Consider the following 57671-nt stretch of genomic DNA (forward strand, 5'->3'; position numbering starts at 1 on the left):
GGCGATCGTCGAGAACCTCAAGAAGCACTCGAAGCAGACCAAGGACGCGAAGGAGATCGCGCAGGTCGGCACCATCAGCGCCAACGGCGACCAGACGATCGGCAAGCTCCTCGCCGACGCGATGGAGAAGGTCGGCAAGGAAGGCGTCATCACCGTCGAGGAGGCCAAGAGCGCCGAGACGACGCTCGACGTCGTCGAGGGCATGCAGTTCGACCGCGGCTACCTCTCGCCGTACTTCGTCACCGACCCCGAGCGCATGACGGCGCGCCTCGACGACGCGCTGATCCTCATCAACGAGAAGAAGATCTCGAACATGAAGGAGATGCTGCCGGTGCTCGAGGCCATCGCCAAGGCCGGGCGCCCGCTGCTGATCATCGCCGAGGACATCGAGGGCGAGGCTCTGGCCACGCTGGTCGTCAACAAGATCCGCGGAACCCTCAACGTCGTCGCCGTCAAGGCGCCGGGCTTCGGTGATCGCCGCAAGGAGATGCTGAAGGACGTGGCGGTGCTGACCGGCGGCAAGGTGATCAGCGAGGAACTCGGGCTCAAGCTCGAGAACATCACGCTGAACGATCTCGGCAAGGCCAAGCGCATCACCGTCGACAAGGACAACACGACGCTGGTCGACGGCGCCGGAAAGAAGGCCGACATCGAGGGCCGCATCGGCACGATCCGCAAGCAGATCGAGGACACCACCAGCGACTACGACCGCGAGAAGCTCCAGGAGCGCCTGGCCAAGCTCGTCGGCGGCGTGGCGGTGATCAAGGTCGGCGCAGCCACCGAAGTCGAGATGAAGGAAAAGAAAGCCCGCGTCGAAGACGCGCTGCACGCCACTCGGGCAGCCGTCGAAGAGGGCATCGTCCCCGGCGGCGGCGTCGCGCTGATCCGCTGCCAGGGCGTGCTCGAGTCGCTCAGGGGAGCGACCGACGAGGAGAACATCGGCATCCGCATCCTGTCGCGCGCGATCGAGGAGCCGACCCGCTGGATCGTCCGGAACGCCGGCGCCGAGCCGGCGATCGTCATCGACCGCATCCGCGCCGGCAAGGGAGCCTTCGGCTACAATGCCGCCACGGGAGTGTACGAGGACCTGATCAAGGCCGGCATCGTCGACCCGACCAAGGTCGTGCGCACCGCGCTGCAGAACGCCTCGTCGGTTGCGGGCCTGATGCTCACCACCGAGGCTGCAGTCGTCGAGAAGCCCAAGGAAGACAAGGGTGGCGGCGGTCACCCGGGCGGCGGCATGGGCGGCATGGAAGGGATGATGTAAGCAGTCGCGCTGCGCGCATACGCGTTTCGCAACCAGGGCCCCCGTCTCGCAAGAGGCGGGGGCCTTTGCGTTTTCGATCGCCGATTGGGCCAAGAATCGCCGCCCGACCCTTGTCACCGGTCAAAACGTCCCCATCTTCTACCCCGATGAGAACCCTCGAGGGCAATGCTCCGGAGGCGAAGAGTCCGGCTGCGCCGACTTCGGAGTCGGAGTTCGTGCTGCCGCCCTTGCCGACGGACGCGATCATCGTGGTTCCGCTTCGCAACGCGGTGCTTTTCCCGGCCGCGATCTCGCCGATCGCGGTAGGAAGGACTTCGTCGATCGCGGCCGTGCGTGAAGCGGCGCGGCTCGGCAGCCGCGTCGCGTTCGTGCTCCAGCGCGACCCCGCCAGGGGCGAGGTGACGGGCAGCGATCTTTACGCCGTCGGCACCGTCGGCCAGATCGTCCGCATGGCTCCCGCCGGTGACAAGGGGCTGCACCTGCTGGTGCACGGCCAGGAAAGGGCCCGCCTCGTCGAGTACCTCGCGGGTTGGCCTTTCCTCGTCGCGCGCGTCGAGATTCCCGCTGTCGAAGAGGCGATCCCGTCCGCCGGGCCCGAAGTCGAGGCGCGATTCCTCCAGCTGAAGGAACAGGCCACCGAAGCGCTGCGCCTGCTGCCGAACGTTCCGGACGAGTACACCGAGGCCGTGCAGTCGATCGACGGGCCAGGTCCGCTGTGCGACACCGTCGCCAACCTTCTGGACATCCCGAACACCGAGAAGCAGGACGTGCTCGAGACGTTCGACCTGCGCCCGCGCCTGGACAAGGTGCTGGAGCTGCTCGGCGCGCGCGTCCAGGTGCTGCGCCTTTCGAAGGACATCGGCGACAAGGCGCGCAAGGAATTCGACGAGCGCCAGCGTGAGCACGTGCTGCGCGAGCAGCTTCGCCAGATCCACAAGGAGCTCGGCGACGAGAACCTGAGCGACGTCGAGGAGCTCGGCACCAGGCTCGACGAAGCCGGCATGCCCGAGGAAACCCTCAAGCAGACGAAGAAGGAATACCAGAGACTGACGCGCATGGGCGAAGCTTCGCCCGAGTCGTCGATGGTGCGCACCTACCTCGAGTTGATGGCCGAGTTGCCGTGGAAGCTCGAGGAAGAATCGCCGATCGACATCGCAGCGGCGCGCCGCATCCTCGACGAGGACCACTACGGCCTGGACAAGATCAAGCGCCGCATCCTCGAGTTCCTCGCCGTGCGCAAGCTCAACCCGGGCGGCAAGAGCCCGATTTTGTGCTTCGTCGGACCTCCCGGCGTCGGCAAGACGTCGCTCGGTCATTCGATCGCGCGCGCGACGGGCCGCCCGTTCCAGCGCGTCGCGCTCGGCGGCACGCACGATGAAGCCGAGATCCGCGGCCATCGCCGGACCTACATCGGCTCGATGCCAGGCAACGTCATCCAGGCGATCCGCCGCGCCGGCAGCCGCCGCGCCGTGCTCATGCTGGACGAGATCGACAAGCTCGGCGCCGGCGGATTCCACGGCGATCCGGCTTCGGCGATGCTCGAGGTGCTCGATCCCGAGCAGAACGTGAAGTTCCGCGACAACTATCTCGGCGTCGACTTCGACCTGTCGCACATGATGTTCATCGCGACGGCCAATTCGCTCGACACGATCCCGGGGCCTTTGCAGGACCGCATGGAGATCATCTCGCTGCCCGGCTACACGGAGGACGAGAAGCTCGAGATTGCCTCGCGCTACCTCGTGCGGCGCCAGCTCGAGGCCAACGGGCTCACGCCCGAGCAGGCGCAAGTCACGCGCGATGCGCTGCGCTCGATCACTCGCGAGTACACTCGCGAAGCCGGAGTGCGAAACCTCGAGCGCGAGATCGGCTCGGTGCTGCGCTCGGCTGCGATGAGCATCGCCGAGGGAACGCTCGCGAGCGTCTCGATCGACTCGCCGCAAGTGCCGGTCATTCTGGGTGCGCCGAAATTCGAGAACGAAACGGCGCTGCGTACCGCGGTGCCGGGCGTCGCGACCGGGCTGGCATGGACGCCGTTCGGCGGCGATATCCTGTTCATCGAGGCGAGCAAGACGCCCGGATCGGGCAAATTGATCCTGACGGGCCAGCTCGGCGACGTGATGAAGGAATCCGCGCAGGCAGCGGTGACGCTGGCAAAAGGCGTCGTCGGGGATTCGCTGGAGAAGATCGACCTGCACATCCACGTGCCGGCCGGCGCTACGCCGAAGGACGGCCCGAGCGCAGGAGTCGCGATCTTCGTCGCTCTCGTTTCGTTGCTCACGGACCGGCCGGTGCGCCCGGACCTGGCGATGACCGGCGAAATCTCGCTGCGCGGACTGGTGCTGCCGATCGGCGGCGTCAAGGAGAAGCTGCTCGCCGCGCTGAGGGCCGGCATCACGACGGTGATGCTGCCGCGGCGAAACCAGAAGGACCTCGAGGACGTTCCCGCCAACGCGAAGGAGCGCCTGGAAGTCATCTGGATGGACCGGGTCGAAGACGCCGTGTGGCACGCGCTCGACGAGACGACGGGGCGCCGGGCGGTGGCCTGAAGCCTGCCGCCTTGCGGCGGACGAGTTGCTGTCGAAACCGCGAAGTCAGTCGGCCGCAAGCGGCTCCAGCCAGCGCGCCGTAAGCGTTCCGGCCAGCGAGATGCCGAGCGAGATCGGCACCGTGTGCCAGAAGAGCAGGTGCAGCCCGTCGTCGACGGGGCACGCGATGCGCACCGCGGCCGCGGCGAAGAGCAGCGCTGCCGCGCCGGTGCAGGTTGCCGCGTAGTTGCGGTCCAGCGGCGCGCCGCGGCGCACCGCGATGAAAAGCGCAACCCACGGCAGCGCCGAGAACGAAGCGATCGCGCCGACACAGCGCATCCCTTCGAACAGGAAACGTCCGGTCGAGCGGTTGCCGGAAAGCGCCGGCTCGAGCGAGAGCAGCGCGAACGCGAAGGCGCCGATCACCAGCGGAATCGCCAGCGTGCCGCGCCCCTTGGTCATGCCGGGAACCGCCGCGGAAAGTGCGATTCCGCCGGCGATCGAGCCGGCAGCGATGAACGCGACAAGCTCGAGCAGGAAGCGCCCGTCGTGCAGGTGAAGCGCGAGGTCCTCGCGCAGCCCGAACAGGAACGCCGACCCGAGCGTGACGGCCTGGAGCGCGAGCCACCACGCAAGGCGCACGAGCGGCGGCCTGAGCCCAACGACAGGAGTGACGCCGCCGGACAGGCGCGCGACGAGCTCGTCATGACTGCGAGGCAGCATCACCGCTTCAGCTCCCGAGAAGGCGACGCAGCGCCTTGTAGGCACGGTGCGCGCGCACGCGGAACGCGACCGGAGAAACGCCGGCCCGTGCGGCCGCCGCTTCGGTGGAAAACCCTTCGATCTTGAGCAGCTCCAGGGCCTGGCGCTGCGGAGGCGTCAGGCGGCCGAACGCGCGCGCGAAATCCAGGCGGGCGTAGCTGTCGTCGGGAACGGCGACGTGCATCGACGGCTCGACCGGCCGCTCTCTCAGGGCGCGGCGCCGGTGGCGTCGCATCTGCCGCGACATGACGTGCGAGGCGATCGCATACATCCACGGTTCGACCGGACGCGATACGAGGTAGGTGTGGCGCGCGCGGTGAATCGCAATCATGGTCTCCTGGTACACGTCCTCCACCTGCCCCTGGTCAGCGATACGCGCGCGAAGGAATCTCAACAGGTCCGGACCGATGTCGTCGAGCAGGGAGCGATAGGCCTCGGCGTCTCCCTTCTGGGCAGCCTCCATCCAGTCGCACCGGCGCTTGCGGCGCTGTTCGCGTTCTGCGTTCTTCATGGTCACGGCCGTCGCCGATGTTACGTCCGCTCGTGACGTGAGGCCAAGCCCTCGGCGCCGCGATCTCCGCCCCGGATTAGCCGCAGACCGGGCGCCAGTCGAGAGGAAATCTGACGGCCCGCCCCGGGCGGGGCGGGCTCGCGGCGGTCGCCAGTCCGTCGTGCCGTCAGGTTGCCTGCCCCGTTTACTTCGGAATCGCCCGATTTTCGCTGCCGTTGCATCGGTTCGCGAGGCAGGGGTTTATATGCGCAACGGAAAATCCGAGCGCACGAAGTGCGGCGCGGCAGCGAACGCGCCGCGCCGCTCGGCGAGGCAATCGCCATGATCACCGGAATCCACCACGTCCAGCTCGCGATGCCGCGCGGAGGCGAGGCCGAGGCGCGCGCGTTCTACTCGGGCGTCCTCGGCATTGCCGAGGTCGCCAAGCCCGCAGCGCTCGCAGCAAGGGGCGGCGCCTGGTTCGAAAGCCCCGAAGTAAGGATTCACCTCGGCGTCGACGAGGAGTTCCGGCCCGCAAAGAAGGCACATCCGGCCCTGCTGGTGCGCGATCTGGCCGCCGTCATCGCCAGGATTCGAAATGCCGGTCTCGAGGTGACCGAAGAAGAAATGCCGGGATACCGCCGCATCTACGTGCTCGATCCTTTCGGCAATCGACTCGAGCTGATGCAGCCGCTCGGCTAAGCTGCGGGCCGCTGCGCAGCCGGAGACGGCGATCACGGCTTGCCGCCCGCACACCGGGACGCCGGGCGCCGGCAGCCCGGCCAAAGGCCATGGCTACGGCAGCGAAAATTCGGCACAGTTGGGCGGCGCGCGCCTGGCGCCGCCTTCGGGAGGGACTCAACCAATGCTGACCGACAAGTTCCGGGGTATACGCCTGTCTTCCTGGAGCCCCGCGCTCCTTGCCGCCGCCGTGCTGCTCGCCGCATCGAATGCCGGCGCGATGCCGCGTGGAAAAGTCCTGCCCCGCCAGATCGATCCCGCCGGACGCTCTGCGCAGCCGTCCGGCGACGCCAACGTCGGGCGCCCGGATTCTTCGTGCCGCCCGCACCGCAATACGCTCGTCTACCACGGCGGCGAGCTCGTGCAGCATCCGGACGTCTTCCTGCTGTTCTGGGGAAGCCTCTGGAACACCGATGCCGCGCATATTTCGGCGAAGGCCGACCTGGAAAGCATGTACGGCAAGCTCGTGACGAGCGAGTTCGCATGCGCGTGGCAGGAATACGGCGTTCCCGCGTTTCCGCTCGGCACGGGCTCCTACGCCGGATCCTTCGTCATCTCCGGCACGCCGCCCAATCCCATCCTCGACTCCGACATCCAGACTGCGATCCAGGCGGAGATCGCGGCCCACCATGCGCCGGCGATCGGCAGCAACGAAGTCTACGTGATGGTCACTCCGGATGGCTTTCCGGTCACGGCGAGCGACGGAAGTACGGGCTGCGGCGGCTCGAACTTCCAGTTCTGCGGCTATCACGACGAATTCCAGATGGGTCCCGACCATTATCGCTACGAAGTGCTGCCGTTCCCGTGCAGCGACGGCGGCGGCACCTGCTTCGTCGATTTCGGCGAGAGCGTGAACAAGGCGTACGAGGTCGTCGGCTCCCACGAGCTGTCCGAGCTCGTCACCGACCCCGACAACGCCGTTGCCGGCTGGTACAGCGATCACGACGGCCAGGAGAACGCCGACATCTGCGCGGCCGATTCCTGCATTTTTGACCTCAATACGGGAATGGGCACTTTCTCGATGAACTCGACGTGGTCGAACCTCGCGCGCGGCTGCGTTGCGTCCGTTCCGTGCGCACCGAGATCCATCGGCTGCACCGACGACGCCCCGGGCGCGTGCTCGGCGTCCGCGGGAAAGACCGGCGCCTGCTCGCTGGAATGGCAGGTCGATCCGAACCTCTCGCAGAAAAAGGGCGAGACGACCGGACGCGTCACCTGCTCCGACGGGCTTCCGTTCTGCGACGCCGACGGCATGAGCAACGGCACCTGCACGTTCCACGTCGCCGCGTGCATGAACAACTCGGACCCGCGCATCGCCACCTGCCAGCTTTCTCCGATCGACTCGATCACGATCCGCCAGCCCCTGGTGGGCGACCCGTTGATTGCGACGATCCTCGATGGGCTGAACTCCGCGGATCCCTCCGCGGTGGGCAGCGTCTCCGGCAATACGCTGACGTTCAGCACGCCGGCAAGCACGGGCGATTCGTGCACGAGCTATCTGGACGTACCGGTCGCGGCGGGAGAGCGCCTCACGATCTCGGCCCGGCTCACGACCGACGTCGGGCACGTCTCGAGCAAGCTGCAGCTGACGTGCACGAACTGAGGGCCGGCCAGTACGGGCCGTGAGCAGCGTGCCCTCTACATCGGGCGCTTCGCAGCACCTTGCCGCCATCGACATGACCCGCGGCCTGGTCATGCTGATTCGGGGTACAAGGCCACCGACGAAATCTGTTCACGCGCTATGTCTGGGAATTTTCTGAAGATGAAACTCTACGCCCACCCGTTTTCTTCGTACTGCCAGAAAGTGCTGATCGCGTTCTACGAGAACGACTTGCCGTACGAGCTGCGCATGCTCGGCCCCGGCGAGGACGAGGTGGCGGCCGAATTTGCCGCGCTGTGGCCGCTGCGGCGCATGCCGGTGCTCGTCGATGGGCCGCACACCATCGTCGAATCGACGATCCTGATCGAGCATCTGCAGCTTCATCATCCCGGTCCGGTGCGTCTCGTTCCCGCCGATCCCGACCGCGCGATCGCTGTGCGGATGCTGGACCGCTTCTTCGACAACTACGTGATGACGCCGGTACAGAAGATCGTCGGCGACAGCCTGAGGCCCGCCGACAGCCGCGATCCGTTCGGAGTCGGCGAAGCGCACACGGCGCTCGAGACGGCATACGGTTGGCTCGATGCGACGATTGCCGGGCGCCGCTGGGCCGCCGGCGAAGACTTCACGCTCGCGGACTGCGCCGCCGCCCCGTCGCTCTTCTATGCGGACTGGGTGCACCCGGTGTCCGCGTCGTTCGCCCGCGTGCGCGAGTACCGGACACGCCTGCTCGGGCGCCCGTCGTTCGCCCGGGCAGTCGACGAAGCCCGGCCGTACCGGCCGCTGTTTCCGCTCGGCGCACCCGATCGCGACTGACTGCGACGAAGCTGCGCGACCGTCAGTGCCTATGCGGCGCAGAATTCGCGGAGCGGAGGAACTCAGGCCCGGATGAACCGATCAGGCCCGAATGAAGCGCGTGAGGTAGACACCGAATGCGATGCACCCGGCGAAGCCGACGATGAGCAACCCGAGCGCGATCGGCCTCTGCTGGCGAGCGAGCGCCGCGCAAACAATCGCGGTCAGAGTCTCGGCGGTAAGCTCCTGGTAGTAGAAGCCGCGACGGATCGGCGCAGGCTCGTGGGGCGCATTGGCTTTGTCGGGCTCGAGCCGGAACAGGCGGCGGGCGAAGATCATCGGCGCCTCCGAACCGCTGGCCCTGCACTGCAGGACGCGCGGCTCTGCATGAATAGACGGGCGTGGCGCCGCTGGCAAGAAGCGCGGGGCTCTGCGGTGTCACGTCACTGTGTGCAACCGCGAGCAAGCAAGCCGTGGGCATGCCGCGGGACAACGCTGATTCTTTTCCGTTCGCGGGGTTTGCGGTTTCGACAGGTGTCCTCAGTCACGCAACGCGACTGGTCGCGCGCGTCGCTGATGTGTCGATAAAAATTGCACAGCAATCTCCCCGGCGGCGACGACGGGAGGCTCCGGGCCGCGCTATCGCGGCGACGCGCGCAGCGGCGGCCGTTGAAGTTTTTTCGCGAGCGTCCGTCTTCTTTCCATGACCGGTGCTGGTTCGTCGCGACATGCGCGCATCGCCTTCCGCGACGGTGACGACGTATTGGCGGCGTCGCCGCGCGCGTCCGCGACTGCGGCAATCGGCGATCTGTCCAGGCTCAACTGGGACCGCCAGGAGCTTCTCAGCCTGCTTTCGGCATCGGCGACGCTGGCGGGTCTCTGCATCACCGTCGTCGCGCTGATGAACGCGTTCAACAAGGCGAACAGCGGGGCAACGATCGTCGACGACGTGCTCGCGCTGTGTGCCGCCGCGTTCCTGCTGTCGACGTACCTGATCTTCTGGGCGCTGCGCAGCTCGTCGCCGTCCGTCGCGGTCGTGCTGACGAAGTCCGTCGACGTCATCTTCCTGGCCGCACTGAGCGCGATGACGGCTGCCGGTTTCATCATGCTCTACACGATCTGGTAGCCCCGCCGCGCTACCGAAAGCTCTGGTCGCGAATCTTTGCGAGCCCGGGCGCCGGCGCTCAGAACTGGAAGTAGATGAACTCGGCTTTGGTGAACGCACCGAAGAACAGGATGCTCGCGACGAGCGCGTAGTAGGCCGCCCAGCGCACCGCGACGGGCTGGGCACCGAGGCCCGGCGCGATGCGGCCGTGGCGCTGCATCCACTGTACCGTCTCCAGCACGCCGATCGCGACCAGCGACACGCAGACTTCGAACCCGTTCAAGCCGAGGTCGAGGAGCTTTGCCAGGCTGGCCTGCTGCCACGATAGTCCCGACAGCAGGTGGGTCAGCACGTAGAACGCGTCCTGGACGTTGGCCGCGCGGAAGAAGATCCACGCGATGCAGGCCAGCGTGAACGTGATCGCGACGCGCAACGTGTGGTGCAGCCGCGGCATGCGGTCGAGACCGAGCGCCGAAGACACGGCGCGGCGCAGCTTCTCGGTCCAGATCGAAACGACGAGATAGGACCCGTGCAGTGCCCCCCACGCGACGAACGTCCAGTTGGCACCGTGCCACAGGCCGCTCGCGAGGAAGGTCAGCATCAGGTTGGTCTGCCAGCGCCAGGTGCTGACGCGATTGCCGCCGAGAGAGATGTAGAAGTAATCGCGGAACCACGTCGACAGCGAGATGTGCCAGCGGCGCCAGAACTCGCTGATCGACGTCGAGGCGTACGGGCAATCGAAGTTGCGCATCAGGCGGATGCCCATCACCTGGGCCGAGCCGAGCGCGATGTCGGAATAGCCCGAAAAATCGCAGTAAATCTGGTACGCGAATGCCACCGTGGCAATGATCAGCGGCAGCCCGGTGTAATCGGACGGCGCGCCGTAGACCTGGTTGACGAGCACGGCCAGGCGGTCGGCGATGACGATCTTCTTGAAAAAGCCCCAGGCCATCAGCCGCAGGCCGGCAGCCGCATCGCCGTAACGGAACTCGTGGCGCGCGTGGAGCTGGGGCAGCACGTGCTGGGGCCGTTCGATCGGGCCGGCGACGAGCTGGGGATAGAACATCACGTACAGGGCGAAGATGCCGGGATGGCGCTCGGCCGGATAATTGCCGCGATAGACTTCGACGGTGTAGCTGAGCGACTGGAACGTATGGAAGGAAAGACCGATCGGCAGGATGATGCCGAGCGCGCGGATCGGATAGTTCCAGTGCAGGAACTGCGCGAGCGCCGCCAGGTTCGCGTTGAGGAAATTGAAATACTTGAAGAACGCGAGCACGCCGACGTTGGCGAAGATGCTCGCCAGCAGGAACAGCTTGCGCCTTCGCCCCTGCGCGCCTTCGATCGCGATTCCCGCCACGTAGTCGATCGCGATCGTGAAGACCAGGATGAGGATGTAGACGGGAATGAACGCCATGTAGAAGACGCAGCTCGCGAGGAGCAGCGGCAACCAGCGCCACGAATACGGCGTCGCGAAGTAGATCGCGGTGACGACCGGGAAGAAGATCAGGAACTCGAGCGAGTTGAAGAGCATGCCAGGTCGTCAGAGCTCGTCGGCGCAAAGAGGATGCGGACGATAGGGTCCGTCAGTTAAGCACGGACGGCCCCGCACTGGTACGCGCGACCGGGGCAGCGCTGACGGCAAACCGCCGCATGGCCGCAACGCGTCAAGCTGCCGGGCGTGACGCCGCGGGGCCCGCGGGGCGACTTTCCGGGGCGTCGGACCTGCCGCGCGGGCCGTGCCGGTCGTCTTGAGGGCGTGCCGGAGCCGTGATACCCGGAGGTTCCCTCCGCGGTCCCGTCCACCCGCGAAGAACCGGAGCAGAATCCTCGTGAGTTCCAGCCGTCCGCAGCGGCGGTTTGCCGTTGCCGCCGTCCTGATGAGCCTCGGGTTTACCGTGGCTTTGCTGGAGGCGTTGCCGAGGCTGGCGCCCGGACTGATGCCGGAAAAGGTGCGCGCCGTCGAGCGCATCTATGACGCACGCGAGTCCTGGGAGAACATGATGCACCCGGACCGCCAGCTCGGCTTCTCGCTCAAGCCGGGCCTGGACATCGCGTTCCCTTCCGAGGCAGGCCAGATCGCCGTGAAGACGCTCGACGCCGGCATCGACAGCGTCGGCTACCGCGACCTCGGCACCAAAGCCCCGTTCGATGCGATGGCCATCGGCGACTCGTTCACGTTCTGCGACGACTGTCCCGCCGAATCCTGCTGGGTAAAGCTGCTGTCGCAGCAGACCGGCCTTTCGATCGGCGACCTCGGCGTCAACGGCTATTCCAACCTCGCCGAAGCGAACATGCTGACCAAGGTCGGCCCGGTGTGGAAGCCCAAGCTGGTGCTGCTCGGGTTCTTCCCGAACGACTTCAAGGACAATGTCCATTTCAACAACTGGGTGCGCAGCGACAGCGACGACTACTGGACGTGGATGCGCCGCAAGCGCCGCAGCGATACGTCCGACTGGCTCGCGCGCAACTCGTTCCTGTACCGGCTCTTCGATGCGAGCCGCCGCTACGGCGACCGCAAGCCGGTCGAGTACAACGGCAACGGCGTGAGCCTGGTGCTGCGGTCCGACGACTGGTGGTGGGGCGTCGTCGAGCGCAGCGAAGTGACGCCGACCTACGCGATCACGCAGCAGGCCCTGGCCAGCGCCGACGCGATCGCGAAGAAACAGGGAAGCCACCTGGTCGTGCTGCTCTTTCCGTTCAAGGAAGAGGTCTACTGGGACGTCGTGCGCCAGCACCTCAAGCACGGCGCCGACCTGAGCGACGACGACGTCGACGCGCCGCTGTCCACCCTCGGCGACTTCATGTCGAAGCAGTCGATCGACTACTGCAACCTGACCGCACCCCTGCGCGAGCACGCCCGAAAAGGGGAGCAGCTTTACCTGAAGACGAGCGCCCACTGGACGGCCGCTGGCAACAAGGTGGCAGCCGACGCGATTTTGGCCTGCCTGCGGGAGAAAGGGCTCCTGGCTTCGCCATCGTGATGAGAGAAGCCCGCGAAATCAAGTCCTTGACTATGTCGTCATTGCAAACGAATAATTCCGCGTTGATGCGAATTTCGCGGCACGGGGGAAGCATGTTCGATCATTCACGTTTCAACGGCCTCGCAGCCGTCGCGACCGGCGCCATGCTGGCGCTCGTCCCCGGCCGTGCGGCCGCCATGCCGCAGTACAACGTGCTGCGCCAGCTCACGCACATCACGACCGGCACCATCGACAGGGTCAAGCTTCGCAGCCAGGACGGAGCCGACCTGGCATTCGTCTCCAACGGCGACGTCATGGGACCCGGCACCCAGACTGCCCACAAGCAGATCTACGTGTGGAGGGAGCAGCTCGACGGCACCGGCGTGATGACGCAGGTGACCAACGGCAGCAACTGCGACAGTACCGACGTCTCGCGGCCGAGCGACACCGTGCAGTCCGACCGTCCGGAAGTCGTCGCGTTCACGTCCACCTGCGACCTCGATCCTTCGATCGGCAATGCCGACCACAACCCCGAAATCTTCTTCTACGAGCTCGACAGCGGCCTTTTCCACCAGATCACGAACACGGTGGCGCCCGCGGACAACCGCGAGCCGTTCCTCAGCGACAGCGGGCGCTGCATGGTGTTCCGCTCCAACGGCAACCTCGACAACAACACTCCTGCCAACCCGTACTACGACCCCACGCATCCCGGGCCGCACTTCAGCAACGCGGATGGCAGCACCGAAGTCTTCCTGTATGCAAAGCTGAACTTTGGTCCGGCGTATCCCCAGGACGCGGTCTTCACCCAGGTCAGCAGCGGCCCGAGCGGGACCACCAGCTCCCACCCGGTGATCAACGGCTACTATTTCCCGCGCCAGTGCGACACGACGGCCTACCAGTCCGACTACGACCAGCTCGGCACCGGGTTCACGGGCCAGGGCATCTACATCTACAAGATGGGATCGTCGTCGCTGCTGCCGATCACGGCAGCCGAGATTCCCCAGGGGTTCCCGGACGGCATCTACCGCAATCCGAGCATCTCCGGCGCCAGCCCCACTGCACGAGGTCCCCACGTCGTCTTCGAATCGGAGCCCGACTTGTGGAGGAACGGCTCCTCGGGCACCAACATCTTCGACTGGCGCGACTTCCATCCGCGCATGACGCAGTTCACGGACGTCGGCGGCGGCTTCACCGCGACCGAACCGGAAGTCGGCGACGGAGGCGGAGTGATCGCGACCGCGTCCAACGGCGAGTTGATCAGCCAGGAGCACACGCTTCGCACCGGCGAGATGCCGCCGTTCAACGGCGACGCCAACTCGGAGATCTTCCTCATCCAGGGCCGCAACAAGGTCTTCCAGGTCACGCAGACCACCGGCTGCAACAACCTGCACCCGTCGATGAAAGGCGACGGGGACAGGGTGTCGTGGATTTCGGACTGCGACATCGTGGGCCAGAACGGCGGCGAGCACGCCCAGATCTACTTGTGGAGCCTCGAGCGCGACGAGTCTCCGCTGGCCCAGCCCAACGGCTGCCTCGAGAGCGACGGCTGCTGCATCGACGCGCCGCAGATGACGACCTGCTATCATACGCTCCGCGGCGCCAAGCCCAAGATCGCGCGTCCGAGTTGCATCGACCGGCCGAACGGCTGCAACTGAGGCGGCCCGCATGGCCGCAGTGCCGCCGGAGCCGTCCGCAGCCGGCGCCGCGACGACCGGGGCAGGGGCGGGCCGGGATCTCGACGACGTGCTGAAGTTTGTCCGCAGGTGCGCGTGGATGATCGCGCTCCAGGTCGCCACCGGCATCGCCGTGCTGACCCTCATTCCCCCCGACCACGACGACTATCTTGCGGTCATCGGGCCGAAAGTGCAGATGCTCGAGCGCACGGAGGCTCCGCGCATCGTGTTCGTCGGAGGCTCCAACCTCGCGTTCGGCCTCGACAGCCACGCCGTCGAGCAGCAGCTCGGGCGGCGCGTCGTCAACATGGGCATGGGCTTCAACATGGGCCTGCGCTTCATGCTCGACGTGATCGCGCCGCGCATCCAGAAGGACGACCTCGTCGTACTGGTGCCCGAGTACAACCTCTTCTACGGCCTGCTCGACGGCGACGAGCGGCTGATCGACGTGCTCGAGCTTTATCCGGAAGGCCTTTCGTACATCCGCTCGAAGCACCAGATCCTGAACATGGTGCAGAACCTGCCGCGTCACGCGCGCTTCAAGATCGAGCGTTTCCTCGAGACGGTGGGGCGCCCGGTACCGGCCGACTGTGTCTACTGCCCGGCGGCTTTCGACGACCTCGGCGACAACGTCGCGCACCTGGACCGTCCGGGCAAGGACGTCGCGAAGATGGAGTTCCTGAGGACGACCTCCCAGGGCGTGGACATGGAGGCGATCTCCGTCGTCAATGCGTTTGCCCGCGAGGTCGAACGGCGCGGCGCGAAGATCGTGATGTTGTTTCCGTGCGTTCCGCGCGTGCACTTCGATCTTCGCCACGAGGCGATCGGTCGCCTGTACGCGAAGCTGCGCGAGAAGCTCGAAGTACCGATGCTGTCGACGCCGGAGGACTACGTCTACCCGCTCGACTACTTCTACGACTGGGTCTACCACCTCAATCGCCAGGGACGCGAGATCCGCACGGCCGAGGTGATCCGCCAGCTTCGTCCCGCGCTCGAAGGCCAGGCGCCCGCGGCGGCCAGCGCCGCAGCCGATTCCGCCGGGAAGCCTCGGGACCCGGCCGGTGGCGCTTCTTCGTCCCGCGCTGCGATTTGACGGGGGGCGCGATATGAACGGTCGTCAGTCCGAGGGGGTATTCATGAAGAAGACGACACTGATCGTCGCCCTGGCAGCGGTCCTGGTGGTCCCGCTTTCCGCGGCCGCCGCCACGCCGTGCGGCGACGTCAACAACAGCGGCAAAGTTACCTCCTCGGATGCGCTGCTCGTGCTGAAAGACGCGGTCGGCCAATCGGTGCAGCTCGTCTGCCCCGCCTCGGGCGGACTCCCCTCTACCGGCCAGACCACGTGCTACGACGCGGCCGGCAACGGGATCTCCTGCATCGGCACCGGACAGGACGGCGAGCTGCAACGAGGCGGCGATCGCACTTTCACCGACAACGGCGACGGCACGATTACCGACGATGCCACCGGCCTCATGTGGGAGAAGCTGTCGGCCGACGCGAGCATCCACGACGTGGGCTCCACGTGGACGTGGACCGACGCCGTCGCATCGAAGATCGCGACGCTCAATTCCGACAACTTTGCCGGCCACCACGACTGGCGGCTGCCCAACGAGTTCGAGCTCTACACGCTCGTCGACCTCGGCGCGCCGCCGCCTTCGACGTACCCCGAGTTCAATGCCTGCATGGCCGGTTGCACCGTCGAGACCTGCAACTGCACGTCGAGCACCGTCTACTGGTCGTCGACGACATATGCGGTCAAGACGAGCAACGCCTGGGGCATCAACTTCGTCGGCGGCCCGACGAACAACGTCGGCAAAGCCGATCTCTACAACGTCCGGGCAGTGCGCGGCGGTTCCTGAAGCCACCCGAACGGGTAGAGCGCGTGCGCGCAGCACGGGCGCGGCTGGGCGATCGCGATTTGGCCCGGACGTCCTCGTGGGGTAAATAGTTTGGTTCGTGGGGGCCTGCGGGGGGACAACAGCCGGCTGGCGGAGCGGCGGTGGAGGTGGAGGTCGGCGCATCGGCGGCGCCCTCGCGTTCGCCATTTTTCTGGCCGCGCTGGCCGTATCGCCGGCAGTTGCCGCGACCGGCAGCCCGAGCCTCTCCGATACGACTGCACAAGACTCGCTACCGCGCCACGAGCTCCTCGATCACGCGCTGGCCGCCTATCACCGCCTCGAAGACGAAGGCCGGGTGCACACCCGGCTGCTGACAGTCATCGACTATTCGCTTCCGTCATTCGAGCGCCGCCTGTGGGTGCTCGACCCTTCGCGCATGAAGGTGCTGTTTCGCGAGTTCGTCGCCCACGGCCGCGGCTCGACCGACAACGACAATCCCGAATACGCCGTTCGCTTCGGCAACCAGTCCTCGAGCCTGCGAAGCAGCATCGGCACCTTTCTTACCGGCAGCATCTACGACGGCGCGCATGGACCGTCGCTCGAGCTGATCGGCCTCGACGCCGGCGTGAACGACAACGCGTTGGAACGGCGGATCGTGATCCATTCCGCCGCCTACGTCGGGATGCGCTACCGCGAGGCGCATGAAGGAAGCGTCGGCCGCAGCTGGGGATGTCCTGCACTGGATCCGGCAGTGGCACCGCGGATCATCACGAGCATCCAGGACGCAAGCGTCCTTTACGCCGAAGGCCGCACCGGCTGAGCGCGCAGGCACCCGCGCAGCCTTCTCACCCGCCGCGCGCGTCGTCACCGCCGCCCGCAGTGCACCTCGCCCGCCGCCGCGTCGTCAGCCGCCCGCCGCCGCGCTACGCCGGGATCCGCGCTTGGCCTCGAGCCCGTCGAGAAGCTTGCGGTACGCATCGACGAACTTCTGGACACCGTCCGTCATCGAGAAATTGTCGGTGATGTCGGAGAAGTCGATGCCAAACTCGGCCAGCGCCGCGATGTCCATCTGCGCCTGCTCGATGCCGTGGGTCAGCGTCTCCTCGGGATGACCGTGGTCGAGATAGGCGTCCATCGTCGCCGGAGGCATCGTGTTGACGGTCGGGCCTCCGATGAGCTGCTGCACGTACAGGATGTCCGAGTAGGCCTTGTTCTTCGTCGACGTGGACGCCCACAGGCAGCGCTGCTCGCGCGCTCCGCGCAGCGCGAGCGTTTCCCAGCGCGGCCCGCTGAACAGCTCGTGGAATTTCGAGAACGCGAGCTTCGCATTGGCCACCGCGATGGCGCCCTTGAGCGACTGCAGGCGGCGCCGCCGCGCCGGCTCTTTCTCCCTGGCCAGCGCGGCGTCGATACGATGGTCTGCCTCGGTATCGATGCGCGAGACGAAGAACGACGCGACCGACGCGACCGTGGCCGGATCGCCGCCGGCGTCGACGAACTCGCGCAGCCCGGAAAGGTAGGCTTCCGCAACCTGGGCGTAACGCTCCACCGAGAAGATCAGCGTGATGTTGATCGACTTGCCGATCGAGATCATGCGGCGGATTGCCGGGATTCCTTCGGGGGTGGCGGGGATCTTGACCATCAGGTTGGGACGGTCGATCTCGCGGTGGTAGCGCTCGGCCTCGGAGATCGTCGCAGCCGTGTCGGACGCAAGCAGCGGATTGACCTCGATCGAGACGTAACCGTCGTGCCCGCCGGTGGCCGCGTAGACGGGTCGCAGCACGTCGCAGGCCTCGCGGATGTCCTCGACCGCGAACGCATCGAAGATCTCCTCGTTCGACAGGCCTTTTGCCACCATGCGCTGGAAATCGGCGTCGTAGGCATCGCCTTCCGATAACGCCTTCTGGAAGATCGACGGGTTGGAGGTGACGCCGACGACCGCCTTCTCCTCGATCAGCCGTTTGAGCGTTCCGCCGCGGATCATGTCGCGGCTCAGCTCGTCGCACCAGACGGAGACGCCGAAGTCCTTGAGACGAAAGAGCGGGTTTCTTTGATTCGACATGGCTGTCACCTCACCGGTTCGAAAATGCCGGCACGCGCGTCGTGCTCGAGGCCGGCAACTTTGTCCAGACGCCGCACGTGACGCGGCAGGTTCGAGAATTTCGCGCCGAGGAACGCCGTCGCGACGTCCCTGGCCAGGAAGGTGCCGATCACGCGGGCACCGAGGACCAGGACGTTGGCATTGTCGTCCTCGACGCCCTGGCGCGCCGAGAACGTGTCGTGGCATACGGCGCCGCGCGCGCCGGGAACCTTGTTGACGGCGATGGACGCGCCGACGCCGGAGCCGCAGACGAGGATGGCGCGCTCGGCCTGGCCGCGAAGCAGCGCCAGCGCGACGGCGCGCGCAGAATCGGGATAGTCGTCGTCGGGTTCGGGCGCAGCTTCGCTCAAGTCGATCACGCCGTGGCCGAGCGAGCGAACCAGCGCGACCAGTTCCTTCTCGAGGTCGTATCCTGCGTGGTCGCTTGCGAGGGCGACGTTCACTTTTTCGCCCGCACGAGCTTTTCGGCCCGCCGAGCGACGTTGTCGGCGGTGAGGCCGAACTTTTTCATGTTGACCGGGCCCGGCGCCGATGCACCGAAGCGGTCGATGCCGATCGACGCGCCTGCGCCGCCAACGTAGCGGTCCCAGCCGTACGTCGAGCCCGCCTCGATCGACACGCGCGCCTCAATGGAAGGCGGCAGCACCTTGTCGCGGTATTTCGACGACTGGGCATCGAACAGCGTCGTCGACGGCATCGAAACGACGCGGGCGGGAATCTTCTTCTTCGCCAGCAGCGCCTGGGCCTCCAGCGCCACCGAAACTTCGGAGCCGGTCGCGATCAGGATCACGCGCGGCTTTCCCTTCGGCGGATCCGACAATACGTAGCCACCGCGCTCGACCTTCATTGCTTTCGCATAGCGGGCAGGGTCGAGGATCGGCAGGTTCTGGCGCGTCAGCACCAGGCCCACCGGCCCGTGCGTGTGCCCGATCGCGACTTTCCATGCCTGCGCCGTCTCGTTGGCGTCGGCCGGACGGATCAGCGTCATGCCGGGCATCGCGCGAAGGGAGGCCAGGTGCTCGATCGGCTGGTGGGTGGGCCCGTCCTCGCCGAGACCGACCGAGTCGTGGGTCCACACGTAGATGACGGGGAACTCCGACAGTGCGGCCAGCCGCACCGACGGCCTCATGTAGTCGGAGAAGATGAAGAACGTCGCGCCGAACGGCCGCACGCCGCCGTGCGCCGCCATGCCGTTGAGCGCAGCTCCCATCGCGTGCTCGCGCACTCCCCAGTGGAAATTGCGCCCGCTCGATTCGCGAGAGAAGTCGGCTTCGCCCGGGACCAGGGTGTCGGTCGACGGCGCAAGGTCGGCCGAGCCACCGGCAAGGGCCTGGTAGCGCGACGAGATCGCACAGAGGACTTTTCCCGATGCCTTGCGTGTCGCGAGCTGGCCATTCTTTGCGTCGGTGACGGCGAACGACGGAATCGCTTCGTCCCAGCCCTTCGGAAGCTTGCCCGCCATCGTGTCTTCGAACTCCCGGGCAAGGCCGGGGAATTCTTTCGAATAGGCGTCCAGGCGCTTCTTCCAGTCTTCGCGATTTGCTGCCGACGCTTCGCCGGCGCGCCGCCAGTGCGCCAGCGCGGCGTCAGGCACGACGAACGATTCGTCGGGATTCCAGCCGAGCACCTGCTTGGTCTCGCGCACTTCTTCGGTGCCGAGCGGCGAGCCGTGCGCGTCGGCGGTGTCCATCTTGTGCGGCGCGGGATAGCCGATGTGAGAACGGCTGATGACGAGCGACGGGCGCGTCGTTTCGTCGGCGGCCTCGCGGCAGGCGCGCTCGAGAGCGGCGATGTCGTTCGCGTCGGCCACTCGCGTCACGTGCCAGCCGTACGCCTCGAAGCGCCGCGCTACGTCTTCGCCGAACGCCAGCGCCGTGTTGCCCTCGATCGTGATGTGGTTGTCGTCGTACAGCAGATTGAGATTGCCGAGGCCGAGGTGACCCGCCAGCGACGCTGCTTCGGAAGCGACGCCTTCCATCAGGTCGCCGTCGCTGCAGAAGCCCCACGTCTTGTGGTTCACGATGTCGTGTCCCGGACGGTTGAAGCGCTGGGCGAGCAGCTTCTCGGCGATCGCGAGGCCGACGGCATTGCCGACGCCCTGGCCAAGCGGCCCCGTCGTCACTTCGATGCCGGGAGTGAGGCCGACCTCCGGATGCCCAGGCGTAATCGATCCCCACTGGCGGAACTGCTCGATGTCGTCCAGCGAAATCTCGTAGCCGGTAAGATAGAGCGTCGAATACAGCAGCATCGAGGCGTGGCCGCACGAAAGCACGAAACGGTCGCGGTCGGGCCACTTCGGATGCTTGGGATCGTAACGAAGCACGCGCGTCCACATCACGTAGGCGGCGGGGGCAAGGGCCATCGGCGTTCCGGGGTGACCGGAGTCGGCCTTCTGCACGGCGTCCATCGCCAATGTGCGGATCGTGTCGATGCAAAGGCGGTCGAGGTCCTGCACCTCGGCCGGGGCCGGGCGGCTGGCTATTGCAGTCATGGGGTTCCTCTGGCGCCGACGCCGAGTTTCGTCAAGGCTCGGGCCCCCGGCGTCCGGACCCTGCCGCGCCGCAATTGGAAAGTTCTAGGGAAGCTCGCCCGTCCAGCGCTCACCCCCAGCCTCGTCGTCCTCCGCCTTCGCAAGAACGTCGAGCAGGCGCCGCGGCGTGACCGGCTTCACGAGATGATCGTCGAAACCCGCCCCGCGCGAGCGCTGGCGGTCCTCGGGTTGTCCGTAACCTGTAAGCGCAATCAGGCGACCCGAGCCCGTCGACTCGCGAATCAGTCGCGCCAGCTCGTAGCCGTTGAAGATCGGCAGGCCGATGTCGATGAACGCCAGGTCGGGCTGCAGGTTGATCGCCATTCGCAGTCCTTCGGCGCCGTCGGCCGCCTCGAACACTTCGTGCCCTTGTCGCTCGAGAAGAACGCGCAACATCTGGCGCGCGTCGTCGTTGTCCTCGACGATCAGGATGCGCCGGCTAGTGGCCGACGGTGCGGGACCGTACGACGGTGCCGTGCCGGCGACGTCGGCGACCGGAAGGCGCACCGTGAACACGCTGCCGCGCCCCGGACCTTCGCTCGACGCCTCGACGCTGCCGCCGTGCAGCTCGACGAGCATGCGCACGAGCGTAAGTCCGATGCCGAGGCCTCCTGCGACGCGGTCGGCCGTCCTCTGGCTCTGCACGAAGAGGCCGAAGATCTTCGGCAGCGCCGACGGCGCGATGCCGACTCCCTCGTCTTCCACGCGCAACGAGGCCTTCTCGCCTTCGTCGCGAACGATGATGCGGATGCGCCGCCCCGCCGGCGTATACTTGATCGCGTTGCCGACCAGCTCGAGGACGATCTGCTCGAGGCGTTGTGGATCGGCATCGACGCTCACTTCGTCGGCGTCGACTTCGATCACGTGCCACGCGGGATTCATGCCGGCACGCAACAGGTCGAGAGCGCGCTCGACCGCTTCGCCGAGAATCACCGGCCGCCGTTCGAGCGCGATGTCGCCCGCGCTGGCGCGGGCCGTGTCCATCAGCTCGTCGACGAGTCGGGCCAGGTGCGCGACCTGGCGCTGGATCACCGACTCCGGAAGCGTGCGTTCCTCGTCGCTCCTGGCGACCGCCAGCAGCTGGGCAGCACTGGAAATCGCGGCGAGCGGGTTTCGAAGCTCGTGGGCCAGCAGCGCGAGAAAATCCGCCTGGGCGTGGTTGACGGCGCGGGCCTGCTCGAGCAGCTCTCCGTGCACGCGCGAGTTGTGCTGACGCGCGAACTCTTCCTGTGCGATGCCTCTCTCCATGAAATCCGGAGCGTCATGCTTGCGCGCGCCGCAGCGGCCGACAAGACGGGCCTCACCCGCGTTCGCGCTTTTTTCCGCATGGGTACACCCGGACGAGGCAAATCCGGCGTGCTGGCGACAACCCCACGCGGTCTGGGAAACCCGCAGCGATCGTTCCCGGAGGTCCGTCGATGCCGAGAATCCTCGCCGTTCTCGTGGCCGCGCTGCTGTCTGCCCCGTGTGCGACGTTCGCGTCGGACCAGGACGACATCGTGGACGAAGCGCCCGCCCGTTCTCAGCGGTTCTCGTAGCGCCCGTAGTCGAACAGCCCTGCTTCGATCGGCGCGCTCCTGCGATACGCGGCGATCAGAGCGTCGCTGACCGGCCAGAAGCGCGAATCGGTGCGCCGGATCCCGAAACGGGCCATCAGCGCAGCGTAACCGCTCTCGTCGTGCAGGGCGGCCACGGCATCGGCGAATGCCGGCAGGTCGGCGGCATCGACGACCTGGAACGCATTCGGATATGCGCCGAGGAATCCCTCGACGACAGTGACCGTGTCCTCGGCCGGCAGCCGGTTCTTCTCTCCGCTGAACATCTGCGAGATGTTCGAGTACGCGTTGTTGTGCAGCAGCGTATAGTGGTGCTCCTGGCCGCCGGCGACGACGACGGTGAGGAAAGTCACCTCGGGAAGGATCGACGTCCCCTCGCCGTGCAGCGATCCCAGGCGCGCGAGGCTGGCGCGCTCGGTGCGCGGCAGGCCGCGAATCGGCAGGTCGTAGCGGTGGTCCAGCACCGGGGCAAGCTTCTTCTGCATCATCGAGTAGAGCTGCGGCAACGGATCGCCCGCGTGGTAGGTGATGCCGGTTTCGTGCGCGAAGAACGCCTTTTCGCCCTGCAGGTACTGCTTCACGTCATCACTGGCGCCGCGGTACCAGTGGTCTCGCACAGCGTCGCGGCTGGCCAGCGGCAGAAGCGCGAGGAAGTTCGACTCTCCCTCCATGCGCAGGAAGTCCATGTACATCCGCGTCGTGACCTGGTGGCCGACGTTGCCATAGACGTCGTAGCCGGCCACCAGCAGGTAGTGGATCCTCTCGAGCAGCGAATAACCCACCACCCACGCCGTCTGCGGCTGGCCGAGGAGGCCCTGGACCACCGTGGCGCTGTCGAAGTGACGGAACACCGTCAGCGCGGCGTTGTGATTCTTGCCGTCGCCGTCCCACAGCAGGCCGAGAGTGGGTGAGTGGCGAGGACCGAAGTGTGCATTGAGGAAGTCGGTCTTTCCTTGCAGGTACGACGTCTCGGAGCGGGAGTACTTCTTCCACTTCAGCAGCGGCAGAGAGTCGGCGTCCTCCGCAGGCAGCACGACACGATCGAGCACTTTGGCCAGGTCGTCGGCGCCGAGCTCGAGCTGCTCGGCCTCCGGATTCACGAAGACGACCCAGAAAAGGTCGTCGATCACGTTGAGCGCGACCTGGCCGCGGCAGACCGGCCCCTTGATGAAGTTCATGATCGTGAACTGCGCTTCCTCGAGCATCAGGCGGTAGCGCGAACGGATCGGCAGCTCGCGGAACGCGACGAAAGGATTGGACGCGACGTCGGGCTCGTACGACGGAAGGCTCGTCACCTGGTAGTCGGGATCGAGGAAAAGCCCGCGCAGCCACTTCATCCTGGCGGCATCGAGCGCATACGGCATGTGCGTCTTGACGACCAGCGTGTCCTCGACGCGACGCAGGCGGTAGTAGATGCGCCCGGCGCCCGGATCGTCGTAAGGCCGCCGCGTCGCGATGATGCGAATCGGCGTGCCCGGCGGCGTGCTCGAGCGCACCAGGTCGAAGTATTCGCCCGGCGCGAGATCGTCGAAATAGAGGTGGGCCAGGTACCAGTGCTCGAAGATGTACCGGCTCATCAGTTTTTCTTTCAGGCTGTCTCCGTTGAGAAAGGCCTCCCACTCGCCAACGTGCCGGAGCTGCGCGTCCGGCAGCGCGGGAGGCGGCGCGTAAGGCGCACCGGCCTCGACCCAGCCGACCAGGGTGCGGTACTCCGCTTCGCTGAGCTGGGGCATTCCAAACGGCATGCCGAGCTCGGGGAGGTCTTTTTCGAGCTCGTCCACCTGCTCGATCGTTGCGCACTGCTGGGCGCGGTCCAGCGAAAAATCGTAGCGATCGGCAGGAAGGATCCCGGACTCCGGCGCGTGCCGCCTTTTGAGATCGAGCAGCCGGCACATCACGCTCGCCGCGTGGTTGGCTTGGGTCGAAGATGCGCGCTCGTTCAGCACCGGATGAAAACCACGCTCGCGCCACTGGCGGTTGCTCAGCGCGTCGACGTGGAGTCGCGTCGGCGCCGTTTCCAGCAGGCGCAGCGCGTAGACCTGCTCGGTAGTGCCGCCGCGGGTGATCCCGTCGTACGAGGAGAGCTTGAGCTGGCAGGGCGCGTCGTAGCAGGCGTGGCAGACGACACAACGAGCTGCGAATACCGGCTGCACCTTCTCCCACGCCGCGCGTGCGGCGGCGGAAGAGGACCCGGTGTCGAAACGGGCCGGATCAGCCTTGCCGTACAGGGAGTCCAGATGTGCGGTGACTCCGGACGAGCAGCCCGCAGCAGCCAGGAGCAGAGAGAAGACGAAGCAGCGAATCATCGCCGCGGTGTAGCGAATTTGGCCGAAGAGGCGAAACCGGCACCTGCGCGCGCTTTCCCGGATCGATCGGAATTCCCAAAAAGCGCGACGCGCGCGGCGGCGGCGGTAACCGGCCAGAACGTGGCCCGCGACAACCGGGGTTCGCTTCGATCTACCAGCTCTCCGTCCACGGCCGCACGTCGATCTCGTGAGTCCACGCGCTGCGCTGCTGGCAGTGCAGCATCCAGAAGCTGTCGGCGATCGCATCGGGATCGAGCATGCCGTCGGCTCCCTTCTCCGCTTTCGCGTGCGGAAGAAACGTGTTGACGCGGTCGCCGTCGATCATGCCGTCGACGATGACATGGCCGACATGGATCCCCTGGGGACCGAATTCCCGCGCCGCCGACTGGGCCAGCGCCCTCAGCGCCGCCTTGGCCTGCGCGAACCCGCCGAAATTTGCGCGCCCGCGAAGCGAGGCCGACGCGCCGGTCAGCAGCAGCGTGCCGCGGCCTCGCGGCAGCATGCGCTCGAGCGCCGCCTTCGCGAAGAAAAATCCGCCGAGCGCGCCGGTGCGCCACATGCCTTCGAGGAACTCCCGGTCCATCGCGAGGAAGCCCATCGGCCAGTTGCCGCCCGCGTTGAAAACCGCGACCTCCAGCGGCGCCTCGGCCGCGTCCGCAGCGGCAATCGCCGATCGCACGAGTTCCTCGTCGGTGACGTCGCCGACGACTTCGTGAACGACGCCTCCGGCGGCGCGGATCTCCGCAACGGCCGTGGCCAGCTTCTCCGACGAGCGGCCGATCACGACGACGCGAAAGCCTTCGCGCGCAAATCGCCGCGCGATCGCAGCGCCGAGACCCCTGGCCGGCCCAACTCCCGAAACGACAGCGGTGCATCCGGACATCGCTCTACCCTCCTCGCGCTGCGCGCCGGCGTCCGTCAGGCGACGAGCGCGATGATCATTCGCGCGATCAGCAGGATCTGGATCGTGAAGAACGCAGCCCTCACTTGCACCATCACGTGGTTAACGCCGACCACGTGAACGACGCTCTGTGCGACCCTCGCATAGAGCACGTACGCCATCGACGCATCGGCAACACCCGGTTTGCCCAGCACGTACGCCGACAACACGACGGCAGCGACGACGGGCAGGTTCTCGACGCAGTTCATGTGCGCGTGCTCGGCGCGGCGAACCAGCGCGGGAATCTCGGTCTGGCCGCCGCGCGTCCACGAAGCGGCGTTACTTCCGCGCATGACCATCGCGGTGCGGTAGCCGACGTAGATCGACATCAGCACGAGGGTCCAGGCGGCGAACAGGAGCAGGGCGGTGATTCCGGTCATCGGGTTCCTCCTTTGGCGGTCTTCGGATTCATGGTCGTTCCATTGCTTTGCGTGCGCGATGCGCGCCGTGGCACCTTCGCCGCGTGCGGCCCGGCGATGGGATTCCTGCTGCCCTGCACGCTTTCGATCGCTGCCCGGTACATCGAGCGAAGCGCGCTTCCGACTTCGTCCAGGGCGCGCGCCTCGCCGGCGGCCCGGCAAAGAATCACGCCGCCCTCGATCGACGAAACCGTGAGCGTGGCCAGGCGCCGCGCTTCCGCGCGTTTTACACCCTGCCGGGCCAGCACACCGGCGATCACGGTGTTCCACGACGCGAACACCCGCGCGGCGGTACGCGCGAGCTGCGGAGCGTCGCGCCTCGATTCGGCGACGATCGCGACGACCGAGCAACCGGCACGATAACCGGTCGCCGCGAGGTTCTGCTTCCACGCTGCAACGAAGCCGTCGAGCATCGCCACCGCGTCGCCGCTCGAAGCCAGCATCGCAAGGCCCTGCTTCACCATCTGTCCCGTCGCGACGAGCACTTCTTCGGCCAGCTCGGCCTTGCCGCCCGGGAAATGGTGATAGATCGCCCCGCGCGCCACGCCGCTGTGCGCGTTGATCTCCCTCAGGCCCGTGCCGCTGTAGCCGTGCTCGCGGAACAGCTCGATCGCGCTGCGGATCATGCGCGAACGGCTGTTTTCCTCTGCCGGCGACGCCCGCGACGCTGCATCCGCCGGCGTCGCAGGCGATGCCGAACGCGCCGCCGCGGCCGGATCGGCAGCCCGCGGCGGCGCACTCGTGGCCCTCGGCCTGCGGCGCGCGGCCGGCGGCGCCGTATGCGCCGCCCGCGCTTTCATCAGGCCGCTGCGCTCGGGCGCTTCTGGAACTCGCCGTGCCAGCGGTGGATGTTCTTGAGTCCCGGATCGAACTGCACGCCGGCGAACGACGAGAAGGCGAACGCGGCCCACATCGTGCAATCGGCGATCGACGGCTTCGAGCCGGCCAGAAACGCACTGGAGCCGACACGCGCATCGAGCACCGCCAGGTTGGACGCCAGCCGCGCACGCGCATTGTCGGCAGCGTCGGCCGACTGCTTGACGCGTCCGGCGAAGAACGGGCTCGCGTTCTGGAAGATGGTCCCGATCATCGCCATGACGCCGAGCTCGCAGATCCTTTCGGTCTCGCGGGCGCGCGCCCGTTCGATCGGCGTCTTTCCGATCATCGGCACCTCCGGATGCAGCTCGTCGAGGTACTCCATGATCGCCAGCGATTCGGTGAGGTGGGTTCCGTCGTCGAGCTCGAGCACCGGCAGCCCCATCAGCGGGTTTTTCTTCGCGAACTCGGGCTGGCGATTCTCGCCGGCCATGATGTCGATGTTGTGGTACGGGATCTTCAGGCCCTTTTCGGCGCAGAACACGCGCACTTTCTTCGGATTCGGGGCGCCGACGGCGTCGGTGTAGATCTTCATGTCGTTCTCCTCTCTTTCTTTGTTGGCGATCGTGGCTCGGTCGACGTTCGTTCGCGTTCTTCGCGTGACGGGCAGCGTTTCGTTGCAGATCAGCGGTCCGGATTTTTCTTTTCGATGAGCACTGCCGCCAGCGCCCGCCACTGGCCGACCGGCACTTCGTCGGGACTGGCGGACAGTGCCTGGATGCAGACATGGTCGGCGCCGGCGGCAAGGTGCTGCTCGATGCGCCGCGATACACTCGCCACGTCGCCCCACGCGACGATCGCATCCACCAGCCGGTCGCTTCCACCGTCGGCGACGTCCGCGGGGCCGAATCCGAGGCTTTCGAGGTTGCGCACGTAGTTGGGCAGGCCGAGGTAGGTCTGCATGTGCAGGCGCGCGATCTTTCGCGCCGATTCGGGGTTCTCGTCGAGGACCACCGCCTGCTCGGCGGCGAGCAGCTTGCCGGCACCGAGAATGCGCCGCGTTCGCGCGGTGTGCTCGGGTGTCACGAAATACGTATGCGCGCCGTCGGCGCGCTCGGCCGACAGCGCGAGCATCTTCGGATGCAGAGCACCGAGCACGCGCTGCGGGGGGGACGCAGGAGCGGCGCCCGCGTAAAGAGACGAATCCATCGCATCGAGGTACTGGCGCATGAACGCGTACGGCTGGCGGAAGTCGTGGCCGCGAAGTCCCTGGACCAGCGGCTGGTGGCTGACGCCGATCCCGAGCAGGAAGCGACCGGGATACGCTTCACCGAGGGTTTTCTGCGCCGCAGCCATCGCCATCGCATCACGCGCCCAGATGTTGGCGATGCCGGTCGCGACGACCAGGTGCCTGGTTGCAGCGAGCAGCAGCCCCGCGTGCGAGAAGGCTTCCTTTCCGAGCGCCTCCGGGATCCACAACGCGCCGTAGCCCAGCTCCTCGACTTCGCGCGCCGCGTGCTGCGCGCGCGAGGCCGGCAGCGCGTCGAGGTGATGCCAGATTCCTATGCGACCGATCTTCATGAGACCCTTTTCACCCGAGTCCCGGCGGCCAGCGACATTGCGCGGCGGCGGCAGGATTAGGACAGTCGTCCTAACACGGGCTTCTAGGCCCCGGAGCGCTCGGCAGTCAAGCTCTTTCTGTAGGTCGCCGCGGTCGTTGCCGGCGTTCCGCGTCGCGCTGCGTGCGGCGCCCGTCACCAGGAGCGCGCGAAACGCGCGCAGTCGCTGGAGTCGCGGCGTGGGGCCCCACCACTGCCGTTCCCTCGCATTTTTTCCGTGAACCGATCCGTTTTGCGGCGCCGCCGCGACGGGGCGGGGGGCGCCCGGCGCCGGATCGGCCGGCGCCGGCGGCCGGTGCAGCGCGACCTTTCGCGAAATCGGCGGGCCATGCGCACACTCGACCGGCACGGGCAGGCATCCTGCCGTGCGAGCAAGCGATGGCACATCGTCCGGCAGGCGAGCTGACGCGTTCGACACTGCAGATCCTGGCCCTCGGCCTGCTGATCGTCACGAGCTTCTGGATCCTCCAGCCTTTCCTGGCGGCGCTTACGTGGGCGACGACGATCGTCGTCGCGACCTGGCCCCTGCTGCTGGCACTCGAGGGTGCCATGGGCGGCAGGCGCGGCCCGGCCGCCGCGACGATGACGGCGCTATTGCTGATGCTGGTGCTGGTGCCGCTCATCCTCGGCACAACCGCCCTCGTCAGCCACGGCGCAAGCGTCGTCGAGTGGACGAAATCGCTGGCTGCGGTGACGATCCCTCCACCTCCACCGTGGCTCGCATCGATTCCGGTCGTGGGTGCCAAGGCTGCGGCGCGCTGGAGCCACTACGCTTCGCTCACCCACGAGGAGATTGCCGCCCAGCTTGCGCCCTACGGGCAGGCGGCGGCGCTGTGGATCGCAGCCGAGGTGGGCAGCATCGCGCTCGTCATCGGCCAGTTCCTGCTGACGGCGATCATCGCCGCCGTGCTGTACGTGCAGGGCGAGGCAGCGGCCGCCGAGATCGAGCGCTTCACTGCGCGCCTTGCCGGCGAGCAGGGCATCCGCGCGGCGCACCTGGCGGCCCAGGCCGTGCGCGGAGTCGCGCTCGGCGTCGTCGTCACCGCACTGCTGCAAACGGCGATGGTCGCCGCAGGCTTCCTCGTCGCCGGCATTCCTTTCGCAGCGATCCTCATCGCCGTCTGCTTCGTGCTGAGCATCGCGCAGATCGGGCCGGTGCCGGTGCTCATCGGTGCCGTCATCTGGGTCTGGATGAACGAACCCGTCGCGTGGTTCGCGGTGTTTCTTGGCTGGTGCATCCTGTGCGCACTGGTCGACAACGTCGTGCGTCCGGTGCTGATCCGCCGCGGCGCCGACCTGCCGCTCGCGCTGATCTTCATCGGCGTCATCGGCGGCCTTCTTGCGATGGGTGTGCTCGGGCTTTTCGTCGGCCCCGTCGTGCTGGCCGTGTCCTGGACCCTGCTCGACGAATGGCTCGCTGCCGGGGAAGCCGCCACGGGCGCAACTTCGGACTGAATCTCAGGGGGCTCCCACGCACTGGCCGCTGATGCAGACGGCGCAAGGGGCCTTGTGCAGCAGGTCGCACGGCTCGCAGCAGTCGGACGTCTGCGTGCAGCCTTCCTGGAAGAACGGAATGCACGACACGCAAAGCGCAGCCGGTCCCGCGCAGCAGGTGGTCGTGCCGGCGCTGACGCAGATGCAGCCGTGCTCGCAGACTCCGCCGTTGCAGATGTCGACGGTGCAGCCGTTCGAATCGTCGCAGTCGGCGTTGGTCGCGCACGTCGGCGGCGGTTGCGGCAACGTGGTGGTCGTCGTCGTGACCGACGACGCGCACGACGGCGTGCACAGCTGATTGGGCTCCGGGCACGGCACCCCGGGCGAGCACGCCGCGCCCGTGCAGAGGCCTTCGATCGTGTCGAAACATCCCGGCGTCGTGCTGCAGTCACCCGGCCTCGAAGAGCAGGTTCCGGCGGCCTCGCGCCAGCAGTCGTTCGGGTACGTCTTGCCGTCGCAGCCGCACACCGGAGCGTAGACATCGGGGCAAACCTGCGGCTTTTGCGTGCAGGTACCGCCGGCGGTGTCGCAGGTCGCGACGGGGCACTGGCAGAAGAACCCGGCGGCACAGTCGGCGTCGCTTCCGCAGCTCGTGCACGTCGCGGTGCCGCCGCTCGTTGCCGACAGGCAGGTCGCCTTGGCCTCGGTCATCACGGCACTGCGGCACGAGCGCGAGAGCAGCCCTTCATCGATGGCCGTCATCACGACGCCGCGAACGCAGCGAAGGTACGGTGCGCCGCGGTGGAAGCTGCAGCAGTTGCAGGTTGCCGGGACGCTCGATTCGACCGATGCGACTCCCGCGGCATCCGTGTCGGCGTCCCCGCAGGTCGCCAGGGCTGGCGCGGAAAACGCCAGAAGAACGCAGGCAGCAACGAGGGCAACGGCACGCATGGACAATCCTGCGACGATGCTTCTCCCGCGCAGCGGCGCCGTCAACTCCTGGGGCCGCCGATTGCGCGGGCGGCCTCGATTGCCGCGCAATTGCAGGTGGCCGCCCCAGACAGCCATGCCTCCTGCCAAGCCGCCGATGGGGGACGTCCGCTGCGACCTCACGGCTCGATGCAGGTAATCGTCGCCGAATCCTTGTCGGTGACGTAGTTGCCGGTGCCCGGCTCGGCGCCCTCCATGCTCTGCGTGAACCGGTACTTCGTGCTCGGTCCGGTGGACGGCAGCGGCCACAGGACTGGGCCCACCGTCGCTTCGGAGCGATCCGTCAGCGCATACAGCGCGTCGTGGTACAGTGGGGCGAGATCGAAGTTTCCGCCTGCACCGCGAATCGAGCCGCTGTACGAGTAGACGTCGACGTCGGAGCTGTGCGGGTCGGTTCCCGGGGCGAGGCTTTGTTCCCCGTGCGACAACGCAGCGGTACCAAAGGGATTTCCCGCATACGGCGGCGCAGGCGGCCCAGCCGCCGGCCGGCCGGACCTTCGGACAGGGTCACAGCCCGCGGCGCGTCTCCCGCGCCCAAACCTGATACTCTGTGTCCCACTCCGTGGATGTCCGCATGACGCAGGATTTGAGATCGCGCGCACCGCTGCGCCCGCTTTTGTTCTGGTTCGCGCTGCCGGCCCTCCTGTTCGCATCGTGCAGCCAGCCTCCGTCCGGCGGCAGCACCGAGGCGGTAATCGCCACGATGGCGACAATCGATGCAATTGAAGGAGAGGCGTACGTCGTGCACGGCGGTGCGAGCACCGCCGCCGCTGCCGGAGACTCGCTGGTAGCCGGTGACGGCATCCAGACCGGCGCAATCGGAAAAATGAGCCTCAAGCTGAGAGACGACTCGGTGCTCGCGATCGGGCCGAGCACTCGCGCCAGTCTCGATGAGCTCGTGATCGACGATCGGTCGCGCAGCGGCCGCATCCGCGTGCTGGTCGGAAAGTTCTGGATGCACGTGACGAAATGGACGGGCAGCGGAGAAAGCCGCTACGACGTGTCGACGCCGAGCGCGGTGGCCGGAGTGCGCGGCACGACGCTGTGGGGCGATACCGGCGTCGATACGATCTGCGCTCTCGAAGGCAGCATCGAGGTGCGGAGCCTGAAGCAGGGATCGCTGGCTCCGGCAACGCTCGAGACAGGTCACTGCGCATCGGAGCTGAGCCAGGGGCGGCTCACGCCGGTCGCTCCCGCTCCGGAGCAGATCCGCAAGTACCTGGACGAAGTGCTGATCGGGTCGCAGCCCTGACTCGCGCAGCGTCGCTCCGGGTCGTGATCGCGCGCCGCGCTACGGAAGGTCCATCACGAGCTGCAGCCGCACGCTGCGCCCCGGCGGACGGATTTTCATCGCGAGCGGAAGAGTGGCCGCACACTTCGCGACGTCGGCGCGGGCGCGCTCGCGATCTTCGTCGATGCCGCGCGCAATCTGCCTTCCGTCCGGCGAAAACGTGACATCGTAGACGAGGCGCATGCTCGCCGGATCGGGCGACGAAGCCACCGACGGCTTCCAGCAACGCTCGACGACGAGCTGCTTGTGCGCGGCCATTGCGCCGGCGGCATCGGTCCGGGCGCGGCGGATCGCGCGGAGGATCGCCTGCTGGGCTTGAGGTGCGAGCGCGTCCTGATGCGCAGCGGCCGCGTCGGTGCGCGCAGCGGCGACGGCGTCGTCGGCGCGTCGGTGACGCGGCGACGGCGGCGCACCTGCGGAAATGGACGGTGTCCATTGCGTCGCCACGAGCAGCGTCAGCGCGCCGCCCGCGACAAACGCAACCGCGATGGCAACGCGCGAACCGGACATGCGGGGCATCGGCTCCCTACATCACGACGACGCTGACGTAGCCCTGGTCGTTGCTGTTCCACGAGCTCGGACCGACCAGGCCGTTCTCGTAGCCGCACATGCCGAACTCGTACTGGCCGGTCGCGAGGGACGGGAAGGTGCCGCTGACCGAGAACGTCACGCGCGTGTCCTGCGGCACCCGCAGGTCGAAGATGCCGTTGCCGAGCGTGCTTGGAGGGCCGGGATCACCCGACAGGTGGTAGCACGGGTAGATGCGCAGGTTCTGACCGCCGCCGACGTTCGTCGATCCGAACGCCTTGCTCGCAGTCACCTGCACCTGCTGGCCGCTGGTGACGCTGGCCGACGCGAATGTCGTCAGGAACGCGATCGACGACGTCGGAGTCGAGCCGCCACCGTATGTCGTCGTCGTCGCGGAAAACGGCGAGCAGGTCACGGTTCCGTCGTCGGCGACGCCGGCGATGCCCGAGCCCGCGGCGCAGCCCGACGAAAGGCGAAGCTGGACCTGCGTGTCGTCGACGTCGCTGCTGCCGATCGAGCCGTCCTGGATGTCGGCGCCGGTGAGCGACTCGTCCTGCACGTCGGAGCCGGTGAGCGACCCGTCCTCGATGTCGCTCCCGGTCAGCGATTCGTCGGCAACCTCGTTCGAGCCGATCGATCCGGCGGCAAGGTCCGCGCCGGTGAGCGAGCCGTCGGAGACGTTGGAGCCGGTGATCGTCGAGGCAGCGATGTCGGTGCCCGTGATCGTTCCGTCGGAAATGTCGGCACCGGTGATCGATCCGTCGGCGATCTGGGTGCCGGTGATGGAGCCGGACTGGATGTCGGTGCCGGTGAGCGAGCCGTCCTGGACGTCGGCGCCGGTCAGCGAGCCGTCGGCGACGTTCGCGGAGCCGATCGAATCGGGCGCCAGGTGCGCTCCGTCGACAAGACCCTGCTCATCGGACAGCCGCACTCCGGGCGTGCAGCTCGGCAGCCAAACCGAGCACGGCGTCGAGACTCCGTCGTCGAGATAGATCGAGCAGCCGGCCGGAGGAGTCTTCGACCCGAGCGACGACGGGTCCTGGATCTGGCAAGCCTTGGCGATGTCGCCGGCGATGCAGGTCGCGTCGTTGAAAAACGGATTCTCCTCGGCGCCCGAATACGCGCCCCACAGCAGCGGACCGGCGATACCGCCGGCGTCGACGTAAATGATGCCGGTCTTCTTGTCGATTTTGGCTTTGCACTTCTCGAGCGCATGAGCGCTCGGGCTGGCGGCAATCACGACGGCGGCCGAAATTCCTGCACGAAGCAGGACCTGGCGAAGCGATGCGTTCATGGGCTTCTCCCCCTGCGGCCGGACAACGCGGATTCTGGTGGCCCGCGCGCGCCGCGACACTCCCGGATAACTCCCGCGCCGGGTTTACACCAGAGGCGAATCCCGGGTCGCCCGCGGTCCGGCAGGCCGGAAGTCGATCTTCTATTAGACTGGATGCTAGTTTCCGCTATACTGGATCACGATGGAGATCCGGGAACGCATTGCGGCCACGCTGCGCGCTCTCAGGGCCAGGCGCGGCTATTCGCTCGAGCAACTGGCCGGGCGCAGCGGCGTCAGCCGCTCGATGATCTCGCTGGTCGAGCGCGCCGAGAGCGATCCCACCGCCGTGGTGCTTTCCAGGCTCGCCGACGGGCTGGGCGTTCCGCTCGCGGCACTGCTGGCCGACGAGGCGCCGGGGCCCGCCCCTTCGCCGCTCTCCCAACGCGCCAACCAGGTCGTGTGGAAGGACCCGGAGTCCGGCTACCTGCGACGCAGCATCTCGCCTCCCGGCTTTGCGTCACCGCTCGCGATTGCCGAAGTCACGTTCCCGCCCGGACGTCGCGTCAGCTTCGACAACATCGCGCGCGGCAGCGCCGTTGACCAGCAGGTCTGGATGCTCGAGGGAGCGATGGAGGTCATCGTCGGCGACAGCACCTTCGTGCTTCACGAAGGCGACTGCCTTGCGATGCGACTGGATCGCCCGACGACGTTCCGCAATGCGTCGCGCAGGAGCGCGCGTTATGCGGTCGTCGTTGCCGGTGACGGAGGCAACCCATGACGACGGCAGCGCTCCGCATCCGCCGGCTCGACGAGCGCGAAGCTGCCGCAGCCGTGCCGGCGCTCGCCCGCATTCTCGTCGACTGCGTCGATGGCGGCGCCTCCGTCGGATTCCTCTTCCCTCTGGCGCGCGACAAGGCGGAAGCGTTCTGGCAGCGAGCGGTCGCAGGCGTCGCGGCGGGCGAGCGTGCGCTGCTCGTTGCCGAGGAGCCGGGCGAAGGCATCATCGGCACCGTGCAGCTGGTGTGGTCGCTGCCGGAAAACCAGCCCCACCGGGCAGACGTCACCAAGCTGCTGGTCCATCGGCGCGCGCGGCACCGCGGCGTGGCGGCAGCACTGATGCACGGGCTCGAGCAGGCCGCTCTTGCCGGGGAAAAGACCCTTCTCGTGCTCGACACCGTCACGGGCGCCGATGCCGAACGTCTCTATCTGCGCCTGGGCTGGCAACCGGTCGGGGTCATTCCGGGTTATGCGCTGATGCCGGACGGTGCGCCCTGCTCGACGACGGTTTTTTTCCGCAACGTCGCGCCGTCCTCGCGCGCAGCGCGCGAGGACGGGACATCGCCACTGGACCTGGCTTTGCCTGGCCTCTACAACTCCCCCATGCCGAGCTGGCCCATTGCCGAAGTCGAAGAAGCGTTTCGCAATTACTGGCGCACCGGTGCAGTCGGAGAGAACTGGGACGCGTGGGCGGATCTGTTCACCGAGGATGCACTCTACGTCGAGCACGTGCTCGGCAACCGCAACGGTCGCGAAGAGATCCGCCAGTGGATCAAGCCGATCATGGCGCAGTACGGCGAGCTGTACACGGTCTACGAGTGGCACCTGGCCGATCCGTCGGGGCGCGTCGTCGTCTACATGCAGAACCGTCGCGATCATCCGTCGGGACACGGCGTGCTGGATTTCCCGGGAATCACGATCCTGCAATACGCGGGCGGCGGAAAGTGGTGCCTCGAGGAAGATTACTGGGCAATGCCGGCGGCGATGCGCGCCACCGAGGACTATGCGGCCGCGCGCGCGAAGCACGATCCGGCCCACAACGAAAAACGCACCCGTGGTGACTGGGGCAACGGTCCCGACTGGACGCGCGGCGCCGCGACGTACTGGGCAGCGCATCCGAAAATAGACGCCTAGCAGGTTGCGCCGCGATCGCGCGACGGCAGTGACTACTCGCGCTTTGCTTTCTCGCTCTTCTCGGGCGCGATCCAGCCCTGCTTCGCGAAGTACTCCGACAGGTATTTCACCGCCTGCTGCCCGCTTCGGCCGGCGAGGTTTCCGGTCGCGCTGCGATGGACCTTGATGCCACCGATGGCGGCGTTCGTCGCGACGGCCGCAGGAGCTACTCCACCGGTGACGACGGCGCCGGCCGTCATCGTCACCGCCGCGCCCGGCAGCTCTCCGCTGTCGGCGTGGGTGGAGAAATCGACGAGCTTCTCGCGATCCGGACCGAGGTAGACCTGCAGCTGCGCATCGATGCGCGACTTGCCGGAACCGAAGCCGATGACGACGCGGCGCAGGCGACTGCCCTCGTTGATGTCGATGAATTCGCCGTCGATCAGCAACTCCCCGCGCCCGGGCTCGGTACCGCGCGCCACCCTCGTCGCATCGAAGCCGAGCTTGCGCAGGCCTTCGACCGTGTCGTCGCCGAATGCGTCGACGGCCTCCTTCGCCACGGCCTCCTTGCGCTGGTTGAGAGATTTTCCCTGGGCCTTCGCCCTGGTATTCGCGGTCACGCTGCTGTTGGGGTTCACCTGCGACTCCCTGGTCGCAAGGTCACTGACGAGAATGCGCTGGGGTCGCGGAAGGCCCGCCGGCTTTGCTTCCTGCTGGGGGCGCACTCCGGCGGTGCTGCACGCGCCGGCAGTGACAAGGGCGGCAACGAGACCACAGCGCACAAAAGAAGAAACGTTCATGCAGGCTCCTGTCGGGGCATCGCACCGGGCAATCACGACTCGTGACTTGCAGCACGACGGCGCGGGAAAACCGAAACGGAACCGACGCTACGACAAAAACCGCCGGCGAACAATCACCGCTGGGGCTACCCGTCGGAGCCAAACGTGCGCCAGTTCACAGCCGGGGGCGCGTGGCTGCGCCTGCCAGCGGGAGTCTTAGACGAAGCGGCTGCCGCCCGGCTCATTCTTCCACCCGGATGCTCGCGCCCCGGCTCTCGACCGCCGCGCGGCAGAACGCCATGCGAGGCCCGTGCCCCGGGGACGCCCCGATACTGCGTCCGGGCCCGGCCTGCCGTGCTTGTCGAAGACGCGCGCCGAGTTACTGTAGATAACCGAACGAGCGAAGCTCACCCTTGAGCTTCTCGTCGATCACGGCCGGAGCGGAATCCGGCGAGGCGGCGCGCGTTGCCGCCGTCAGTGTCGACAGCGCCTTGGCCAGCTCGGGATGCTCGGCCACGACGTTGTGCTTCTCGTCCGGATCCACCGAGTGGTCGTACAGCTCTTCGCGGGCGACCTTGTAGTAGTCGCCCTCGGGCGCGCATTTGGGCGTAATGCCGTCCGGGTTGCTGATGTAGCGCCAGCGGCTGGTGCGTACCGTCTGCATCGATTCGTGCGAATCGGCGCTGTACCACTCGCTCGATGCGATGGCGTCACCGCCGTCAGCCGCGCGGGCGTCGCCACCGCCCGGTTGCTGCAGCAGGGATTTTCCCTCGAACGACGAGAGCAGCGGCAGCCCGACCAGCTTCGCCAGGGTCGGTGTCACGTCGGCCATCGCGACGATGCGCGAGACGCGCGTGCCGGCGCCGGCTCCGTCCGGGAGCGCCACGATCATCGGAATCCTCAGCACCGATTCGTAGATCGAGCACTCGTGGTAGAGGTAGCGGTTGTGCTGCCAGAGGTCTTCGCCGTGATCGGCGACGAAGACGACCACCGTACGCGCGGCCAGGCCTTCCTGCTCGAGCGCTGCCATGAGTGCTCCGACCTGCGCATCCGCGAAATGCACTTCCCCGTCATACAGTCCGTTGACCTCGGCCAGGTCGTCCGGCGAAAGGTCCGCCTGGCGCAGCACGATCCCGTCGAGGAACACGCGCTCGCGACTTACCGGCCCCGCGTAGTCCTTGCGCGTGAACAGGTCGTGCGCCGCCGGAGGATTGTACGGCGCGTGCGGTGCCATCAGGTGCACCCAGGCAAAGAACCTGCCGGTGGCGTTCGCACGGAAGAATTCGATCGCCGCCCTGGTGATCGCGACGTCGTCGCCGCACTGCCTCTCGTCGAACTCTTCCCTGCTCCTGGCCAGGTTGCAGACGCTCCCGCCGGTAAAAGCCGCGGTCCGGTAGCCACCGTCGTGGGCGAGACCGATGACGGTCGCAACCTCGGGGTCGAGGTACTGGCCGTTCCAGCGCAGGTTCGTCGTCGACGGCGCAAGTGACGTCAGCATCGTCGCCAGCGACGGCCACGTCATGCCGCGCGGTGCGTACGCGCGTTCGAACGTGATCGCGCGGCGCGCGAGCGCATCGATCGACGGAGACGTCGCCCGGCTGTATCCGTAGTTGGAGAGACGGTCGGCACGCAGCGTGTCGACCGAGATCAACAGGACGTTGTCGCCGGGATAGGAATGATCGGCGGGACGGCCGGCGGGACGCAGCAGGAACGCAGCGGCGGCGCCGGCGGCGAGAGCCACGAACAGGAAAACGAGCCTGCGCGCCATCACGGATCCATCCACGTGGTGCGCACGGTGGTGCGCACGCGGCGGTCCGCCACCACATAGCACGCGGGAGTAGCGCCGAGAAGCCGGCGGCAACGGCTTGCCGCGACGGCGCAGCCTCCGCCGCTCAGTTCACGCGACGCTCGAGACCGGCCCAGTACGGCTCGCGCAACTCGCGGCGCAGGATTTTGCCCGACGGATTGCGCGGCAACGCCGCGAGGAAATCGACCGATTTGGGGCACTTGTACGCTGCGATCCGTGTCTTGCAGTACGCGATGATGTCACCCTCGCCGAGAGTGGCGCCCGTTTCGAGCACGACGCAGGCCTTGACCGCTTCTCCCCACTTCTTGTCCGGCACTCCGATGACCGCAGCGTCCGCAACCTGCGGATGACTCATCAGCGCGTTCTCGACCTCGGCCGGATAAATGTTCTCCCCACCGGAAACGATCATGTCCTTGACGCGATCGTGGATGAACAGGTAGCCATCATCGTCGAAGTAGCCTGCATCGCCCGTGAGGAACCAGCCGTCGACGATCGAGGTCGCCGTCGCGTCGGGGTTGCCCCAGTATCCCTTCATCACCGTCGGCGACTTGATCGCGATCTCGCCCACTTCGCCGGGCGGCAGCGCCTGGCCGCCCGCGCCGAGAACGCGGATCTCGAAACCCGGATAGGCGCGCCCGCACGAACGCAGCTTGCCGAGCGAAGGATCGTGGCTCGGTCCGTCCAGCGCCGTGCCCGCGCCGACCGTTTCGGTCAGACCGTAAAGCTGCGTGAATGAGCAGTTGAAGAGCTTCGTCGCGCGCAGAAGCACATCCTCGGAGATGGGAGAAGCCCCGTAGAAAACGTGTCGCAGCGACGAGAAGTCGTGGCTTTCCACGCCGGGCACCTGCAGCAGGAACTGGATGACGGCCGGCACCAGGAACATGTTGTTGATCTGGTAGCGAACGAGGAAATCGAGCACGGCGCGCGGCTCGACCTGTTTCATGATCACGGCGCGGGCACCCTGGCCCGTCGTCACCAGGCCCATGTTCACCCCGGCCACGTGGAAGTTCGGCATCGCGACGAGGTTCGAATCGCCCGCCTCGTAGTCGGCCCAGCCGGCCTTCTGCGCAAGCTCGAAGAACGCGATGTAGTTCGCGTTGGTCAGCTGCACTCCTTTCGGATGCCCGGTGGTGCCGCTGGTGTAGAGCTGGAGCACGTCGTCGTCCGGCGCGATGCCGAGCATCGGGTCGACATCGCTTTGCGAGTCTCTCCACGATGCGAACTCCGGCCAGGACCCGTGAGCGCCGTCGATCGCGACGATGTGGCGCACGGTCCGAAGCTCGCCGCGGATCTTTTCGACGACTTCGAGGAACTCGGCGCCGACGAACAGCACCTCGGCACGCGCGTCGTTCAGGACATAGACGATTTCGGGCGCAGCCAGTCGCCAGTTGACGCCGACCAGCACGGCGTTGGCCTTGAAGCATCCGTAGACGACTTCGAAGAAACGGTCGGAGTTGAGGCCCATGTAGCCGATTCTGGCCTGGGGCTCGACGCCGAAAGCGACGAGGCCATTGGCGATGCGGCTGGCGTGCCGGTCGAGCTGCCGGAACGTCGTCGTGCGTTCCTCGAAGACCTGCGCGACGCCGTCCGGCCTTCGGCCGGCCTGCTGGCGCGTAAGGTCGGCAAGCGCGTGGAGATCGGAAAAATCGAACATGCGCAAAACTCCTCGACAAGGGCCGCGCAGACGTGCGGGCGGCGCCTTTCTATCGCAAAGGAGAGTCGTGGGGTATCGCTTCCGCAACGGTCCCGGTCAGGGACACGAGTTGCTGCCGGGAACGTAGACGGCTGCCGGATCCCCGGCACAAAGCGCGACGAGCGAGCCCTGGCGACGGATGCGGGCCGGCCCGGGCAGTCCGATCGACGTGTTCGCGCCGATGCTCGAGGTCGGCGGCACGCAGAACGTCGCGCCGACCAGCGGATCGGACGGGTCGGGGGCGCCCGTCGCGACGATCGGATCGAGGAAACACTTGCGCGACTGGACGAGGCTGCAGGCACCGGCGTCGAAGCCGAGCCGATCGACGCTGCAGTCGAAATTCGATGCGCAAGCGCGGATGCCGGTGCCGTCGGCCATCAGCAATCCGTCGCAGAAGGTGTCGTTCGGGCCGCCGGAGCAGGTTCCTTCGCCGTTTCCTTCGTCGGTGCACGATCCGCTGCAGGAATTGGGCAGCGGCGTCGTGCCGGGGCCCGACGCCGAGCACGTGGAGGCGTCGCAGGGACCGAGATCGACTCCCTGGCAGTCGGAGTTGGTGCTGCAGGTTCGCGCGGTCGCGCCGCTGCAGCGCGTGTTGCCGAGCACCGTGCAGGTTCCAAGGTCGAAGTTCGTGCAATCCTGGCTGCTGTTGCATGCGTGGCCGGAAGCGGACGCGCAACTCTTCACGCCGGCGCAGTCGGAGTCCGCGTGACAGACCAGATCCGCGTGGCCGCTGCAGACGAGGCACGGACAGAGCCGGCCCGTGAACGGGTCGCACGGAAGAGTTCCCGCCAGCGAAGCGGTGCCGGTGGTCTCGAAATCGAGCACCGGAACACCGAAGTCGCCGAGCTGCGACGACGGATCGGGCAGGCAGTCGAGGCTGTAGCCGGCGCCGCCACCCGCAGGGAATGCCCGGTTGGTTGCCGTGACGTCGCAGCTCCGGCCGTCGTTGGCGCCGCCGATGCATGTTCCATCGCGGTGACCGTCGCCGGCAGTCGCATCGAGCACGCAGGGATTGGCGCCGCCGCAGTCGGCGTTGCCCGTGCAGGGCTGGCCTCCGGACGTGCAGGAGCCGCCGCAGATCGGGCAGGGCAGCGCGAGGCTGTCCCCTTCGTAGGTGAGCAGCTCGAGCTTCTTCGAAATGCCGCTCGCACCGCTGTCGACGTCGATCGTTCCGGTGACGTCGGCGACCAGCTCCGGCACGACGCAGAACGGAAAATCGACGGACGCCACCGGAATCGGTGTTTCCTCGTAACAGGCGCAGGCGGCGGCGCCGGAACAGGTGCCGGCGCACTCGGCGTTGGTGGAGCAGGTTTTTCCGGCGTCGCTGCCGCAGCGCGTGACGACGGCGCAGGGCCGGGCGTCTTTCGGGCAGTCGGTGTTCGTCGTGCAGACGGTATCGGGTGCCAGCGCGCAGTGCAGCGCGCATGCGCCGTTGTTGCAGTCGGTGTCGTCGGAACAGGACCGGCCGTCGAACGCTCCGCCGGAGCAGGCCGGGCACTGCGCGTGGTCGGTCGCGAACGGCTCGCTGCAGACGCTGCGCGAGTCGTTCGCGCAGCGGCAATTGCCGGCGGACGCATCGACTCCCTCGACCTGGCACTGGCCGCATCCGGAATCGCTGCCGTTGCAGAGGATCGAGAGCATCAGCGATGAGCCGTCGTCGAGCGCGATGTCGTGCGCTTTGCCCGTCCAGCCGAGATCGAGCTCGCTCGCGGTTCGACACAGCCCGATCGAAGTGTCGCAGGCTCCGGCGCTGCAGTCGTCATTCGACACGCAGGTGGCGCCGAAGCCTCCGCGCGTGGTCCAGCGCACCGAGACGGGGCAACCTGCTGCACCGGTGCACGACGGGCAGTGGAGCGTGACGTCCTGACCGACCGCGAACTTGAGGCACAGCAGCGCGTCGCTCGCGGTGATGTCGCTGCTGTCGTTGACGTCGCAGGTGCACAGCAGGCAGGAGCGAAGCTGTACCGCGGCATTGAGGATGTAGAGGCAATCGCTCGTCTTCGGCTGGGTCTGGCTGACCGGGACTCCGCAATCGCCGGTAGCCGCTGCGGCCGCAGGCTCCAGGATGCGCAGCATCGCGGCAACGACCAGCAGCGCAACGGGAGCGGCAACGGTCGCGATGGAAAAGGTGGATCGCTTCACGGCGACGATTCTTTCGCCGGGCGGCGTTCGCGCACAATACGGCATCTACGGAAAACGCGCCGCCGGCCCCCGCGCCTGCCCTCGAAAAGGGGTCGGCACACCCGGATGGCCCTTGGCGCCCCGAAATGCCCGAGCGCAGACCCTCGTTTTGAATGACCGCGGCCGTCCGAGCATGGTCGCCGCCCATATGGAGAGTCGGAGGCAGGGGCACAGCCCGAGGCTGGCGCTGGTGCCCGGGCTGAGGCGGAGCCGCCGGCGCGGCGCCTGCGCCGGGGCGGCGCTCGCCCTGGGACTCGTGGCGCTGGCGTCGGCTTCGCGCGCAGAAGACCCGGCCGCGTGGCTCGCAGGACCCGATGCGACCGGCGACTGGGGCGGCGAGCGCACCAAACTCGACGAGCACGGCGTCCACTTCGACGTCACCTACACTTCCGAAGTTTTCACACGCGACTTCGAGGCAGTGAAATACCGGGGTGACGCCGACCTGATGCTGACGGTCGACACCGCAAAGGCCGGCATGTGGAAAGGCGGGACCTTGTTCGGCTACGCGCAGGACGACCGCGGCGACGGCGTCTCCCCGCACCTCGGACTGGTGATGCCGGTATCGAACTACGAAGCTCCGGCGTTCACCCAGCTCTCCGAGCTGTGGATCTACCAGCAGCTTCCGGCGGGTTTCGCGCTGCGCCTCGGCAAGCAGGATGCCAACCGCGATTTTGCGTCCCCGCGTTTCGGCGGCAACTTCCTCAACTCGTCGTTCGGCGTGCTGCCGACGGCGCCGATGCCGTCGTTTCCCGCGCCCGCGCTCGGCGCTTCCCTGTTCGCGCAGCCCGCATCCTGGCTGAGCCTTCGCGGCGGCGTCTACGACGGCTCGTCTCGCAGCGAGTCGTTTGCCGGCAGTGCATTCAACCACGGCGGCGGCGTGTTCGCGATCGGTGCCGCGCGCCTGGAGCAAGGCCTCGACGGCCCTCGCGACATCGTATGGCAGGTCGGAGGCTGGCACCTGAGCGGGGACAACCGCAGCGGCGGCTTCGCCGTCGGCGACCTGTTCGTGCATATGCCGGTGACCGACGCTCATCCGGACCCGCGTACGTTCCAGTTCTTCGTGCGCACCAACTTCGAACCCGACGCCAAGTCCGGCCCGGACGGAAAAGTCGCCAAGGTCTACGTCGGCGGCGGCGCCACCGCGCACGGCTTTTTCGGCAAGAACAACACCGTCGGACTCGGCAGCGGCTACGTGTCGGTCGAGGGCGCGGACGAGACTTTCCTCGAGCTGTTCTTCAAGTGGAGACCGCTGGCGTGGTTCACGATCGAGCCCGATGCGCAGTTGTACTTCGACGGCAATGACACGCACGTCGTGATTGGTCTCAGGACGAAGCTCAAGCTGTGAGCGACGAGCGCGATACGGACGCGCGGGCGCTGGGTCTTGCGGCAGTTGCGACCACCGTGCTGCTGTGGGGACTGAGCGCCGTCGCAATCAAGGCCGTGTCGACGACGGGCCTGGTCACGACGATGTACCGGCTCGCGTTCGCGAGCCCCGTGCTGCTCGCTTCGCTGGCGACTGCGTCGGTGCGGCGCCGCCTGGATCGCGACTGGGCCCGCGCCTGCGTCATCGGCGGGCTGCTGTTCTCGCTGCACCAGATGCTGTACTTCCAGAGCCTGAAGCTCACCACCGTGACCAATGTCACGATCATCGGCGCCCTTCAGCCGGCTCTCGTGCTGCTGCTCTCCGGTCCGCTGTTCGGCGAGACTGCTGCTCCGGGTTCGCTCGCATGGTCTGCGCTGGCGCTGGTCGGCACCGGGCTGGTGGTGCTCGGCTCCAGCCACGGCGGCTCCTCGAGCATCGCGGGCGATGCGATGGCGTTCGTCAACCTGTTCGCGTTCACTGCGTATTTCCTCGCGTCCAAGCGCTTCCGCGAACGAATCCACGCGTGGGACTACGTCGCCGGCATGACGATCGTCGCCGGCGTGGTCGTCACTTCCATCACGCTGGCCTCCCACCCGGACTTCGGGCGGCCGCGCCCCTGGGAATGGGTCACGCTGGCGTGGCTCGCGCTCCTTCCCGGAACGCTCGGTCACGTCCTGACGAACTGGGCCCACGCGCACGTTCCGGCCTTCGTCTCCTCGATGATCCTGCTCGCGGTACCGATCGTCGCCGCCGCCGGGGCGCACGTGCTGCTCGGCGAAGTCCTCTCCCCCGTGCAGCTGGCCGGCGGCGCCATCGTGCTGCTGTCGATCGCGGCGATCATCCGCTCGGCGCCCGGCAGCGAGCGCGAAGTGCTCGCCGAAGCGACGCAGTTCACAGAAGCGCCCTGACCTGCCCCAAAAGCCGCGCCTCGTTGTGCACGGCGATACGAACATCAGTGACGCGCAGCACGTATTGCCGGCGCAGCGGACCGCAAAGCCGCAGCCGTTCGGGCCGAGCCGAGCGCCGGGCACCAGCGCCAACGACCCGCGGAGGGACGATAAACTGGCGTCAGGTCGGCGAAACCGTCACAAATGGCGGTGGGGGACGGCGCTTTTCCAGGGCCAGACGCGTCCCCTCAGGGCGGTTTGTTGCGCGATGGCTCGTCGGCTCCGATGGACAGCATTCCTGGCGCCCCTGCGGCGGTTTCGCCGCCAGGCGCCGCGCCGCGCGAGCATTCTCGCGGTAGCGGCGGCCGTCCTGCTGTCGTGCAACCCCGAAGCCTCGCCTCCGCTGCGGGTCGGGATCTGCCCGCGGGTGCCGGCCGAGCTCGCGTTCATTGCACGGGATCTGGGATTTTTTGCCGACCATGATGTCGAGCTGGTGCAGTACAGCTCGCCGATCGAGCTCGCCCGCCATCTTCGAGAAGGCAGCCTCGATGCGGCGGCGCTGACGCTCGACTTCGTTCCTTACCTCGCAGCGTCGATCCCGTCGCTGGACGTGGTGTTCGTGCTCGGTGTCTCCAAGGGCGCCGACGGCATCGTGGCCGGAGCAGAGATCGGCGACCTGGCGGGGCTTCGCGGCAAACGCATCGGTCTGGAAGCGAGCCCCCTCGGTGCCCACCTTCTGCTGCGTGCTCTGAAAGCAGGAGGCCTGTCCCAGCGTGACGTCGAAGCCGTCTCCGTCGACGGCGAGGACCAGGCCGATGCCTTTCTCACGCACCAGGTGGACGCGGTCGTAACCGCCGATCCCGATCGCCGGCGCCTGCTGTCGTCGGGCGCGACGTCGCTGTTCGACAGCTCGCGAACGCCGGGCGAGATCGTCGACGTGCTGCTCGTGCCCGGCACGACTGTCGCCACCCAGGACAAGGCGCTGCGCAAGCTCCTGGACGGATGGCTTGCGGCATTCACTCGCCTGGACGACGACCACGTGCCGACGGTCGCCAAGCTCGCATCCGGACTGTGGGTGGATTCGGCGGCGATCGAGCAGGCGCTGGCGGGAACCCGCCTCGGCGACCTCGCGCTCAACCACGAGATGCTGGCCGGACCGCGACCGAAGCTGGCGTCGGTGCTCGAGGACACCGAAGCCCTCGCGGTCGAAGCGGGGCTGCTTCGCCCCGACCACCGTGAGTCGGTTCGCTTCGATGATTCGTTCCTCCCGGGCGTGGTCTCGCGACCGCTCGGCCAGAGTGGGGGCGGCACGCCGTGATGTTGCGCGGCATGCGGCTGCGGTATGCCGTCCCGCTGCTCGTGCTCGGCGTCGGCGTGATCGTCGCGGCGCTGTTCCTGTTCATCGAGCTGCGCCAGACCAACGATCGCGCAGTCAGGAGCGCGATCCAGCAGCTCGGCGTGCTCAGCGGCATCATGGTCGACGACATCGAGCGGGCGCTGCGGCGCGGCGACCGCGTCAACGTGCGCGACACCTTCGATCCGGTGCGAGCCACGCGCACCACGCGAGCGGCATTCGTGCTCGACGAATCCGACCGCGTGCTCTACGCCACCGACCGCGCCAGCGAAGGTTACGAGCTCCCGCGCACCAGCTTCGCGTCCGACACTGCCCTGGTCGACAGTGTCAGGCGCAGCGGCCGGCCCCAGTACCAGGTGAGCGAAGACGGCTCCCTGCTGCTGTGGGCCCACTCGTTCTCGATGCCGCCGCGAAGCGGCGAGCTGCTGCCCACGCGCAGCGGCGTGCTGCTCGTCCTTTACAACCTCGACATCCCGCGCCTGGAATCGCTGCGCGACGCGCTGTCGCGCACCGGCACTGCGTTGCTGATGATCGCGCTCCTGTGCGTGCTCGTGACGTGGATCTTCCACCGCTCGTTCACGCCGCGCATCAGCGCCCTGATCCGCTCGACGGAGAAGATTGCCGACGGCGACTACCAGGGCGTCCCGCACATCGCCGGAGACGACGAGCTCGCGACGATCGGCCGGGCGATCTCGCAGATGGCCTCGGCACTCGACCGCGAGCAGCGCAAGCTGCTGAAGTCGGAAGCCGACCTGCGAAAGCTCAACAGCGAGCTGGAGACGCGGGTGCGCGAACGCACTTCCGAGGCGATCGGCTATGCCCTCGACATGGAAGCGTTCGCGTTCATGATCTCCCACGACCTTCGCACGCCGCTGCGATCGATCGCCGGGTTCGCCCAGGTGCTGGCCCAGGACAACGCGGCGACGATCGGCCAGGAAGGCCTCGAGAACCTCGGCCGCGTGCTGCTCAACGCCAAGCGCATGAACCGGCTGATGGACGACATCCTCGCGCTGTCGCGCCACGGTCGCCAGCCGCTGCAGACCACCGACGTCGACATGGCGATGCTGGGAAGGTCGGTTGCCACCGAGCTGCTCAGCGACCAGAAGAATCCCGACCGCATCCACCTGCGCATCGACGACATGCCGCCGGCCACGGCCGACGAAGGCCTGCTTCGCCAGGTCATCCAGAACCTGCTGTCCAACGCGATCAAGTATTCCGCCGTGCGCGAAACCGCGGAGATCCACTTCGGATGCACGCGCGACTCGCGCGGGCCGGTGTACTTCGTGGCCGACAACGGGATCGGCTTCGCGATGAAATACGCGAACCAGGTGTTCGCCCCGTTCAAACGCCTGCACGCGCCGAGCGAATACGAAGGCACCGGCGTCGGGCTCGCGATCGTAAAGCGCGTGCTCGACCGGCACGCAGGCAGCATCTGGGTCCGCAGCCAGTTCGGCGCGGGCACGACGTTCTACTTCTCGTTCTTCCGGGCCAGCGAAGCCATCGAGCTCGCGCGCCAGGGCGATACCGAAGCATTCCGTCGAGTAGGCGAAGTGCTGCAGTAACGGGCGTGCTGCGAATAGTGGACAACGCCGGCCGGCGCGCGAGCGCGCCGATCCGACCGCGAAAGCCTGCCCTTACGGCAGCCGTACCTGGAAGCTCTTCGCGTCGTTGCGAACCGGCTCGTTCGAGTAGTCGGCCGTCCAGCAGTCGGCAGCATCGACCGTATTGACGAGCTGCACACGGACGGGAAGCTGTCCGGCCGTAAGCGGAGTCGCCAGCGATGCGAGCCCCGAGCCGACGGCGGACACCTGGGCCTTGGTCGCCCCCATGTCTCCCGGCGTGATCTGGGACTTGCGAACGCCGCTGCTGCTGCCGCTGGAGTCGCGATAGCTGTAGCGACCGGCGATCATCGTCGACGCGTTCCAGTGGCTGCCGTGCGCGATCGTCGCCTGCGTGAGCAACGAGCCGTTGGCATAGACGCAAAGTGCGTAGTCGGTCGTCGAGACCGGATCCCCGAGTGCCGACGGATCCACGGCATCACCGCGGCCCCACGACCACAGCAGCTTGTTTCGCGAAGGATCCATCGAGCTCGTCGTCAGCGAGAAGCGGGACTGGCCCGGGGCGAAACAGCCCGAGCGCGGCGAGGCGTCGCAGGCGATCGTCGGCGTCATGCTGCCGCGCACCGCCCGGGCGTTGTACGCGTCGGTCTTGGACGGAGAACTGAGGCCGCCGGACGACACCGTGTAGCACTCGAGCCACGCCAGGTCGTTCGAGCCGTTCACCGTCGAATCCGTCCAGCTATGGTAGAACGGCGAGCAGCTGCACTCGGAGGTTGCGCCGGCGCCGTCCACCGTGCAGCCGGGATTTGCGGTCGTGTACGGCGGGTCGCCGGCGCTGTACGGTCCGCAGTTGCTGTTGAACTCCGGTGGATTGCAGCCGCCGATCGTGTCGCCGCACGTCGCGCCGACTTCGATGCTTTCGGCTTCTGCCGGCAGTCCGGTGAACGATCCGTTCTGTCCGGCTGCGGTCGGAATGCGCCAGTCGTGGTGTCCGGCAAAGCCGCCGCCCCCGTTCAACGTCGCGAGGAACTGCGTGAACAAGCCGCCGTCGCGCGCACTTCCGCTGCTCGTCCACGCGTAAACCTTGTTCAGGTCGTGGATGCCGTCGGCGTTGTCCTTCTTTTCCCACACCAGGCACGTGGCGCGGTCGGTAATCGTGCCGTCGCCGTTGTCGACGAAGCGCGGCGAAGCGCCGGGATTGGCCGAGCACGTCGAGCAGACCTGGCCGCTGCAGGTTTTTGCGAAGGTACCGTCGCTGCCGGCGTCGCAGGTCGCGCCGTCCGGGCGTCCGGTGCACGGATCGGCTCCGGCCGTCGTACCGGCACAGATGACCAGCGTCGCCAGCGAAACCGCGAGGTATCGCGCCTTCTTTCGTGCTTTCACAGGGTTCCCCTCCGCCGTGCGGTCTGATCCGGGGGAATCTTGGCCGCGCGGCTTTCGACTTGTCAACGAAAGCGCGGGCCTGAACCGGCGTTCAACCCGAGGCCAGCGCCATCGCGCGGGGATTCATGCCCGGTCGCTTGCCGGAACGGCACGCGCCGAATCAGTGAAGACAATCGGAAAAGGCGATCCACAGCGTGGCCAGGCCGAGGATCAGGCTGAGCGGAGAAAACAGGCGCGTGTCCCATTCGGCGAACACGGTGCCGCGGACGCGCTTGAAGAAGCCGAGCATGTGAAAGTCTCCGACGGCGCGGAGCACGAGCACGATGCCGACGGCGATCGTCCCGAACTGGGTCCACGCATCGGGAAACGGAGAGCGCAGCAGCCCGCTGCGGGTCGTCACGAGGATCGACGCAAGCGCGAGCGCAGCGGCCATCGCGTACCAGTCGCGCGGCTCAGGAACGAAGACAGGCTTGCCGTCGATCTCGGGAATGACGGGCGAAGATTCGCCCTCGACGCCTTCGACACCACCATAGACGTGCAGCATCGACAGTACGGCGAGCACAGAAGCGATCGTGAATGCCATCGAAGTCCCCCAGGGAGCAGCGATACCGAATCGAAAGACGCGGGACCGAGCTTGAGAAGGCCGGCGCGGACGACGCAGACCCTGCACCAGAGCGTCCGGCATCCTGATCGAGGACGCACGCGATTTCGAGGCAAACCTTTCGATATTTTGGCGCTGCAGCGCGTCGTCAGCCGCGCGTCGGCCGTGACGCCGTATTTCGCATCGCGGCGCGCCGCGTCTTCGGCACCTTTCACACGACACGTGCAATGATTTCCGGCCGCTGCCGGGCGCGGCGCCCGGTTGCGTGATTCGCCAGGTTTTTCGAGGGACTCGGCAGCAGTCGCCGTCCTTGGGGATCCCCCCGTCAGGGTATTGACGACCGCTGTTTTCGCCTTAGCTTAACAACGGCAAGCGCCGAATGTCGGGCTTCGAAAGCCCGGAGGAGGTGCGTGATGAACAGAGCAACCTGGAACATGTTTCACGACAAGGCAGCGCACTTGATCGAGCGGCGCGTCGAGATTCCGCTCGTCGTCGGTGCCGTCATCGTCGCTCTCTACGTCGTCTTCTATCATCTGAAGTTCTGACGGGAAGCGAGCGAAAAGCGCGCGCGCACGCAACGTGCGCGCGCGTAGACAATGTCGGCCCCTCAAGGGGTCACGATCGCGAATTTTCCATCCGGTTTGTCGAGCAGGGAGAAAAACGCCAGCACGTCGAGGCGGCTGCCGTCCACCGTCAGTTCGTTCGAGAAAATCATCTCGCGAAGGCCGGCTTCGCCGATGCTCAGGCGCACGAGGAATTCGCGCGACAGATGAATCGTCGCGCTTGCCGCCGGATCGCCCTCGGTCGCGGTCTTCTCGTGGTGAAGCACGGAGTTCTGCACCTTGACGACGTGGGTTTCGCCGACGTCGGTAAAGACGAAATTGATCGCGAGCGTCTTTCCTTCTGCTTTCGGAGCGTCGAGGCGCACGGCCATCGCATCGAAGAATCGTGACGGCGTGAGGTGACGAAGCAGGTCACCGGCGGCCGAGGGCCTGAGCGCCGAAGGCTGGGTGCCGTGGCGCAACTCGAAAGCGCCGGTCAGGTATTCGTCGCGCCACGGCCCGGATTCGGCCTGGTAGCCGAGCTGGTCGTAGGTTCGGGCGAGAAGGTCGCGCGCCGCCTGGTTGCCGGAATCGGCAAACACGAGATCGTTCAGCAGCGTCGCGGTCCAGCGGTAGTCGCCGCGGTCGAAGGACTCGCCGGCGCGCTTCAGGACGGCGTCGGCACCGCCCATCTCATCGACGTAGTGCGTCGCCTCCTCGACCGGCGGCAGCGGGTCGAGGTTGGCCGGATTGCCGTCGTACCAGCCGAAGTACGCCTGGTAGACCGCCTTGGCGTTGTGGCGCACGGTGCCGTAGTAGCCGCGCTCGGAGAACGCGACCTTGAGCGAGGCCGGCAGTTCGAGCTGCTCGGCGATCTGGCGCGGCCCCAGCCCCTGGTTGGCGAGCCGGAGAGTCTGGTCGTGGATGTACTTGTAGACGTCCCTCTGGCGCTCGAGGAACGCCACCGCACGCTCCTTGCCGAACGTCGGCCAGTGGTGGCTCGCAAATACGACGTCGAGATCGGGAAACAGCTTGATCGCCTGGTCGATGTAGCCGCTCCATCGCAGTGCATCGCGCACCTTCGCGCCCCTCAGCGTATACAGGTTGTGCAGCGTGTGCGTGACGATCTCGGCACCGCAGTAGGCCTTGCTGTCCGGCAGGTAGAACGCCGCCTCCGCCGGCGCCTCCGACTCCGGCACGTACTGGAAGCGGAACGGGACGCCGTCGATCACCAGGTCCGACGTGGTGGAGTCGATGAGCTCGGTAGGCTCGATGATCGAGATGCTTCCGATGGCCGGCGCTTTGCCGAGACCGGTGTCGACGTGGCCGCGCTCCGAGCGTGACAGCGCGCTTCCATACATGAACGTCGCACGGCGCCCCATCGCGATGCCGGCCAGGACGTTCTCGCTCGTCGCCTCTTCGACGAAGCCGCGCGGTGCGATGACGCGCAGTTTCTTCGCATCGGAATAAGGATCGGCGAGCACGGCCGCGATGCCGCCGAAATGATCGACGTGGCTGTGCGTGAAGATCACCGCGACGATCGGGTCGGTGCCGAGATGCTTGCGCGCCAGCGCCAGGGCCGCCGCCGCCGTTTCCTTGCAGGTCAGCGGGTCGACGACGATCCAGCCAGTCTTGCCGCGAATGAGCGACAGGTTGGACAGGTCGTAGCCGCGCACCTGGTAGACGCCTTCGGCAACACGGAACAGGCCGCCGATGCCGTTCAGCCTGGCCTGGCGCCAAAGGCCCGGGTTTACGCTCGACGGCGCGCTGCCATCCACGAATGCATAATCGGACCGTTTCCAGATTGGCGGCGCCGACGGATCGCTGCCTCGCACTTCGAGATTGGCGTCGTCGGCGATGAAGCCCTGGCGCGCATCGTCGAAATCCTTGCCGTCGTCGGGCGGCAGCGCGGCGGCAGCCTTTGCGTTCGCATCGATCGTCTGGCGCGTCGGCTCGGAGTTTCCGTCGACGCCCGGGCCGGACGGCCTCGCGGCCGTCGGCGGCGAGGAAGGCTGGCCGCATCCGCAGGCCAGCACCCCGCAGCCCAAGGGCACCAGCGCCGCCACCACGAGTGCGCGCAGCCGGTGCGGCCACCGCGAAATCACGATCATCGGGTTGCTCCTTTCCGGCCGCGCATGGCGCGGACCTCTGCTGGCGGCCGCGCGTTGCGCGGGCCTTTCCTCGGACGGATTCCTTTGGTCGCGCCGCCTTCGAGATCGCTGCGTGGGGGGCAGGCCATCGAAAACCGCGACGGATTTCCGGCGGCAGGCCGTTTCACGAAGTAGCAGCCGGATCGAACACCCCGGCCGACGGAGAGGAAACACCGATGAAACCACGCTACGTTCTTTCCGCGACGACCCTTGCCGTCGCTCTTTGCGGCGCCGCCGTCGTGCGGCCGGCTTTCGCACATTGTGACGGCCCGGACGGCGACATGCGAGCCAGCTTCGAGGCCGTCGTCTCGTCGGCGTTCGCGCAGGCCGACGCCGATGCCAACGGCAAGCTCACCGCAGAGGAGTTTGCGAACTTCCACGATATCCTGCGGCGCCAGATGGAAGCCGCGCATTTCCAGGCTCTCGACAAGGACGGCGACGGCGCCGTCTCGCTCGACGAGCTGAAGGCGGACCACCACGGGGGGCCGCCTTTCGGGCCGGGACTCTGATCGCAGGGAGCAACGACACTGCGCCAGTCGCAACGTGCAGGCCTTTTCGCGCCATCCGGCCGGAGCCTTCCCGAAGGTTCCGGCGCCGCGCCACGGGCGCGAAACCTGCGCGCGCAGTTGCCGGAACCGCTGCGACAGGCCCGGGCAGCGCATCCGATGGGAGAAAGCGACGAGGAGCTGATGCTGCGCGCCGGAACCGGCGATCGCGACGCCTGCGAAAAACTCGTCGCACGCCATCTCGATCGCATCGTCCGGCTCGCGACGATCGCGCTGGGCAACCGAGACGACGGCGAGGAGGCGGCGCAGGAAACATTCCTTCGCGTGTGGGCCGCCGCACCGCGGTGGAAACACGAAGAGGCGCGCTTCACGACGTGGCTGCACCGTGTCGTCGTCAACGTTTGCCTCGACCGAATGGCGAGGCAACGGACAAAACCGGGCGAACCGCTGACCGAAGAACCTCGCGACCCTCGGCCCGGACCGGGCGCGTCCGTGGCCAGGTCGCAGCGGGCGGAGCGCGTGCGCGGCGAGCTGGCCTCGCTGACCGAATCCCAGAGGCTCGCGGTGGCGCTGTGTTACTTCCAGGGATTTTCGAACGAGGAGGCCGCGGCGTCGCTGGCGGTCAGCATCGACGCCGTCGAATCGCTGCTTTCCCGTGCACGGCGCAGCCTGCGCGAGCGCCTGCGCCACGTCCTTCCCGAGCTCGCCGGAACTGCCGGTCGTGCACGCCGCGGCGCGCAAGGAGACTGAGATGACCGAGACGATGCGACCCGACGAACATCCTCGCAAAGCGCACGACGAGCCAAGACCCGTTTCGGTCGAGCGCCTCGGCGAGATCCTGTCTGTGTACGGAGCCGATGCGCGGCGCTGGCCTGCATGCGAGAGGCAGGCAGCCGAGCGCCTGGTGTTGCGCTCCAGCGAGGCCTCGGCGATGCGACGAGAGGCCGCCGAGCTGGACGCCTTGCTCGATCTTCTGCAGAGCGAAGAGGCACTGCCCGCTGCATCGCCGGATGCGGCCGCGCTGGCGGACCGCGTGATGGCGGCTGCTCCGCGACCGCGCTCGCGCCGGCTGCGCACGACGCTGGTTGCCGTCGTCCCGCTGGCCGCCGCCGCGGTCCTCGCCGTGTGGATCGCGATGCCGCACGGCACCGCTGCGGTCCGCTCCAGCAGCTCGGAAGTGCCCGTCGGCCAGTATTCCAGTCCTACCGACGTCCTGCTCGAGCCCTGGGGCATCGACATTTCCGATTCGATGCCGAGCTTCGGCTGCGCGGATTCCGAGCTCGGCTGCTCCCAGACCCCGGCCCCGGCGCGCCAGTCGAGCCGGGTACCCGTTGTGAGGACCTTCGCATGAAACGATACGCGGTTCCGGTCATTCTCTGTTGCGTGCTCTGTCGCGCGCTCCTGGGCCCCACGCCCGCACAGGCCCAGATGGGCGGCCCCGACGACGGCGGCATGCACACCGTCGGAGACCATGGGTTTTCGCCGCCGGCTTTCCTGCAGCGCGTGTTTCCTCCAAAGGTCGTCATGCAGCACCAGGAAGAGATCGGCCTTACGCGCGAGCAGGCCGATGCGATCAAGAAGGACATGAACGACACCCAGCAACGCCTGACCGACCTCCAGTGGAAGCTGGACGGCAGCTCGGAAGCTCTCGACAAGATGCTGTCCACCGACCACGTCGACGAGCAGGCCGTGCTCGCGAAGCTCGACGAGGTGACGACCACCGAACAGGAGATCAAGAAGACGAACTTCGCCCTACTGGTGCGAATCAAGAATCATCTCGATCCGGCCCAGCAGCAGAAGTTGCGCACGCTGCGCGCGTCCATGCCTTTCGGTGGCTTTGCCGGACACCCCCACTGACGCGGCGGCCGCGGGCCCGGCCAGGCCCGCGGCCGCTCCACCAGCGCGTCGCCGCCGCTATCGCCGGCTCGCCGCTGCGTCGCTCGTCGTCGTGGTCGTGGTCCTGCTGGCGTGGCGATGGTGGTCGCGCGCGCCCGAGACGCAGTATGTGACGGCGCCGGTTTCGCGCGGTGACGTCGTGCGCACCGTCATTGCCACCGGCGCGGTCAATCCCGTCACCACCGTCCAGGTAGGAAGCTACGTCTCCGGCGTCATTCAGGCGCTGCACTGCGACTACAACACGCGCGTGACGGCAGGCCAGCTCTGCGCCGAGATCGATCCGCGTCCGTTCCAGGTCGTCGTCGACCAGAACGCGGCCAACCTCGCGATGGCGAGGGCCCAGCTCGACAAGGACCATGCGACGCTCGCGTTCTCGAAGATCGTCGCCGATCGCGACGAAAAACTCCTGAAGAGCGGCGGCCTATCGCAGGAAACGGTCGACACCGACCGCAGCAACCTCAGCCAGAGCCAGGCGGTCGTCGCGCTGGACGAGGCCACGATCGCGCAGCGTCAGGCCGCGCTCGATGCCGCAAACGTCAACCTTGCGTACACCAGGATCATCTCGCCGGTGGACGGCATCGTCGTTTCACGCAGCATCGATGTCGGCCAGACCGTCGCGGCCAGCTTCCAGACACCGACGCTGTTCCTGATCGCGAAGGACCTGACCAAGATGCAGGTCGACACCAACGTCAGCGAGTCGGACGTCGGCGAGGTCAAGGTCGGGCAGGACGCGACCTTCACCGTCGAGGCTTACCCGGAGCAGAACTTCCCGGGGAAGGTCGCCCAGCTTCGCCAGGCCCCGATCACCGTGCAGAACGTCGTGACTTACGACGTCGTCGTCAACGTCGACAACCCCGAACTCAAGCTGCTGCCCGGGATGACCGCGAACACGCGCATCGTCGCCGACCAGCGCCGCGACGTGCTTCGCGTTCCGCTGCAGGCGCTGCGTTTCTCGCCTTCCTCCGCCGCGCACGGCCCCGGGCGACCCGGCGGCCAGGGCGAAGGAGGACGTCCGGGCGACGGCCCCGGCGGCGGCGCAGGGCACGGGGGACACCACGGCAGCGCTTCGCCGTCGCGCGTGTGGATGCTGCGCGACGGAAAACCCGAACCCGTCGATGTGACGCAAGGGCTGAGCGACGGAACCATGGTCGAAATCTCCGGGGAAGGCGTGCACGACGGCGACGACGTGATCGTCAATGCCGTGCAGCCGGCCGACAAGAAAGCCGGCGCGCCGACGACGCCGCCGCTGCGTTTCTGAAGCCGCGGGTTCCGTCGTGGCTGCCGCGCTCATCGAAGTCCGCGACCTCACGAAGATCTACCATCTCGGTGACGTCGAGGTGCGCGCGCTCGCCGGGGTCAGCGTGTCGATCGAGCGCGGCGAGTTCGTTGCGATCATGGGCCCGTCGGGCTCCGGCAAATCGACGCTGATGAACGTGCTCGGCTGCCTCGACGAGCCGACCAGCGGCCATTTTCTTCTCGAAGGCATCGAGATCGCGGGCCTGGACGAGCCGGCGCTGGCGCAGATCCGCAGCCGCCGCATCGGCTTCGTGTTCCAGAGCTTCAACCTGCTCGCGCGCACCAGCGCCAGCGAGAATGTCGCGCTGCCGCTGTTTTACTCCGGCCTTACGGCCGACGCCGCCTCGCGCGTTCGCCAGGCGCTGGCGGCCATCGGTCTGGCCGGCCGCGAGAAGAGCTCGCCGAGCCAGCTTTCGGGCGGACAGCAGCAGAGGGTCGCGATCGCCCGCGCGCTGATCAACGATCCGCCGATCCTGCTGGCCGACGAGCCCACCGGCAACCTCGACTCGAAGACCGCCGACGAAATCCTCGGTACGATCCAGGCATTCAACCGCAAGCGCGGACTGACCGTCGTGCTCGTCACCCACGAGCCGGACATTGCCGCATTCGCCGACCGCGTGATCACGATGCGGGACGGCCTCATCGTCTCCGACGTGCGCCAGAAGGCGCGTCAGGCGCCGGCGCCCAATGTCGACGTCTCCGCTGCGCCGGTGCCCCCGCACGCCGACTCCAATGGAAACGGCGAAGGCATCTCGGGCGCGTGGCTGTTCGCCCGCATGGCGCTGCTGGCCGCCGCGCGCGCACTGGTGCGCAACAAGATGCGATCGGCGCTCACGATGCTGGGCGTGTTCATCGGCGTTGCCGCGCTGATCGCGATGGTCGCGGTCGGCCAGGGAGCCAACGCGGCAGTCGCAGCGCAGATCGAGAGCCTCGGCACGAACCTCCTGATCGTGCTGCCCGGCGCGACTACCAGCGCCGGCGTTCGCGCGGGCTTCGGCAGCGCGTCGACGCTGACGGTCAACGACGCGAACGCGATCAAGAAGAATGCGCCCGCCGTCGCCGAAATCGCCTACCAGAGCCGCCAGGTCGGCCAGATCCAGTACGGAAACCGCAACTGGGGCACGAGCATCCAGGGAGTCTCTCCGAGCTACCTGACGGTGCGCAACTGGCCCGTCTCCGGGGGGCGAGCAATGAGCGAGCAGGACCTCGCCGGTGCCGCCCGCGTGTGCCTGCTCGGTCAGAGCGTCGTCAAAAACCTGTTCGATCCCGACATCAATCCGGTCGGCGCGACGATCTTCGTCAAGAACGTGCCGATGGAAGTGATCGGCGTGCTCGCGGCCAAAGGACAGTCCGGCTACGGCCAGGACCAGGACGACACGTTGCTGATCCCGTTCACGACGGCCGAAAGGAAGGTGCTTGGCGTTTCGTCGCCTTCGTCACAGGTGCAGCCTCCGGCACGCGTCATCTATCCGCCGGCGCCGAATCCCTTCAACATGCAGTCCAGGCTGACGGGCTTCGTGAACCTCGTCTACGTGCAGGCGGCGAGCAAGGACCTGGTTCCCGACGCGATGAAGCAGGTGACCAGCCTTCTCGAGGAGCGCCACCACATCCAGCCTGGCCAGAGCGACGATTTCGGCGTGCGCAACATGAGCGACATCGCACAGGCAGCCGAAAGCAGCAGCCAGATCATGGCGATCCTGCTGGCCTCGGTCGCGTCGATCTCGCTGCTGGTCGGCGGCATCGGCATCATGAACATCCTTCTGGTATCGGTCACCGAGAGGACCCGTGAAATCGGCATCCGCATGGCCATCGGCGCGCGGCGCGTGCACGTGCTGCTGCAGTTCCTCGTCGAAGCCGTGCTGCTCAGCATGATCGGCGGCGGTGTCGGCGTCATCACCGGCGCGATCGTCTCGTGGATCATTTCGACCGTCGCCGAGTGGCCCACTCTGCTGTCGCCGCTGGCGATGATCGGGGCCTTTCTCTTTTCCGCGGCAGTCGGGGTGTTCTTCGGGTACTACCCGGCCAGGCGCGCATCGATGCTGAATCCGATCGAAGCGCTGCGCTTCGAATAGGGATCGTCGCCAATGGCAATGCACCGCACGAGACTTCGATTGCGCCAGATGGCAACCGCAGCCGCGCTGGCGCTGCTCGCTTGCGGCTGCCCCGTCGGACCGGATTTCCAACGACCTGCGCAACCGGAAGTCACGCAGTACACCTCTTCG

The 57671-nt window shown here is 67.1% G+C and carries 52 protein-coding genes and 1 pseudogene (1 of these 53 running past the window's edge); 28 read left to right on the top strand and 25 right to left on the bottom strand.

Going from position 1 to position 57671, the window contains the following annotated elements:
* On the top strand, positions 1–1267 hold a 1267-nt coding region (gene groL, locus VGK20_17635; GenBank protein ID HEY2775868.1), incomplete at its 5' end, for a chaperonin GroEL.
* A gap of 146 nt (positions 1268–1413) precedes the next feature.
* Positions 1414–3813: an endopeptidase La gene (gene lon / locus VGK20_17640; GenBank protein HEY2775869.1), complete on the top strand. Its 2400-nt coding sequence runs from the start codon at positions 1414–1416 to the stop codon at positions 3811–3813.
* A gap of 45 nt (positions 3814–3858) precedes the next feature.
* On the opposite strand, the gene VGK20_17645 is transcribed toward lon, so the two are convergent.
* Complete coding sequence (locus VGK20_17645) at positions 3859–4515, bottom strand: NrsF family protein (GenBank protein ID HEY2775870.1); 657 nt, start codon at positions 4513–4515, stop codon at positions 3859–3861.
* Positions 4516–4522: 7 nt separating this feature from the next.
* Complete coding sequence (locus VGK20_17650) at positions 4523–5065, bottom strand: sigma-70 family RNA polymerase sigma factor (protein ID HEY2775871.1); 543 nt, start codon at positions 5063–5065, stop codon at positions 4523–4525.
* Positions 5066–5386: 321 nt separating this feature from the next.
* Here VGK20_17650 and VGK20_17655 point away from each other — a divergent pair, with 321 nt between their 5' ends.
* The 3 genes from VGK20_17655 (at position 5387) to VGK20_17665 (ending at position 8201) form a co-directional block, all read left to right on the top strand.
* Positions 5387–5746: a VOC family protein gene (locus tag VGK20_17655; GenBank protein HEY2775872.1), complete on the top strand. Its 360-nt coding sequence runs from the start codon at positions 5387–5389 to the stop codon at positions 5744–5746.
* A 163-nt stretch (positions 5747–5909) separates the two neighbouring features.
* Entirely contained in the window at positions 5910–7388 is a 1479-nt protein-coding gene (locus tag VGK20_17660) for a hypothetical protein (protein ID HEY2775873.1), read from the top strand.
* 159 nt (positions 7389–7547) lie between these two features.
* Positions 7548–8201 carry a glutathione S-transferase family protein gene (locus VGK20_17665; protein HEY2775874.1) on the top strand — a complete coding sequence of 218 codons (654 nt, stop codon included), beginning with the start codon at positions 7548–7550 and terminating at the stop codon, positions 8199–8201.
* Positions 8202–8282: 81 nt separating this feature from the next.
* Here VGK20_17665 and VGK20_17670 read toward each other — a convergent pair whose 3' ends face one another.
* Positions 8283–8519, bottom strand: a complete 237-nt coding sequence (locus VGK20_17670; GenBank protein HEY2775875.1) for a hypothetical protein — start codon at positions 8517–8519, stop codon at positions 8283–8285.
* A 364-nt stretch (positions 8520–8883) separates the two neighbouring features.
* On the opposite strand from VGK20_17670, the gene VGK20_17675 reads away from it, so the two are divergent.
* Positions 8884–9306 carry a hypothetical protein gene (locus VGK20_17675; protein ID HEY2775876.1) on the top strand — a complete coding sequence of 141 codons (423 nt, stop codon included), beginning with the start codon at positions 8884–8886 and terminating at the stop codon, positions 9304–9306.
* Positions 9307–9364: 58 nt separating this feature from the next.
* Here VGK20_17675 and VGK20_17680 read toward each other — a convergent pair whose 3' ends face one another.
* Positions 9365–10819, bottom strand: a complete 1455-nt coding sequence (locus tag VGK20_17680; protein ID HEY2775877.1) for an MBOAT family O-acyltransferase — start codon at positions 10817–10819, stop codon at positions 9365–9367.
* A gap of 298 nt (positions 10820–11117) precedes the next feature.
* On the opposite strand from VGK20_17680, the gene VGK20_17685 reads away from it, so the two are divergent.
* The 5 genes from VGK20_17685 (at position 11118) to VGK20_17705 (ending at position 16579) form a co-directional block, all read left to right on the top strand.
* Positions 11118–12269, top strand: coding sequence for a hypothetical protein (locus VGK20_17685; GenBank protein HEY2775878.1), 1152 nt, complete (start codon positions 11118–11120; stop codon positions 12267–12269).
* Positions 12270–12361: 92 nt separating this feature from the next.
* On the top strand, positions 12362–13903 hold the full coding sequence (locus tag VGK20_17690; protein ID HEY2775879.1) for a hypothetical protein: 1542 nt from the start codon (positions 12362–12364) through the stop codon (positions 13901–13903).
* A 10-nt stretch (positions 13904–13913) separates the two neighbouring features.
* Positions 13914–15014 carry a hypothetical protein gene (locus tag VGK20_17695; GenBank protein HEY2775880.1) on the top strand — a complete coding sequence of 367 codons (1101 nt, stop codon included), beginning with the start codon at positions 13914–13916 and terminating at the stop codon, positions 15012–15014.
* Between the two features lie 43 nt (positions 15015–15057).
* Positions 15058–15780 (top strand): DUF1566 domain-containing protein, encoded by a 723-nt coding sequence (locus VGK20_17700; protein ID HEY2775881.1) that lies wholly within the window; start codon positions 15058–15060, stop codon positions 15778–15780.
* 97 nt (positions 15781–15877) lie between these two features.
* Positions 15878–16579, top strand: coding sequence for a murein L,D-transpeptidase catalytic domain family protein (locus VGK20_17705; GenBank protein HEY2775882.1), 702 nt, complete (start codon positions 15878–15880; stop codon positions 16577–16579).
* Between the two features lie 84 nt (positions 16580–16663).
* Here VGK20_17705 and tal read toward each other — a convergent pair whose 3' ends face one another.
* The 10 genes from tal to VGK20_17755 form a co-directional block, all read right to left on the bottom strand.
* Positions 16664–17821: a transaldolase gene (gene tal, locus VGK20_17710; GenBank protein ID HEY2775883.1), complete on the bottom strand. Its 1158-nt coding sequence runs from the start codon at positions 17819–17821 to the stop codon at positions 16664–16666.
* Between the two features lie 5 nt (positions 17822–17826).
* The gene (locus tag VGK20_17715) at positions 17827–18303 is read right to left on the bottom strand and encodes an RpiB/LacA/LacB family sugar-phosphate isomerase (protein HEY2775884.1); all 477 of its coding nucleotides are present in this window, start codon (positions 18301–18303) and stop codon (positions 17827–17829) included.
* A complete protein-coding gene (gene tkt, locus VGK20_17720; GenBank protein ID HEY2775885.1) occupies positions 18300–20351 on the bottom strand; it encodes a transketolase in 2052 nt (683 codons plus the stop codon). Before tkt ends, VGK20_17715 begins: the two co-directional genes overlap by 4 nt.
* Positions 20352–20435: 84 nt before the next feature.
* Positions 20436–21638 carry an ATP-binding protein gene (locus VGK20_17725; protein HEY2775886.1) on the bottom strand — a complete coding sequence of 401 codons (1203 nt, stop codon included), beginning with the start codon at positions 21636–21638 and terminating at the stop codon, positions 20436–20438.
* Between the two features lie 274 nt (positions 21639–21912).
* Positions 21913–24252 (bottom strand): fatty acid cis/trans isomerase, encoded by a 2340-nt coding sequence (locus VGK20_17730; GenBank protein ID HEY2775887.1) that lies wholly within the window; start codon positions 24250–24252, stop codon positions 21913–21915.
* Between the two features lie 151 nt (positions 24253–24403).
* Positions 24404–25135: an SDR family NAD(P)-dependent oxidoreductase gene (locus tag VGK20_17735; protein HEY2775888.1), complete on the bottom strand. Its 732-nt coding sequence runs from the start codon at positions 25133–25135 to the stop codon at positions 24404–24406.
* Between the two features lie 35 nt (positions 25136–25170).
* A complete protein-coding gene (locus VGK20_17740; protein ID HEY2775889.1) occupies positions 25171–25572 on the bottom strand; it encodes an MAPEG family protein in 402 nt (133 codons plus the stop codon).
* Positions 25569–26237 (bottom strand): TetR/AcrR family transcriptional regulator, encoded by a 669-nt coding sequence (locus VGK20_17745; GenBank protein HEY2775890.1) that lies wholly within the window; start codon positions 26235–26237, stop codon positions 25569–25571. Before VGK20_17745 ends, VGK20_17740 begins: the two co-directional genes overlap by 4 nt.
* A gap of 173 nt (positions 26238–26410) precedes the next feature.
* Positions 26411–27022 carry a glutathione S-transferase family protein gene (locus tag VGK20_17750; GenBank protein HEY2775891.1) on the bottom strand — a complete coding sequence of 204 codons (612 nt, stop codon included), beginning with the start codon at positions 27020–27022 and terminating at the stop codon, positions 26411–26413.
* Positions 27023–27111: 89 nt separating this feature from the next.
* Entirely contained in the window at positions 27112–28008 is an 897-nt protein-coding gene (locus VGK20_17755; GenBank protein ID HEY2775892.1) for an LLM class F420-dependent oxidoreductase, read from the bottom strand.
* 416 nt (positions 28009–28424) lie between these two features.
* Here VGK20_17755 and VGK20_17760 point away from each other — a divergent pair, with 416 nt between their 5' ends.
* Entirely contained in the window at positions 28425–29501 is a 1077-nt protein-coding gene (locus tag VGK20_17760; GenBank protein ID HEY2775893.1) for an AI-2E family transporter, read from the top strand.
* Positions 29502–29504: 3 nt separating this feature from the next.
* Here VGK20_17760 and VGK20_17765 read toward each other — a convergent pair whose 3' ends face one another.
* Both VGK20_17765 and VGK20_17770 read right to left on the bottom strand, forming a co-directional pair.
* Positions 29505–30431, bottom strand: a complete 927-nt coding sequence (locus tag VGK20_17765; GenBank protein HEY2775894.1) for a hypothetical protein — start codon at positions 30429–30431, stop codon at positions 29505–29507.
* Positions 30432–30589: 158 nt separating this feature from the next.
* Positions 30590–30898 (bottom strand): hypothetical protein, encoded by a 309-nt coding sequence (locus VGK20_17770; GenBank protein HEY2775895.1) that lies wholly within the window; start codon positions 30896–30898, stop codon positions 30590–30592.
* Between the two features lie 146 nt (positions 30899–31044).
* On the opposite strand from VGK20_17770, the gene VGK20_17775 reads away from it, so the two are divergent.
* Positions 31045–31722 (top strand): FecR domain-containing protein, encoded by a 678-nt coding sequence (locus tag VGK20_17775; protein HEY2775896.1) that lies wholly within the window; start codon positions 31045–31047, stop codon positions 31720–31722.
* A gap of 39 nt (positions 31723–31761) precedes the next feature.
* Here VGK20_17775 and VGK20_17780 read toward each other — a convergent pair whose 3' ends face one another.
* Together VGK20_17780 and VGK20_17785 are read right to left on the bottom strand one after the other, a co-directional pair.
* Positions 31762–32271 (bottom strand): hypothetical protein, encoded by a 510-nt coding sequence (locus VGK20_17780; GenBank protein ID HEY2775897.1) that lies wholly within the window; start codon positions 32269–32271, stop codon positions 31762–31764.
* A 16-nt stretch (positions 32272–32287) separates the two neighbouring features.
* Positions 32288–33583 (bottom strand): hypothetical protein, encoded by a 1296-nt coding sequence (locus tag VGK20_17785; protein ID HEY2775898.1) that lies wholly within the window; start codon positions 33581–33583, stop codon positions 32288–32290.
* A 181-nt stretch (positions 33584–33764) separates the two neighbouring features.
* Here VGK20_17785 and VGK20_17790 point away from each other — a divergent pair, with 181 nt between their 5' ends.
* From VGK20_17790 to VGK20_17800, 3 genes and pseudogenes are all read left to right on the top strand, one after another.
* Positions 33765–34340, top strand: a complete 576-nt coding sequence (locus VGK20_17790; GenBank protein HEY2775899.1) for an XRE family transcriptional regulator — start codon at positions 33765–33767, stop codon at positions 34338–34340.
* Positions 34337–34864: pseudogene (locus VGK20_17795) on the top strand (GNAT family N-acetyltransferase). The gene VGK20_17790 and the pseudogene VGK20_17795 overlap by 4 nt, the downstream one beginning before the upstream one ends.
* Before the next feature lie 78 nt (positions 34865–34942).
* A complete protein-coding gene (locus VGK20_17800; protein HEY2775900.1) occupies positions 34943–35473 on the top strand; it encodes a nuclear transport factor 2 family protein in 531 nt (176 codons plus the stop codon).
* A 32-nt stretch (positions 35474–35505) separates the two neighbouring features.
* Here VGK20_17800 and VGK20_17805 read toward each other — a convergent pair whose 3' ends face one another.
* The 4 genes from VGK20_17805 to VGK20_17820 all read right to left on the bottom strand — a co-directional run bounded on the left by VGK20_17805 (position 35506) and on the right by VGK20_17820 (position 41873).
* Positions 35506–36252, bottom strand: coding sequence for a DUF4410 domain-containing protein (locus VGK20_17805; GenBank protein ID HEY2775901.1), 747 nt, complete (start codon positions 36250–36252; stop codon positions 35506–35508).
* A gap of 358 nt (positions 36253–36610) precedes the next feature.
* Entirely contained in the window at positions 36611–37999 is a 1389-nt protein-coding gene (locus VGK20_17810) for a sulfatase (protein ID HEY2775902.1), read from the bottom strand.
* 124 nt (positions 38000–38123) lie between these two features.
* Entirely contained in the window at positions 38124–39692 is a 1569-nt protein-coding gene (locus tag VGK20_17815; protein HEY2775903.1) for a long-chain-fatty-acid--CoA ligase, read from the bottom strand.
* 96 nt (positions 39693–39788) lie between these two features.
* A complete protein-coding gene (locus tag VGK20_17820) occupies positions 39789–41873 on the bottom strand; it encodes a hypothetical protein (GenBank protein ID HEY2775904.1) in 2085 nt (694 codons plus the stop codon).
* 295 nt (positions 41874–42168) lie between these two features.
* Here VGK20_17820 and VGK20_17825 point away from each other — a divergent pair, with 295 nt between their 5' ends.
* The 4 genes from VGK20_17825 (at position 42169) to VGK20_17840 (ending at position 47078) form a co-directional block, all read left to right on the top strand.
* The gene (locus tag VGK20_17825; protein ID HEY2775905.1) at positions 42169–43257 is read left to right on the top strand and encodes a carbohydrate porin; all 1089 of its coding nucleotides are present in this window, start codon (positions 42169–42171) and stop codon (positions 43255–43257) included.
* Entirely contained in the window at positions 43254–44183 is a 930-nt protein-coding gene (locus VGK20_17830; GenBank protein ID HEY2775906.1) for a DMT family transporter, read from the top strand. The genes VGK20_17825 and VGK20_17830 overlap by 4 nt, the downstream gene beginning before the upstream one ends.
* 247 nt (positions 44184–44430) lie before the next feature.
* Complete coding sequence (locus VGK20_17835; GenBank protein HEY2775907.1) at positions 44431–45480, top strand: ABC transporter substrate-binding protein; 1050 nt, start codon at positions 44431–44433, stop codon at positions 45478–45480.
* 11 nt (positions 45481–45491) lie between these two features.
* Positions 45492–47078: an ATP-binding protein gene (locus tag VGK20_17840; protein HEY2775908.1), complete on the top strand. Its 1587-nt coding sequence runs from the start codon at positions 45492–45494 to the stop codon at positions 47076–47078.
* 72 nt (positions 47079–47150) lie between these two features.
* Here the strand turns inward: VGK20_17840 and VGK20_17845 are convergent, their stop codons facing one another.
* A complete protein-coding gene (locus tag VGK20_17845; GenBank protein HEY2775909.1) occupies positions 47151–48458 on the bottom strand; it encodes a hypothetical protein in 1308 nt (435 codons plus the stop codon).
* Between the two features lie 160 nt (positions 48459–48618).
* Complete coding sequence (locus VGK20_17850) at positions 48619–49041, bottom strand: DUF3995 domain-containing protein (protein HEY2775910.1); 423 nt, start codon at positions 49039–49041, stop codon at positions 48619–48621.
* A 431-nt stretch (positions 49042–49472) separates the two neighbouring features.
* On the opposite strand from VGK20_17850, the gene VGK20_17855 reads away from it, so the two are divergent.
* Positions 49473–49604, top strand: coding sequence for a hypothetical protein (locus VGK20_17855; protein HEY2775911.1), 132 nt, complete (start codon positions 49473–49475; stop codon positions 49602–49604).
* Between the two features lie 62 nt (positions 49605–49666).
* On the opposite strand, the gene VGK20_17860 is transcribed toward VGK20_17855, so the two are convergent.
* Positions 49667–51712, bottom strand: a complete 2046-nt coding sequence (locus tag VGK20_17860) for an alkyl sulfatase dimerization domain-containing protein (protein ID HEY2775912.1) — start codon at positions 51710–51712, stop codon at positions 49667–49669.
* Between the two features lie 215 nt (positions 51713–51927).
* Here VGK20_17860 and VGK20_17865 point away from each other — a divergent pair, with 215 nt between their 5' ends.
* From VGK20_17865 to VGK20_17895, 7 genes are all read left to right on the top strand, one after another.
* On the top strand, positions 51928–52260 hold the full coding sequence (locus VGK20_17865) for a hypothetical protein (protein HEY2775913.1): 333 nt from the start codon (positions 51928–51930) through the stop codon (positions 52258–52260).
* Between the two features lie 117 nt (positions 52261–52377).
* Complete coding sequence (locus tag VGK20_17870; GenBank protein ID HEY2775914.1) at positions 52378–53007, top strand: RNA polymerase sigma factor; 630 nt, start codon at positions 52378–52380, stop codon at positions 53005–53007.
* Position 53008: 1 nt separating this feature from the next.
* Positions 53009–53608, top strand: coding sequence for a hypothetical protein (locus tag VGK20_17875; protein HEY2775915.1), 600 nt, complete (start codon positions 53009–53011; stop codon positions 53606–53608).
* Positions 53605–54114: a periplasmic heavy metal sensor gene (locus VGK20_17880; protein HEY2775916.1), complete on the top strand. Its 510-nt coding sequence runs from the start codon at positions 53605–53607 to the stop codon at positions 54112–54114. Before VGK20_17875 ends, VGK20_17880 begins: the two co-directional genes overlap by 4 nt.
* Positions 54089–55411, top strand: a complete 1323-nt coding sequence (locus VGK20_17885; protein ID HEY2775917.1) for an efflux RND transporter periplasmic adaptor subunit — start codon at positions 54089–54091, stop codon at positions 55409–55411. The genes VGK20_17880 and VGK20_17885 overlap by 26 nt, the downstream gene beginning before the upstream one ends.
* Positions 55412–55427: 16 nt before the next feature.
* Positions 55428–57521, top strand: coding sequence for an ABC transporter permease (locus VGK20_17890; protein ID HEY2775918.1), 2094 nt, complete (start codon positions 55428–55430; stop codon positions 57519–57521).
* 48 nt (positions 57522–57569) lie between these two features.
* A protein-coding gene (locus tag VGK20_17895) for an efflux transporter outer membrane subunit (GenBank protein ID HEY2775919.1) crosses the window boundary here: on the top strand, positions 57570–57671 show its 5' end (the start). The gene runs 1404 nt beyond the window's last position; the window shows 102 of its 1506 coding nt (coding positions 1–102); the start codon lies at positions 57570–57572; its stop codon lies off the right edge, out of view.

The organism is Candidatus Binatia bacterium, from assembly GCA_036493895.1.
Lineage (GTDB): Bacteria > Desulfobacterota > Binatia > UBA1149 > CAITLU01 > DATNBU01.

Bases quoted from the DNA above. Each gene is read 5' to 3' on its own strand.
- VGK20_17760 (HEY2775893.1), top strand. From the start codon at position 28,425: ATGGCACATCGTCCGGCAGGCGAGCTGACGCGTTCGACACTGCAGATC.
- lon (HEY2775869.1), top strand. From the start codon at position 1,414: ATGAGAACCCTCGAGGGCAATGCTCCGGAGGCGAAGAGTCCGGCTGCG.
- VGK20_17865 (HEY2775913.1), top strand. From the start codon at position 51,928: ATGAAACCACGCTACGTTCTTTCCGCGACGACCCTTGCCGTCGCTCTT.
- VGK20_17650 (HEY2775871.1), bottom strand. From the start codon at position 5,065: ATGAAGAACGCAGAACGCGAACAGCGCCGCAAGCGCCGGTGCGACTGG.
- tkt (HEY2775885.1), bottom strand. From the start codon at position 20,351: ATGACTGCAATAGCCAGCCGCCCGGCCCCGGCCGAGGTGCAGGACCTC.
- VGK20_17840 (HEY2775908.1), top strand. From the start codon at position 45,492: ATGCGGCTGCGGTATGCCGTCCCGCTGCTCGTGCTCGGCGTCGGCGTG.
- VGK20_17835 (HEY2775907.1), top strand. From the start codon at position 44,431: ATGGCTCGTCGGCTCCGATGGACAGCATTCCTGGCGCCCCTGCGGCGG.
- VGK20_17700 (HEY2775881.1), top strand. From the start codon at position 15,058: ATGAAGAAGACGACACTGATCGTCGCCCTGGCAGCGGTCCTGGTGGTC.
- VGK20_17775 (HEY2775896.1), top strand. From the start codon at position 31,045: ATGACGCAGGATTTGAGATCGCGCGCACCGCTGCGCCCGCTTTTGTTC.
- VGK20_17655 (HEY2775872.1), top strand. From the start codon at position 5,387: ATGATCACCGGAATCCACCACGTCCAGCTCGCGATGCCGCGCGGAGGC.
- VGK20_17780 (HEY2775897.1), bottom strand. From the start codon at position 32,271: ATGTCCGGTTCGCGCGTTGCCATCGCGGTTGCGTTTGTCGCGGGCGGC.
- VGK20_17670 (HEY2775875.1), bottom strand. From the start codon at position 8,519: ATGATCTTCGCCCGCCGCCTGTTCCGGCTCGAGCCCGACAAAGCCAAT.
- VGK20_17790 (HEY2775899.1), top strand. From the start codon at position 33,765: ATGGAGATCCGGGAACGCATTGCGGCCACGCTGCGCGCTCTCAGGGCC.
- VGK20_17740 (HEY2775889.1), bottom strand. From the start codon at position 25,572: ATGACCGGAATCACCGCCCTGCTCCTGTTCGCCGCCTGGACCCTCGTG.
- VGK20_17690 (HEY2775879.1), top strand. From the start codon at position 12,362: ATGTTCGATCATTCACGTTTCAACGGCCTCGCAGCCGTCGCGACCGGC.
- VGK20_17735 (HEY2775888.1), bottom strand. From the start codon at position 25,135: ATGTCCGGATGCACCGCTGTCGTTTCGGGAGTTGGGCCGGCCAGGGGT.
- VGK20_17755 (HEY2775892.1), bottom strand. From the start codon at position 28,008: ATGAAGATCGGTCGCATAGGAATCTGGCATCACCTCGACGCGCTGCCG.
- VGK20_17850 (HEY2775910.1), bottom strand. From the start codon at position 49,041: ATGGCATTCACGATCGCTTCTGTGCTCGCCGTACTGTCGATGCTGCAC.
- VGK20_17675 (HEY2775876.1), top strand. From the start codon at position 8,884: ATGACCGGTGCTGGTTCGTCGCGACATGCGCGCATCGCCTTCCGCGAC.
- VGK20_17805 (HEY2775901.1), bottom strand. From the start codon at position 36,252: ATGAACGTTTCTTCTTTTGTGCGCTGTGGTCTCGTTGCCGCCCTTGTC.
- VGK20_17665 (HEY2775874.1), top strand. From the start codon at position 7,548: ATGAAACTCTACGCCCACCCGTTTTCTTCGTACTGCCAGAAAGTGCTG.
- VGK20_17750 (HEY2775891.1), bottom strand. From the start codon at position 27,022: ATGAAGATCTACACCGACGCCGTCGGCGCCCCGAATCCGAAGAAAGTG.
- VGK20_17860 (HEY2775912.1), bottom strand. From the start codon at position 51,712: ATGATCGTGATTTCGCGGTGGCCGCACCGGCTGCGCGCACTCGTGGTG.
- VGK20_17800 (HEY2775900.1), top strand. From the start codon at position 34,943: ATGCCGAGCTGGCCCATTGCCGAAGTCGAAGAAGCGTTTCGCAATTAC.
- VGK20_17725 (HEY2775886.1), bottom strand. From the start codon at position 21,638: ATGGAGAGAGGCATCGCACAGGAAGAGTTCGCGCGTCAGCACAACTCG.
- VGK20_17810 (HEY2775902.1), bottom strand. From the start codon at position 37,999: ATGGCGCGCAGGCTCGTTTTCCTGTTCGTGGCTCTCGCCGCCGGCGCC.
- VGK20_17730 (HEY2775887.1), bottom strand. From the start codon at position 24,252: ATGATTCGCTGCTTCGTCTTCTCTCTGCTCCTGGCTGCTGCGGGCTGC.
- VGK20_17875 (HEY2775915.1), top strand. From the start codon at position 53,009: ATGACCGAGACGATGCGACCCGACGAACATCCTCGCAAAGCGCACGAC.
- VGK20_17785 (HEY2775898.1), bottom strand. From the start codon at position 33,583: ATGAACGCATCGCTTCGCCAGGTCCTGCTTCGTGCAGGAATTTCGGCC.
- VGK20_17645 (HEY2775870.1), bottom strand. From the start codon at position 4,515: ATGCTGCCTCGCAGTCATGACGAGCTCGTCGCGCGCCTGTCCGGCGGC.
- VGK20_17660 (HEY2775873.1), top strand. From the start codon at position 5,910: ATGCTGACCGACAAGTTCCGGGGTATACGCCTGTCTTCCTGGAGCCCC.
- tal (HEY2775883.1), bottom strand. From the start codon at position 17,821: ATGTCGAATCAAAGAAACCCGCTCTTTCGTCTCAAGGACTTCGGCGTC.
- VGK20_17815 (HEY2775903.1), bottom strand. From the start codon at position 39,692: ATGTTCGATTTTTCCGATCTCCACGCGCTTGCCGACCTTACGCGCCAG.
- VGK20_17855 (HEY2775911.1), top strand. From the start codon at position 49,473: ATGAACAGAGCAACCTGGAACATGTTTCACGACAAGGCAGCGCACTTG.
- VGK20_17880 (HEY2775916.1), top strand. From the start codon at position 53,605: ATGAAACGATACGCGGTTCCGGTCATTCTCTGTTGCGTGCTCTGTCGC.
- VGK20_17765 (HEY2775894.1), bottom strand. From the start codon at position 30,431: ATGCGTGCCGTTGCCCTCGTTGCTGCCTGCGTTCTTCTGGCGTTTTCC.
- VGK20_17745 (HEY2775890.1), bottom strand. From the start codon at position 26,237: ATGATCCGCAGCGCGATCGAGCTGTTCCGCGAGCACGGCTACAGCGGC.
- VGK20_17695 (HEY2775880.1), top strand. From the start codon at position 13,914: ATGGCCGCAGTGCCGCCGGAGCCGTCCGCAGCCGGCGCCGCGACGACC.
- VGK20_17680 (HEY2775877.1), bottom strand. From the start codon at position 10,819: ATGCTCTTCAACTCGCTCGAGTTCCTGATCTTCTTCCCGGTCGTCACC.